This is a genomic window from Enterococcus sp. NPDC086594, from assembly GCF_044746145.1.
GTDB lineage: Bacteria > Bacillota > Bacilli > Lactobacillales > Enterococcaceae > Enterococcus_D > Enterococcus_D entomosocium.
The window spans coordinates 173,015-215,855 of record NZ_JBIVBP010000006.1; the positions used below are offsets into that span (position 1 = coordinate 173,015).

At 43.1% G+C, this 42,841-nt stretch carries 35 protein-coding genes (1 of these 35 only partly in view); 30 read left to right on the top strand and 5 right to left on the bottom strand.

The window, feature by feature from the left end; all coding sequences use genetic code 11:
- From ACIPK1_RS11070 to ACIPK1_RS11130, 13 genes are all read left to right on the top strand, one after another.
- Nucleotides 1–1,392: the final stretch of an immunoglobulin-like domain-containing protein gene (locus ACIPK1_RS11070; protein WP_144330646.1), read on the top strand. 2,217 nt of this gene lie to the left of the window's left edge; only the last 1,392 of its 3,609 coding nucleotides appear in the window; the start codon falls outside the window, past its left edge; its stop codon occupies nucleotides 1,390–1,392.
- A 76-nt stretch (nucleotides 1,393–1,468) separates the two neighbouring features.
- A complete protein-coding gene (locus ACIPK1_RS11075; protein ID WP_008377972.1) occupies nucleotides 1,469–1,963 on the top strand; it encodes a hypothetical protein in 495 nt (164 codons plus the stop codon).
- Nucleotides 1,960–3,213 carry a nucleotide sugar dehydrogenase gene (locus ACIPK1_RS11080; RefSeq protein ID WP_087664711.1) on the top strand — a complete coding sequence of 418 codons (1,254 nt, stop codon included), beginning with the start codon at nucleotides 1,960–1,962 and terminating at the stop codon, nucleotides 3,211–3,213. Before ACIPK1_RS11075 ends, ACIPK1_RS11080 begins: the two co-directional genes overlap by 4 nt.
- A 40-nt stretch (nucleotides 3,214–3,253) precedes the next feature.
- Nucleotides 3,254–3,988 carry a YveK family protein gene (locus tag ACIPK1_RS11085; RefSeq protein ID WP_016611294.1) on the top strand — a complete coding sequence of 245 codons (735 nt, stop codon included), beginning with the start codon at nucleotides 3,254–3,256 and terminating at the stop codon, nucleotides 3,986–3,988.
- Nucleotides 3,988–4,629 carry a CpsD/CapB family tyrosine-protein kinase gene (locus ACIPK1_RS11090; RefSeq protein ID WP_008377979.1) on the top strand — a complete coding sequence of 214 codons (642 nt, stop codon included), beginning with the start codon at nucleotides 3,988–3,990 and terminating at the stop codon, nucleotides 4,627–4,629. The genes ACIPK1_RS11085 and ACIPK1_RS11090 overlap by 1 nt, the downstream gene beginning before the upstream one ends.
- A gap of 13 nt (nucleotides 4,630–4,642) precedes the next feature.
- Nucleotides 4,643–5,290 carry a sugar transferase gene (locus ACIPK1_RS11095; protein WP_008377982.1) on the top strand — a complete coding sequence of 216 codons (648 nt, stop codon included), beginning with the start codon at nucleotides 4,643–4,645 and terminating at the stop codon, nucleotides 5,288–5,290.
- Nucleotides 5,290–6,036 carry a WecB/TagA/CpsF family glycosyltransferase gene (locus tag ACIPK1_RS11100; RefSeq protein ID WP_008377984.1) on the top strand — a complete coding sequence of 249 codons (747 nt, stop codon included), beginning with the start codon at nucleotides 5,290–5,292 and terminating at the stop codon, nucleotides 6,034–6,036. Before ACIPK1_RS11095 ends, ACIPK1_RS11100 begins: the two co-directional genes overlap by 1 nt.
- Nucleotides 6,033–7,286 carry an O-antigen ligase family protein gene (locus tag ACIPK1_RS11105; protein WP_008377986.1) on the top strand — a complete coding sequence of 418 codons (1,254 nt, stop codon included), beginning with the start codon at nucleotides 6,033–6,035 and terminating at the stop codon, nucleotides 7,284–7,286. The genes ACIPK1_RS11100 and ACIPK1_RS11105 overlap by 4 nt, the downstream gene beginning before the upstream one ends.
- A gap of 8 nt (nucleotides 7,287–7,294) precedes the next feature.
- The gene (locus ACIPK1_RS11110) at nucleotides 7,295–8,710 is read left to right on the top strand and encodes a lipopolysaccharide biosynthesis protein (protein WP_144330648.1); all 1,416 of its coding nucleotides are present in this window, start codon (nucleotides 7,295–7,297) and stop codon (nucleotides 8,708–8,710) included.
- Complete coding sequence (locus tag ACIPK1_RS11115) at nucleotides 8,707–9,738, top strand: glycosyltransferase family 4 protein (protein WP_144330649.1); 1,032 nt, start codon at nucleotides 8,707–8,709, stop codon at nucleotides 9,736–9,738. Before ACIPK1_RS11110 ends, ACIPK1_RS11115 begins: the two co-directional genes overlap by 4 nt.
- 32 nt (nucleotides 9,739–9,770) lie before the next feature.
- Nucleotides 9,771–10,868, top strand: coding sequence for a non-hydrolyzing UDP-N-acetylglucosamine 2-epimerase (gene wecB, locus ACIPK1_RS11120; RefSeq protein ID WP_400450869.1), 1,098 nt, complete (start codon nucleotides 9,771–9,773; stop codon nucleotides 10,866–10,868).
- Nucleotides 10,869–10,882: 14 nt separating this feature from the next.
- A complete protein-coding gene (locus ACIPK1_RS11125; protein ID WP_142437671.1) occupies nucleotides 10,883–12,343 on the top strand; it encodes a helix-turn-helix domain-containing protein in 1,461 nt (486 codons plus the stop codon).
- Between the two features lie 53 nt (nucleotides 12,344–12,396).
- The gene (locus ACIPK1_RS11130; RefSeq protein ID WP_008377996.1) at nucleotides 12,397–12,759 is read left to right on the top strand and encodes a DUF7006 family protein; all 363 of its coding nucleotides are present in this window, start codon (nucleotides 12,397–12,399) and stop codon (nucleotides 12,757–12,759) included.
- A 127-nt stretch (nucleotides 12,760–12,886) separates the two neighbouring features.
- On the opposite strand, the gene ACIPK1_RS11135 is transcribed toward ACIPK1_RS11130, so the two are convergent.
- Entirely contained in the window at nucleotides 12,887–14,374 is a 1,488-nt protein-coding gene (locus ACIPK1_RS11135; protein ID WP_400450871.1) for a helix-turn-helix domain-containing protein, read from the bottom strand.
- Nucleotides 14,375–14,860: 486 nt separating this feature from the next.
- Here ACIPK1_RS11135 and ACIPK1_RS11140 point away from each other — a divergent pair, with 486 nt between their 5' ends.
- The 11 genes from ACIPK1_RS11140 to ACIPK1_RS11190 all read left to right on the top strand — a co-directional run bounded on the left by ACIPK1_RS11140 (nucleotide 14,861) and on the right by ACIPK1_RS11190 (nucleotide 29,665).
- Nucleotides 14,861–15,256: a DUF7006 family protein gene (locus tag ACIPK1_RS11140; protein ID WP_008377999.1), complete on the top strand. Its 396-nt coding sequence runs from the start codon at nucleotides 14,861–14,863 to the stop codon at nucleotides 15,254–15,256.
- A 379-nt stretch (nucleotides 15,257–15,635) separates the two neighbouring features.
- Entirely contained in the window at nucleotides 15,636–15,851 is a 216-nt protein-coding gene (locus ACIPK1_RS11145) for a hypothetical protein (protein ID WP_260661331.1), read from the top strand.
- Nucleotides 15,852–17,043: 1,192 nt separating this feature from the next.
- Entirely contained in the window at nucleotides 17,044–17,412 is a 369-nt protein-coding gene (locus ACIPK1_RS11150) for an LPXTG cell wall anchor domain-containing protein (RefSeq protein WP_144330652.1), read from the top strand.
- Between the two features lie 12 nt (nucleotides 17,413–17,424).
- Nucleotides 17,425–18,249 (top strand): WxL domain-containing protein, encoded by an 825-nt coding sequence (locus ACIPK1_RS11155; protein ID WP_144330653.1) that lies wholly within the window; start codon nucleotides 17,425–17,427, stop codon nucleotides 18,247–18,249.
- Nucleotides 18,250–18,272: 23 nt separating this feature from the next.
- A complete protein-coding gene (locus ACIPK1_RS11160) occupies nucleotides 18,273–19,166 on the top strand; it encodes a WxL domain-containing protein (RefSeq protein ID WP_400450872.1) in 894 nt (297 codons plus the stop codon).
- 89 nt (nucleotides 19,167–19,255) lie between these two features.
- Nucleotides 19,256–20,320 (top strand): DUF916 and DUF3324 domain-containing protein, encoded by a 1,065-nt coding sequence (locus ACIPK1_RS11165; protein ID WP_400450874.1) that lies wholly within the window; start codon nucleotides 19,256–19,258, stop codon nucleotides 20,318–20,320.
- A gap of 503 nt (nucleotides 20,321–20,823) precedes the next feature.
- Nucleotides 20,824–25,518 carry a pectate lyase-like adhesive domain-containing protein gene (locus ACIPK1_RS11170; RefSeq protein ID WP_400450876.1) on the top strand — a complete coding sequence of 1,565 codons (4,695 nt, stop codon included), beginning with the start codon at nucleotides 20,824–20,826 and terminating at the stop codon, nucleotides 25,516–25,518.
- Nucleotides 25,519–25,641: 123 nt separating this feature from the next.
- Nucleotides 25,642–27,060: an HTH domain-containing protein gene (locus ACIPK1_RS11175; protein WP_400450878.1), complete on the top strand. Its 1,419-nt coding sequence runs from the start codon at nucleotides 25,642–25,644 to the stop codon at nucleotides 27,058–27,060.
- Between the two features lie 76 nt (nucleotides 27,061–27,136).
- Complete coding sequence (lepB, locus tag ACIPK1_RS11180) at nucleotides 27,137–27,616, top strand: signal peptidase I (protein ID WP_400450880.1); 480 nt, start codon at nucleotides 27,137–27,139, stop codon at nucleotides 27,614–27,616.
- A 73-nt stretch (nucleotides 27,617–27,689) separates the two neighbouring features.
- Nucleotides 27,690–28,454: a hypothetical protein gene (locus ACIPK1_RS11185; protein WP_400450882.1), complete on the top strand. Its 765-nt coding sequence runs from the start codon at nucleotides 27,690–27,692 to the stop codon at nucleotides 28,452–28,454.
- 47 nt (nucleotides 28,455–28,501) lie between these two features.
- Entirely contained in the window at nucleotides 28,502–29,665 is a 1,164-nt protein-coding gene (locus tag ACIPK1_RS11190) for a hypothetical protein (protein ID WP_016611270.1), read from the top strand.
- A 54-nt stretch (nucleotides 29,666–29,719) separates the two neighbouring features.
- Here ACIPK1_RS11190 and ACIPK1_RS11195 read toward each other — a convergent pair whose 3' ends face one another.
- A complete protein-coding gene (locus ACIPK1_RS11195) occupies nucleotides 29,720–30,169 on the bottom strand; it encodes a MerR family transcriptional regulator (protein WP_008378019.1) in 450 nt (149 codons plus the stop codon).
- 89 nt (nucleotides 30,170–30,258) lie between these two features.
- On the opposite strand from ACIPK1_RS11195, the gene ACIPK1_RS11200 reads away from it, so the two are divergent.
- On the top strand, nucleotides 30,259–31,308 hold the full coding sequence (locus ACIPK1_RS11200; protein ID WP_260605115.1) for an alcohol dehydrogenase catalytic domain-containing protein: 1,050 nt from the start codon (nucleotides 30,259–30,261) through the stop codon (nucleotides 31,306–31,308).
- Nucleotides 31,309–31,736: 428 nt separating this feature from the next.
- The gene (locus ACIPK1_RS11205) at nucleotides 31,737–33,215 is read left to right on the top strand and encodes a helix-turn-helix domain-containing protein (RefSeq protein WP_086372631.1); all 1,479 of its coding nucleotides are present in this window, start codon (nucleotides 31,737–31,739) and stop codon (nucleotides 33,213–33,215) included.
- 203 nt (nucleotides 33,216–33,418) lie between these two features.
- Here ACIPK1_RS11205 and ACIPK1_RS11210 read toward each other — a convergent pair whose 3' ends face one another.
- Both ACIPK1_RS11210 and ACIPK1_RS11215 read right to left on the bottom strand, forming a co-directional pair.
- Nucleotides 33,419–34,585 carry an NADP-dependent malic enzyme gene (locus ACIPK1_RS11210; RefSeq protein WP_400450885.1) on the bottom strand — a complete coding sequence of 389 codons (1,167 nt, stop codon included), beginning with the start codon at nucleotides 34,583–34,585 and terminating at the stop codon, nucleotides 33,419–33,421.
- Nucleotides 34,586–34,615: 30 nt separating this feature from the next.
- On the bottom strand, nucleotides 34,616–35,944 hold the full coding sequence (locus tag ACIPK1_RS11215) for a 2-hydroxycarboxylate transporter family protein (protein WP_008378026.1): 1,329 nt from the start codon (nucleotides 35,942–35,944) through the stop codon (nucleotides 34,616–34,618).
- Between the two features lie 167 nt (nucleotides 35,945–36,111).
- Here ACIPK1_RS11215 and ACIPK1_RS11220 point away from each other — a divergent pair, with 167 nt between their 5' ends.
- The 3 genes from ACIPK1_RS11220 to ACIPK1_RS11230 all read left to right on the top strand — a co-directional run bounded on the left by ACIPK1_RS11220 (nucleotide 36,112) and on the right by ACIPK1_RS11230 (nucleotide 39,038).
- Nucleotides 36,112–37,641 (top strand): sensor histidine kinase, encoded by a 1,530-nt coding sequence (locus ACIPK1_RS11220; RefSeq protein WP_042890088.1) that lies wholly within the window; start codon nucleotides 36,112–36,114, stop codon nucleotides 37,639–37,641.
- A complete protein-coding gene (locus tag ACIPK1_RS11225; protein WP_252708131.1) occupies nucleotides 37,638–38,330 on the top strand; it encodes a response regulator in 693 nt (230 codons plus the stop codon). Before ACIPK1_RS11220 ends, ACIPK1_RS11225 begins: the two co-directional genes overlap by 4 nt.
- A gap of 144 nt (nucleotides 38,331–38,474) precedes the next feature.
- Nucleotides 38,475–39,038 carry a hypothetical protein gene (locus ACIPK1_RS11230; protein WP_252708130.1) on the top strand — a complete coding sequence of 188 codons (564 nt, stop codon included), beginning with the start codon at nucleotides 38,475–38,477 and terminating at the stop codon, nucleotides 39,036–39,038.
- Between the two features lie 140 nt (nucleotides 39,039–39,178).
- Here ACIPK1_RS11230 and ACIPK1_RS11235 read toward each other — a convergent pair whose 3' ends face one another.
- Nucleotides 39,179–40,678 carry a helix-turn-helix domain-containing protein gene (locus ACIPK1_RS11235; protein WP_400450888.1) on the bottom strand — a complete coding sequence of 500 codons (1,500 nt, stop codon included), beginning with the start codon at nucleotides 40,676–40,678 and terminating at the stop codon, nucleotides 39,179–39,181.
- Nucleotides 40,679–40,886: 208 nt separating this feature from the next.
- Here ACIPK1_RS11235 and ACIPK1_RS11240 point away from each other — a divergent pair.
- Nucleotides 40,887–42,841, top strand: a 1,955-nt coding sequence (locus tag ACIPK1_RS11240; protein WP_400450889.1) for a VWA domain-containing protein, incomplete at its 3' end; no start/stop codon positions are given.

Sequence of the window (42,841 nt, forward strand, 5' to 3'; positions counted from 1 at the left end):
GGCACGATTACACCAGCAAGCTACAATGTTTCTTCGGCCGATCAGTTCCTGAGAGGGTCGTATACCGGTGATGTTGTATCTGCCCGTGTGTATGTAAATGGATCATCCGTTCGTGGTGGGAATTTTGCTGATGGTTCGTTTGAATTCTTTATCGGCAATCGCATCCAATCCGTAGATGATGTCGTAGAAATCGAAGCCTTGGATCAATATGGCAAAGTACTTGATCGGACAACCGTTGAATTAACTAGAGATTTGGCTGGTTCGATCACACCGGATCAATACCGTGTTGGCGAAACAATGATTACAGGGACCTTTACGGGTGATGTCAATTTTGCACGTTTAGTGATCAATGGCACGCCTTCTAATGCATGGGGTGGTACCTTCAATGCCGATGGCACCTTCTCGTTTTATGTAGCGAATCTTGGAATCAAAGCGGGCGATAAAGTTGAGATCCAAGCGTTGAACCGCCAAATTAACGGTAACACGGAAGCCATCGAAGTGCTAGAAACCAAAGAAGTAACAGTGATTGATCAACTTCAAGGGACGATCACACCGGATCAATACAGTTACACCGATACCATGATTACGGGAACCTTTACGGGAGATATCAATTTTGCCAACTTAGTGATTGATGGACAGTCAGTAGGGAACTGGGGTGGCACATTCAATAAAGAAACTGGCCGCTTTGAATTCTTTGTTCACGCACAATTTAGAGAACAGATCAGAACGGCAACGAAAGTAGAATTGCAAACCTACCATCGTGAAACAGTCGATGGACAAACGATTGATCATAAGCTGGTGTTGCAGCCGATAGAAATCGTCAAAGCAGCAGGCACGATTCAACCAGCAGCCTTCAAAGTGACAGAGAGTGAAATTACTGGAACCTTTACAGGCGATGTGAATTTCGCCAACTTGATCGTTGATGGACGTTCAATTTCATGGGGAGGCACCTTTAACACCGCAAACCAGACGTTTACTTACTTTGTCAATCAAACGACCCGCGACTTGATTCGCGATGCGGAAACAGTTGAATTGGTTGCTTACCATCGGGAGGTTGTTAGTGGCCGTCCGGTAGACACCGAATTGGATCGCAGTGTAGTCACTATCGACAAAGAATTTGTTGGCACAATTACGCCAAACCCTTACACATTAGGTGATCGAATCGTTACGGGAACCTATACAGGAGATGACATCAACTTTGGTCGACTTGAAATTGATGGCATGATCCTGTGGGTGAGCGGTTTTGCGGATGGTACCTTTACCGCCTACTTGAACCAAGAACAAGCCAACAGTGTGACAAAAGACAGCCAGATGACGATCTATGCATTGCATCGCTTTGCTGACTTAAGTACACGAGAGATTGCACAAGCAACCGTTTCAATCACAGAATAAGAAACAGAAACTACGAGAGCCCCTTGTACCTTGCCTGTTGCAAGGGGCTCTTCATTGATAGAAAGAGAGAAAGCAAATGAACATGAAGAAAAAAATCGTTAGCCTCTTTAGCCTTGCCCTCATGGGGAGTTTTTTAGCGGCTTGCTCGACGGATGACCAAGCAAAGACGGATACTACCCAAGGCAGCGAACCAATCGAACAAATCACGGATCAAAGCAATGCCGAGCCGCAATCGATCATTGGTGGATTAAAGATCATCATCGACAAACAAGAAATCAATCAAAAGAAAACAGAAGATGGGGAACAAGTATTACATACATTTACCATCACAGCAGAAAATATGGGATCAGTTGCCGCTGGATTAGGTTCGATTGATTTTCTTTTAGAAACTGAAGAGGGAGAATTTCTTGAACTTGATCATACCATGGCGATGTTTGGCAATGAGATCGCTGTAGGTGAAACCATCACTGGACAAGTTTCCTTTGCTTTAGAAGAAGGACAAGTGGCGAAAAAACTGATTTATAAACCCGGTGAAGAACAATTAGCAGAATGGGATGTTAAGAGCGAATGAAGGTAAACGTTATTGGATTGGGGTATATCGGGCTACCCACAGCACTTACTTTTGCAAACCATGGGATTGAAGTCGTTGGGGTTGATGTGTCAGAAACAGTCGTTCAATCACTTCAAGCAGGTCAGGCACCAATCGAAGAACCCGACATTGATCGCTATCTAGCACAAGCTTTAGCGAAAAAGACATTCAAGGCACAGTTGGTACCAGAAAAAGCGGATGTCTTTATTATTGCCGTACCAACGCCAAATATCGCCGATCAATTTGGTAGTTGCGACTTGTCCTACGTGAAAGCGGCGATGGCTGCTATCTTACCCTATCTTGAAAAAGGCAACACAGTCATTGTTGAATCGACCATTCAACCCCGCACGATGGAAGACATCGTTGGACCCTTTTTTGAAAAAGCAGGTTATACCATTGGAGAAGATCTCTATTTGTTGCATTGCCCAGAGCGAGTTTTGCCAGGGAAAATCTTTGAAGAGCTGGTGATGAACAATCGAATCATTGGTGGCATGACGAGCGCTTGCACCCAACAAGGCAAACGCATTTATCAGTCCTTCGTCAAAGGAAACGTGCTGGAGACTTCTGCAAGTATCGCTGAGCTATCGAAATTGATGGAAAACACCTATCGCGACTTGAACATTGCACTAGCCAATGAATTGGTCCAAATTGGGGATCGCCTAAACATTGATGCACTCCAAGTGATTGAGTTAGCCAATCAGCATCCACGGGTCAATATCCATCAACCGGGACCTGGTGTCGGCGGTCATTGCTTAGCAGTCGATCCGTATTTTGTTGTCGCGGCAGCACCTGATGACGCGAAGTTAATTCAATTGGGGCGGATGATCAATACAGAGATGCCTGAATTCATTATAAAAAAAGTCGAAGAGATCTTAGCGATTCATGGTGGAAACAAAATCGCGGTCCTAGGGTTGGCGTATAAGGGCAACATTGACGATGCCAGAGAAAGTCCGGCTGTTGAGATCGCCAAAAGATTGAAACAAAAGAAAGCTCTGCAAGTCACTACCTATGATCCTTATGTCGCCACTTCTGATGTTGCACAAATTGAAGCAGCACTAACAGACAGTGATCTGGCATTGATCCTCTGTGACCATGATGCCTTTAAAGACATAGCGCCGGCAGCCATTCAAGCGATGAAACAAAAAATCGTTTTTGACACGAAAAATATTGTGACAGGTAAAACGAGGTTCGAGGCTGCCTATTCTCTTGGGTCATTACCAAGCGCCCAGTAAATGGTTTGATTGCTATTTCTGTTATTGAAAGGGAAAACCAATGAATAAAGAAATAAATATGAAAAAATTGAAGCAAGTCCTTCAGCAACGAATAGGCTGGATCCTCATGATCATTAGTATTCCCTTACTAGCGATGTTGCTTTATCTAACCCTGTTTGCTGAACCCATTTATCAAAAAAGTGCACAGTTGCTGATTAGTCAGTCAGAAACGATAGCTGGCAATCGTCTGGAAAACCAGACGATTCAGGCAGACCTTCAACTCGTCAGTACCTATAGCACCATCATCATGAGTCCTCGCATCTTAAATGAAGTCAGTGAGGCGCTAGAGGAAAGCTACGATGTGGCTGAATTGTCGGAGATTTTGAGTGTTACCAATGCCACCAACTCGCAGATCATCGAAATCAACGCTTACCATCAAAGTCCGAAGATCGCAGCCGAAATCGCCAATACGACCGCCAGCGTTTTTAGTGAAGAGATCCCTAAAATCATGAACATTGATAATGTCACGATCTTAGCAGAAGGAACCGTTTTGCCACAAGAAACGCCTGCTCGTCCAAACAAGTTTTTGTTGTACAGTTTGACCACTTTTTTAAGTCTTCTTTTCGCTTTTACGTATGTGTTCCTCCTGTTGGTTTTTGAGCGCAGTTTTGCTTCGAATACGGAAATCGAAGAGGTCTTAGGGGTAAAGGTCATCGGAGAGATAAGCAAAGAAAAACGAGTTGCTTCGTTTAAAACCATCCAGTCGAGAAGCTTTAGAGGAAGGAAGCGTGTGTGATGCGTAGCATGAAGGAAAATTATTCCATCATCAGCGAACAAGTCAAGTTGATTCGCGAAAATGTCGACTATTTATGCCAACAACAAGATGCTCAAACGATTTTGATTACTTCAGGAGAAAGCGGTACGGGAAAATCCACGGTCTCGGCAAATTTGGCGGTCGCCTATGCCCAAAAAGGGAACCGAACCTTATTGATCGATGCGGATCTGCGTAAACCCACCCAACATTATTTGTTTTCACAAGAAATGCACGTGGGCTTGTCCAACTATATCCGACGGGACATCTCGATCGAAAGCTGTGTCCAACAAGTGATTTTAGAAGATTGCGAATTTTCAATCATCACTAGTGGAGCCATTATGTCAAACCCTAATGATCTGCTCGCTTCTTCGAAAATGACCGCAGCCTTGCAAGAGGTCAAACAACTATACGATGTGGTCATTATTGATACGCCACCAGTCAATGTCGTTTCGGATGCCTTGATCCTAGCCAAGAAAGTCGACGGTGTACTTTTAGTCGTTCATGCGGATAAAACGAACAAACAATCCGCAAAAAATGCCGTCAAAAAGCTACGCCTAGTTAACGCAAACATCTTAGGTGTCGTGGCGAATGGCACGGACACGGGTGAAAATTACTATTATTAAGGAGGGAAACTTTGTGGAAAGACCCGCTTTAGACAAGCAGTCAAGGGTTCAAGCGACTAGCTATTTACGTTGGAAACGCACGATAGAAACTATCTTTAGCTTGGGCTTATTAGTCGTCCTTAGCCCGCTGTTACTGCTGATTTGTATAGGGATCAAATTTTCTAACTGGCAGGCACCGATTATTTTTAAGCAAGTTCGTGTTGGCAAAAATGAGGCCACGTTTGTGATGTACAAATTTCGAACGATGGTGCCTGATGCCGATCAATTATTAGGGCGATACCTTGATAAAAACGAAATTGAAGGGGCCATGTTCAAGCTGAAGAAAGATCCGCGAGTGACGCGCTTAGGCCGTTTTTTAAGAAAAACGAGTCTTGATGAACTGCCCCAATTGATCAATGTCTTGAAAGGGGAGATGGCACTGGTCGGCCCTCGTCCTCCTTTAGAAAGAGAAGTCGTCAGTTATTCAGAAAAAGACAAGCAACGATTGTGTGTCACACCCGGGTGCACAGGGTTGTGGCAAGTCAGTGGACGAAACGAATTGAGTTTTCAAGAGATGGTCGCATTGGATCTCTATTACATCAATAACCTGAGCTGGTTATTGGACTTGAAAATAATTATGAAAACGATTGGCGTTGTTTTCTTACCCAAAGGAGCATTCTAATGGAGCAACAAGTACGTGTATCACTTTTAGGCAGCAATCTCGATTCCTTAAACTTTCAGGAAACCATTACTAAGATCGAGGCAATGATCGAACAGGGGATGCCCGCACAGCATGTTTCAATTAACGCGGGAAAAATAAACTTGATGCGAAAAGATCCCTCGTTGCGATCGATCGTCAATCGGGCAGCTTTGATCACGGCTGATGGGCAGTCGATTGTCTGGGCAGCGAAATATTTAGGGTGCCCGGTACCAGAAAGGGTAACAGGCATCGATCTTTTTCGTGAGCTGGTCAAATTGGCAGCAGAAAAAGGCTGGCGTCCTTATTATTTAGGAGCAACTGCCGAAGTCGTAGAAGCCGTCGTCAAACATGACCAACAGCTCTATCCCGACCTGAACATAGCGGGTTTTCACCATGGCTATTTTTCCGAAGTCGAATCATTGGACGTGGCAAAAGAGATTGCACGGACGCAACCAGACTTGCTGTTTGTCGCTTTTTCTAGCCCGCAAAAAGAGATTTGGCTCGATACATTCAGCGAAGTGTTGCAAGTGCCATTTGCGATGGGCGTTGGCGGCAGCTTTGATATCGTCGCAGGCAAAACCAAACGAGCGCCTTTGTGGATGCAGCGGGCAGGTTTGGAATGGTTTTATCGCTTTGCGCAAGAGCCAGTCAGGATGTTTGATCGCTATATCATAGGAAATTTACGCTTTTTACAGTATGTGTGGGGAGAAAAAAGAAGAAACGCATGAAATCAAAACAGCAAAGCCATCACCGCTTCTTCCTGGGGATTGTGGCCATTTTTCCGATAATCGACGTCTTAAACGGCTTATTTCTAAGTCTGGGCATTCCTTTTCCCATTGGCGTGTTCTACCGTTTGCTGTTCTTTTTGTTCTTAGTGATTATGATCGTGACAGAAAAGATTCCCCATAGCTACTATACATATTTAACGTATGGGTTTATCGCTGTGACGCTTACGATTTTTCTGTTACAAGCACTTTTTCTAGGGTACAGCTGGCAGTGGGTGATCGAGGATCTATCGGTGTATATCAAATACCTCTTATGGGTACTGATTCCTTATTATGTCTATCAACGAAAAAACGACTTCTCCAAACTGCACTACGACAGCTTGTTTATTGTTATCAGTGTCTGCTTCACCTTGGGGCTACTGATTCCTTATTTTTTAGGGCTAGGCTACCAAACTTATGACAATTCTGATGCTGGGTATAAAGGCTATTTCTTTGCCAATAATGATACGAGCTTTGCCTTTATTGTTTCAATCACCTTTACAGTCCAGGCACTAATTGTTTCGATCAAAGAACAGACCCATAAGTTTTCACTGTTTTTGGCTAGTTTATTCGCTGGAAATTTCGTCTGTTTGGTCTTGGTCGGTACGAAAACCGGCGTGTTTTATGGTGTCGGTGTGTTGTTCTATCTTTTAATCCGATTGGTGCTAGGCATTGAACGTAAAGCATTTCTGCAACAATTGTTTATCTGGTTTATGAGTTTTATTACGATTGCTTGGCTGCTTATTCAAGGACTACCATTGCTGATCCAAGCCGTCGAAGGAACCTATCTTCGCATGGTGTATTTTTATCATCTTTTCGACGGGGACTTGATCCGGCTATTTTCTAGTTCAAGAAGTGATTTTTTGATTGGTGGGATGAACGCCTTCTTAAATGATGAGGCCCGACACTTTACCATGATCTTTGGCCAAGGCTTTGAATACCGTTTGGCACACTTTGGTCGTCTTGGCTTAATTGAAATGGACTTCTTCGACACCCTTTTCGGGCAAGGCCTACTGGGAATAGCGTTATTGCTGCTAATGCTCGCCTATTTTGTCTATTTGGCCTTTCAGCCACGAAAACGATCGGTTTATAGTTTTGCCTTGATCGTGGTGCTTTTTTATAGTTTTTTTGCCGGGCATGTTTTGTATTCGGCATTGTCTTCCACCTTTTTAGGATTGATTTGTGGAGGCATTATTTTAACAGAGAAAGAGTGAACAACTGATTGAAAAAATTACTTTTGAGGCTGGGCTTTTTCTCCCTCGGTTCGTTAGGTTCGGCGGTCTTAAACTTGGTGCTTTTGCCCGTAACGACCAGCTTTTTGACACCCGAAGAATATGGGAAGACCAGTATGTTTTTCCTTGCACAGACCTTTTTGATATACGTGATCTATCTCGGCTTCGACCAAGCCTTTACGAGGGAATACCATGACCACGAAAACAAACGCGAGTTATTGCAACAAGCGATGCTCGTCCCGTTGCTCGGTTCATTTTTCTTTCAGCTGATCCTAGTGGTTTTTGCGGCAGATTTTTCGCAGCTTTTATTTGAATCTCCACAGTACACCCGTGCGATTTATTTATTTGCTCTTTCGTCGGGACTGCTGATTTTTGAACGGTTTCTTTTGTTAACGGTTCGAATGCAAAACAAAGCGATCCAGTTCTCCGTTTACAGTATTTTGGTGAAATTCATGGTCTTGTTCATCACGTTGCTGTTTCTCTATTTTGGTCCGCCGACGTTTATTACGGTGGTCTATGGCATGCTCTTCGGTCAGATTATCGGTGATTGTCTGTTGATTCTGGCAAACCTGGCGCTTTTTATGCCGCTCATTCGCCAAATCGATCGCAACCTGATCAAAAAGCTGAGTCGTTTTGGCTTGCCGACGGTAGTGGGAACGTTCCTCTATAGCCTGTTAATGATTATCGACAAAATGATGCTGCGCTATTTTGCTGATTTTGCCGCTTTGGGTATCTACACGGCTGCATTCAAAGTGGCAAGTGCCTTGATGATTCTACAAGTTAGTTTTGCCAATTTTTGGATTCCCACCTCCTATGAATGGTTCAAAAAAGGCAAACCATTGATTTATTACGAACGAGTCAGTCACTTTATCATGTTCGTCTTGTCGATTTTCTTTTTACTGATGGTCTTTTTCAAAGAAACGATCGTCATCTTATTGTCGCAAGACTACTTAGAGGCCCAGTACTTGTTTCCCTTGTTATGTTTTTATCCCTTGATGATGACGATCAGTGAAACGACCAATCTCGGGATCGTTTTTTATAAGAAAAGTCATTTGAATATTGCTGCCTCTTTGCTGGCGGTCTTAGCCGCATCCCTTGGTCATCTCCTACTCGTACCGACAATTGGCGCCACAGGAGCGGCTTGTGCTACGGCATTAGGGTACTTGGTCTTCTTTTTTGCCCGTACATATTTTTCGATGACCTATTGGCAGGGGTTCTCAGTCAAACGCCAAATCAGCCTTTCGATCATGCTGTATTGCTTTGCGCTGTTTACGGCATTCAATCGGACTCTTTGGCTGGAAAAGAGCCTCGTTTTGCTGCTGATGCTCTTCGTCGTTGTTCTTTATCGCAAGGAACTAAAGCAGGTAACTAGATTTGTACAAGAAAGGAAAATCAACAAAGCATGAATATCTTACTTATCGGTCCAGATCCAGCAGCAAAAGGGGGGATCGCAACGGTCATTCATAATTTCCAAAAAGCAAAAGCGCCAGAGGACGTGCGTTTCGTCGTCCATAAGACTTGGTCGGAAAAAGGAAAATATTGGACGCAGCTCAAAGCGTTTCTTACGTTTCGTCGGCACATCAAAAAAGAAAGGTGCCAGATCCTTCATTTCCACGTTGCGCAAAAGGGCAGTTTCTATCGCAAGAGTTTGCTGTTGTTGCTAGCACCAAAACAGTGCAAGACGATTTTTCATATGCATGCTTCGCAATTTGACCAGTTTTATCAAAACAGTCCTTCGTGGGCAAAGTGGTGGGTCCGTTTTACCTTAGCTCGGGTGGATCAGCTCGTAGTGCTAAGTAGTAGCTGGTCAGCATTTTACCAAACGATTACCGATACCTCAATCGAGGTCTTGCCAAATGCGGTAGCGGTGCCGGAGGAATCCTTTTATGACCCCACCGCAAAATGGATCATCACTCTTGGCAGGATCGGGCAAAGAAAAGGCAGTTTTGATCTGTTGGCAGTTGCAAAAGCAATGGCTGTTTCCTTTCCCGAGATTCGCTTTATGTTATTTGGCGATCAAGAAAATCAACAGGTTGCCCAACAGCTCCAAGAAGAGGCTCTCACCAATGTGTTCTTAAATGAGTGGGTAGCAACCGATGCGTTACCAGCTGTTTTTCGTAAGGCAGCCATCCATTTTCTCCCTTCTTATCACGAAGGCTTGCCGATGGCGATCTTAGAAACCATGGCGGCAGGTATCCCCAATGTAACGACGAAGGTCGGGGGAATCCCAGAGTTGATCCAATCGGGTGAAAACGGCTACCTAGTAGCTGCCGGTGATATTCAAGCAATGATCGAGACGTTGAGCGGTCTGTTAGCTAACGAGGAAGAACGAATCAAAAGCGGCCAACAAGCCAGAGCAACGATTGAGCAACAGTATGCCTTAACGTCGTATATGAAGCGCTGGCAGAAGATTTACAAAAAGCAACTTGATTAATGCTCAAATTGCTGAAAAAAAGGAGAAGTACGATGCAAAAAATAAAGGTATTATCTATTTTTGGTACACGACCAGAAGCCATCAAGATGGCACCGGTCATAAAAAAACTAGCAAATGATCCACGCTTCCTATCAAAGATCGTCGTGACAGGGCAGCATCGAGAAATGCTTGAGCAAACATTAGCGGCGTTTGAGATGACCCCTGATTACGACTTGGCTATCATGCGAGAAAATCAAACCTTGTCTAGTATCACCAGTCGTATTTTAGAAGGACTCGAAGGTATTTTTCAATCAGAAGAACCAGACGTAGTGTTGGTCCATGGCGATACGACGACGGCAGTGGCAGCTGCGCTGGCCGCTTTTTATCAGCAGATCTTGATTGGTCATGTGGAGGCTGGGCTACGAACAGGTAACAAGAATGATCCGTTTCCAGAAGAAATGAATCGCCGGTTGATTGATCAACTAGCAGATTTTCTCTTTGCACCGACGGATCAAAGTCAGGTTAATCTGTTAAAGGAAAATCATCCACAAGACCGCATCGTCGTTACTGGCAATACGTCTATTGATGCTTTGTACCACACCTTGGCACAAAAAAAAGACCGAAAGCCAATTAGTGAAAAAAAAATCCTTTTAGTTACAATGCACCGGCGAGAAAACATTGGGCAACCCATGGAACAAGTGTTTCGTGCACTAAAACGGATCGCTGTTGCTTATCCCGCACTGACGATCGTCTTTCCGATGCATAAAAACCCTCGTGTCCGTACACTAGCCAAGCGCTATTTAGAAGGGCAGCAAAATATTGAGCTGATCGAACCATTGGATGCCCCTGCATTCTATCAGTTACTGGCAGGCAGCTACCTTGTTTTGACCGATTCAGGAGGGATTCAAGAAGAAGCACCCTCCTTGGGGATTCCTGTCTTGATCGTACGTGAAACGACGGAACGCCCAGAAGGGGTGGCAGCAGGGACTTTGAAACTTATTGGTACCCATGAGGAGCATGTGTATTCAGAAATCGTTCATTTATTGTCTGATGAGGCAGCATACAAACAGATAGCGCAAGCCAAAAATCCCTATGGAGATGGACAAGCCAGTGAGCGCATCGTGGCTGAATTAAAAAGTTATTTCGAGTAGAGGAAGGCGAACCTATGAGACAATTCCAATCATCTTTTGTCATTAGTAAAACGACGCTAAGGTGGCTACATTTGCTAGAACATATGGAGCACGCTTCTCATACACCGATCCGTGGGTTGTCAAAAGTGATCAAAAGCTCTAGCCGAACCATCATTGAAGATCTACAAAACATTAAAGAGTATTTCGAAGATGCTATCGAAATGGAAACGTCAAATAGTGGCTATCAGCTACAAGTCATCGATACAGAAAGCTACTTAGAAAAAAAACGGAATTTGATCAGTAACGAGCCGTTGTTTCGCATCTTTGAGAGCATTTTTTTAGGGGAAATATTGACCATCAATGAGTGGTCAGACATTTTGTTTATTTCCCCTGCCACGTTGATGCGGTATTTTCGAAAGATCGACCCAATTTTAGCACAGTACCAACTGACATTAAATAAAACCACCGTTGATCTTATTGGTGAGGAAGTCAATATTCGCCATTTTTTTCTGAACTTTTATTATGAATCCGATAGTACGCCGCATACCGTATTTCCGCCGTTGATCATTCATGAGATCGGTTTAAACTTGAAAAAAGAAGAATTCGATAACAATTTCTCTAATCTTGCCTTTGAGGAAATCAGTTACATGCTTTATATCATTTTAGAGCGAACCTCTCATGGCCATTACGTCACGATCGATCCAGCCATCGTCAAGCAATTTCGTAAAGAGTATTATCTTGAGCTGAAAAAATTAAAGACGATGCTATCGAACCATTTGCAAACGACGATCGCCGAAAAAGAAATCATCTACTTTTATGCGTTATCGATGGGAAAACGGACGGTGTTTGATATTGATATGGAAAGGGACTTTTGCAACAAGTTAGGCAAAGACTCGCAGATCCTGCAACTAACCCAACGTTATCTAAAGGAGGCAGGCGTACCGCCGTATGCGCTGGAATATAGTACGGTTTTGATCCAGTCGTTTTTTGCGACGATCTTACTAAAAAATAAACTTTCACCGGTCTTGAACAAAGTGATTCCCGATTTGATCTCATTTGTAAAAAAACATTTTCCAGAGGAAATGGCACAAAACACAGCGTTCTTACAAAAACAATTCAAACAACTGAAGTGTCTGTCTTTAGACATGATCGTAGATATCAGCGCAGTGTTTACCATTCATATGGACTGCGTGAAAGAATTGTACTGGGGGAAGCCTAAAAAAATTGCGTTCCTGTTAGAAGGGAATCAATTTATCTCGCAACGAATTCAGGTCACTGCTCGTAAGTATCTAGGCAGTTATCAGAAACTCTTTTTTCCGAATGTATTAGATATCAATCCCGGCTATTTTGAGGCGAACCAATTTGATATCGTCGTCACAAATTATAATGAGCATATGTCGAATTTTTCTTGTTCTGGCGTGTATTTATTGTTCAATAAAATCCCGAACTCAACCGATTGGCGCAGACTCATGTCATTGATCGACTTTAAACTTTAACAATGGTCCAGGTGCAAAATAATTCTCAGATGAAAGATAGGAATGATGCAATCATGATGAAAAAAGGACATATGACACCAGAAGCCTATTTAAAAAATTACAGCGAACTTTGTTACTTGCAGGAATTTCCCCTAATCAAACAAGTATGTACAGAGTTGCAAACACGATTCAAAGAAATTTGCTATACCGAGTACGATAATGTGCTACAACAAATGGCGGATTTGCTAGAAATCGATGCCCAACTGCAAATGTTTTTAGATTTTTTCCGACACGACTTTTTTAAAGAAATCGAATTAGCAGAAGAAGAGATCGTCGAAATGATCAAAAAGGACAAAAATGTCTATTACCGACAAATGGCAGGGATCGGCACAAACCAGAAAGCGCCCCATGGCTTGATTTATCTCAGCGAGAAATGAACACTGTGATCGCTGAGATAAATCAGAGTGTCAACCACTCGTTGGGTAAGAATGGTTTTTATAAAATAACACTTCGAAATGCTTTGTGACCGTAATGATTCCACAAGATAGTGTCTAGCAAGTTGACTTACGCATTGTCCAACACAACCAGACGCAAGATTCGTGGATTGATTTGATTAAGTAATCGATTCCAATCTGTCGCATCTGGAAAAGATTTTAGAAGAACGCATTCTACTTCCAGTAAGTATTCTGTCGTATACTCCGAATAATTGGTGACTAATAGATCAATTTGCTTTTCTTTTAAATAGGTTGGAGAGAGTTCACTGGCATTAGGATAATACAATGTATGGAAGCGACCCAAATATTTTCGCACGATACTTTCGGCATATTCACAAACATATTCGTTTCCTTCAAAAATCACGGCGATCGTCCGTTGTGATCCCCAATTTTCTTCTTTGATCGCTTCCATATGAATCGTTAAGCTGGCACAGAAATCGTCAAGATAGGAGGATGAATACAGCTTTTTGACTAGCTTGTGTTTTGCCAAAAATGCATAGTTTCTCTTATATTCGTAGGAAAACTTCTCTTTGACGAATTGCGTAAGATCGTCAATATTGACATTCATGATGGGCGAGAGCATATCGCGTATTTTCACAATCGTAAAAAATGATTCTAACCAGTGTAAATCTTTTTGTTCATCATAGGAATTGCCTTGATTTAGGGCATAGAAATCTTTTGTCACTTGTTGGATTTCAGGCCAGCGATTATACTTTCGGCAAAATTCTTCGATCGAAGGATGATTGATTTTTCGGCGACAGATGAGACAAAGTAACAAATAAATGATTTCGTCCTCTGGCAGATGGTAATGAAAATAGGAATAAAGGATCTCTCTTAACGTATCTGGAGCAATCAATGAATGATAAGCATAAAAGATGTCCTTTAGTTCAGGTGAAAGTTCGACTTGTAACCCTTTCTTGCTGCGTTCCAGTGTAATGTAGAGAATATAGGAAAAGTAAGAAAAAGTAGAAGCCGGTTGCTTTTTTGAATGCAAAAGATTGGTAATCTCAATGACAGCATCTTGGACATCCAGCGATGGGAAAATCGTATTGACATTGATATCTGACTCATAATAAAACAGACAAAAAAAGCGGCGAATATCGATTTCGGAACCTATCAATGTGACAGGATTTGTTGATAGACGAAGATTGAAGGGCTTTAATAATCCGTTCATTTTTTTTAAGTAACTGAGCAATGCTTGTTCAGAAAGATTAAGGGTCAAGCTCCAATCCAGAGCAGATTGTAATTCATCAAAAAAAATACTCTCCAAAATCATAAAAAATGGCTCGTCTTTAACTAAATTTTGTTTTTGTTTGATATACCCCTCGGGATCAAGTTCTTCAAATAAATACCCAAACTTAGAGGAATAGATTTCGATCGCGTCATTAAAATGTTCACGAATCATGGCAATATCCGCAATGATCGTACGGGTACTGCTTTTTGTTACTTCTGATAAATCGCCCAATGTTGCAGATGGATTCTTCTCAAATTCATTTAATAATTGCAATCGTCGGATTAAAGAACGATTTTTGATAAATTTTAGCTGAAAATTTTTCATAGTTGCCCCCGTTGAATTTAAAAAAGAATTAAACACATTATAAACAATTGGTTAAAAAACTTCAATTTTTATGTTTAATTTTATTATATTTGACTAAATATCCCATTTTTATTATTCTGGTGGATGTAAACGTTTGAAACTAATTGATACAATGTAGGTTTTTTCACCGACAGGTGAAAATTGCTATTTTTTTTTAAGGATATTTGACGCTATAGTGAGACCATAGTCCGATGCTTAGGAGTATTTGTTTTTTCTCAAGAGGAAACCTGTGAACTGTTGGTTGGATCAAAAGGGAGAAAATAAACAGTAAATGTAACTAGCAAATGAGTGAATGTGCCATCAATACCTAGAAATGCAGTGTGCTTGAGGGTATCCACGAATGAGAGAGAAAGAAAATAGAAGACATTGATTGGTTGAAGAACATCTACGGTTACCAGAAAGTGTAAACTGGAAACGAACATGCAGATAGATTACGAGGAGGCTAATATGCTGGCAGAAAAGATAGCGGGAGCAGAAGAATATTTGGCGCATTTTCAAACAGAGCTAGAAAAACAAGGGGTGTTACGCTTTTTTCCTAAAATAAATGCCTTTTATCATCGGTTAGCAAAAGAGTTTTTAACGATTTTTCATAGCAAGGAAGAAAACCTGTTTGTTCAGTGGGGCCACTTATTGGCGATTGATGCACAATTGCAAATATTGATGGAAATCAGCAACAATCGCAAAGAGGGATTGCTAGATGACCTTGGGATGAGTGAGGAAGAAGTCATTGAAATGATAGAAAATGACCATAAGTATTTTTACCGTGAGATCACGGGGGCAAAGTTAACGCAAAAACCCAAAATGGGCTTGATTTATTTGAGTGAACACTTAGCGGAGTCCTGAAGTTTTATGTCTAATACGTCGAGTAGACTTGAGATTTAGGAAAAAAATTGAGATAAATGGGAAACGATGATGTTCAATAGACTATTGGGGAAGTTTTATAGATAGTTTTTTGGAGAAATAAATGGAGAGTAGTAGTGGGGCTAAAAGGATGATTTTCAGGTGGAACGTACCCTTGAGAATGACAGAGAGCAGATGGACTACTCAAACAACGCAGTGGGGAAGGCAATTGGTTGGTCTTCCTTGCTTGAGTAAGAGTTGTTTTTAAGAAACAACAGATTGACCGCTAAAGTCAACGACAAAGACGAATGTTTTTTGCTCTTCATTAAAATAATTACTGTGTAAGACGTGAAAAAAAGCAAAAAGCGCTTGAAGGTAGGACATGAACGGAATGAAACTTTTTATTATTTTTGCCTCCTTGTCGGTAGGCATATCGGTGGCACAATACGGCATGTATGATTTCTTCCCAGCATATCTGCAATCCTTCGCAGCTGGCTTCAATTGGGGCAAACCATTCTTTTGCTTGGCTATTTCTTTCTGCTGGTTATGTATTTTTGGGTCCAGCGTGGCAGAACAAGGAAATAGAAGCAATCTTTAGGAGAATGATCAAGAATTAAACAGCAATGATCAGCAAAGAAGCGTTTTTTCATAGGAAGAAATCGCTTGTTTGTAAGCAAAAGTATACATAAATAGTACGACCGAGACGAGCCTTTCGCGGGCTCTTACTTAACATAAACAAATCTGCAGCAAACGTTTGCTTCTTTTGGTGAAACCAAGAAGGGATCGTTTGCTGTTTTTTTGTGCTAACAAATAGGCCTGTTTTCAAATATCCAGTGGAGAGCTTTTTTCAAGGAAATGAAAAATTCTTAAGGGGGAGGCTGGAAGAATCGATTCGTTCTGTAAATAGTAATCAAAAAATGGATGACCGAAGAACTACATACGAGAGAGTCAATAAAATGCTTCATGGAGGAATGGCTGATTTAACCAAGCGGCATTTCAAGGGAGTACCGAAGGATATTAGATAGAGAAGATAAAGCAATGGACAGAGACGCCAAAGTTTTTAGCGCTGCAATAGCTATTGGAGTATGCGTTGGTTTGGCTGCATCTGTATTGGCAACAACAGAGTACCGGGAAAGGGCTGGATAAGTGAAAATGAATGGGAAAGGTGGCGGTCCGAAAGAAGAACCATAGCTGATGATCCGCCAATCGTCGAGGAACCACCCAACTGTTTTCCGTGGAGAAATACCAAACGAGCAGGAGATGACCACTGACAGGCATGCTTCATGTTCTTGTCAGTTTAGTGATTCTAAGAAAAACAACATAAAAGAAAGAATACCTGACAAACGTAGCTTGGGGGATCAGATGAAAAGAGAGGAACGTTCTTAATAAGGATAGTCCCCCCCTCTTTTTTTACCGTTATTTTATTGTGGCTTTTATAGAATGGAGAACTGCAAGTGCTTTGGAGATTGATATATGATTTTTCTATGGTAACAAGCACTTTGGTAGATGTTAAGGATTTCTCACTTTAGCCATATCCTATGTTGAATAATTTATTTAAAACGGGGGTTTGTTTTTTTATTTAGGCATAGATTTCATCAGCCAGTGAATTTATTGATTTTTCCCGCATCACAAAGATAGCTATAATGAAGTATATCGAGGATAAAAACCAGCGTTTTTGGAAGCCAACTGAAACAAAGATCAATCGACTTTGTTCAAGGTTACCGTCTAAGTAAAGGTGTCTAAAAAAGGGTGGTTTTTAGGCTTGATGATGTCAAAAAGGGGGAGGGAGAATGAAAAGAGCGAGGGGGAATTTTTGGGTCAAGCTGATGATCTTCGCGGCTTTTTTTCAAGTGATCAGTGCTTCGACGATTTTAGTTTCGGCACAAGAGGAGCGTTCCGTCGATACAGAAGGCTCAGTCCAGTTCACGGGTGTCTATGAACCAGACAAACCAGAACCTTCACCACCGAGCGGACCGACACAACCTGGCGGGGATGGGGGACGTTTGCCGCAGACAAATACCCGAAAAAGTTCCAGTGCCACAGCACTCGGATCATTGCTGCTATTGATCGCTGGCTATTCAACAGTGAAGAAGACACGCAGGTACCAAAAAGAGCGAACAACCTCAAGAACACAAGAAAAGTTGAGTAATAGAGAATAAGGGAATGATCTTATGAGATTTTTGCGATTTGCAACGAGCACCGTACTTGCCGCAACCCTTTTGACTGGTGGGATCCAAGGGACCGCCGCTGAAGTAAGAGTCGCTGAAACCGATGGGCAAGTCAGTTTTGTGCCCAATGATCGAGACCCGACGGAAGTGTTACCGCCTGATCCAGGCCCCGATGGCCCCGAGGTGGAGATACCACCGATCGGACCAGATGGACAAACAGGACCATTGACGATCGCTTATGCGCCGACTTTGGATTTTGGTACCCAAGAAATCTCCAACCGAGATGCCGTCTATTCGATGGTGGCAGAAAAGCAACAATTAGCGGATACCCAAGGGGAAGAAAACCAAGTACCGTATGTTTCCTTCGCCCAAGTACAAGATACCCGTGGGTCAAATGCTGGCTGGCGTTTGACTGTAGCACTAAGTGCGTTTGAATCAGGGACGCAACACAACGAACTGCGAGGGGCACAAATCATCTTTGCCTCACGAGAAGTTGACTACAATAGCCACAATCAAGAAAACGCACCGGACGCACATGAAGCCGGCTTGCGTTTGGATGCCAATGGTTCAGCACAAGCTGTTCTGACTGCTGATGCCGGCAAAGGAGCAGGCACATCATCCGTCGTTTGGGGCTACCAAGATGAATTGAATGCGCAGTTCCAAGCCCAGGCACCGGTGGTTCGCAATGAGGCGATCCAATTGTTTGTCCCGGGAGCGACTGCTAAAGATGCAGCCTTGTATGTGGCGACTTTGACGTGGCAATTGACGACCACTACCTCGCAATCAGGAGAAACAGTTCCAACGGCGCAAGCCGATGAAACAAACTAAAAGAAAAGAAAGAAGGAATAAAAATGAAATGGATTCGATTAGCAACAGTCGCAACACTGACCTCTACGATCTTCGCAGGCGGTGTACAAGCAGTAGCAAATGATGAACCAAGGACACCACTTTTTGAAGTAGAGACACCAAATGAGGTTACCTTTACCGAAGGGGAAGAAGACGTGGATGACGTTGAAAACCCACTTGAATACCCACCCGTTATCATTGATCCGCTTCCAGTAAAAGGCCCATTAACGATCGTTTACGTGCCAGAAAAATTCGATTTTGGTCAACAAGCTATTACTTCATCTGCAGCTGAATATTCTTTGATTGCTGAAATGCAAAACGTAGATGAAGAGCATCCTCTTGCAATTGATAATAACCTTACAGGCGAAGTTCCTTACGTTTCCTTGGCACAGGTCAGTGATACACGAGGAAACAGTGCGGCAGATTGGACATTAAGTCTTGCTTTGACAGAGTTTGTCGGTCGAGATACAGGGGATATCCTTTATGGCGCCCAACTTCACTTTATTAATCCGCAGATCAAACACAATGATGGTACCGGGCCTGCTGAAGAAGCGCCTGTAGCACCAGTAACTGAAACTGGTGGCGATCGTGTGATTTTAAATGCTAATACGGATTTAGCATCGAGCATTCCAGTCATGACCGCAGGACCCAACCAAGGACAAGGACGCTCCTCTGTCTTCTGGGGAGACCAAGACAAAATGATGGATCAGTATGAGGATGATGATTTTACCGGAACGATACTGAATGATCGTATTCAGCTGCATCTTCCATCAGCTGCGACGCCGCAACAAGACACCTATACAGCAGCCTTGACTTGGATACTAGCTACCACAGTTAGTGTAGATGGTGAAAATGGTGGTAATGGCGGCGATGGAGACGAGAACGTTTTAAATCCATAAGGATAATCTTCAAAGCAACGCAACAATAAAGTGAAACAACTGGCAGGAGTAGACCGTTATTCCTGCCTTTTTTGGAAGGAGAAACAACAGTGATTGAACAACCAACAAACCAACGCTGGCTGCGGCTTTTGACTGCAATGATCGTGCTATGCTCATTGATTGCTTGGCCGACACCAGTACGAGCAATTGATGACATTGAATCAGAGTTGAATTTTTTTGTAACCCCGATATTCCCTGACAGTCAGATCGAAGGCGGTGCTAGCGGTTATTTTGATCTGAATTTAGGCGCAGGGGAACAAGAGGAATTGCAGTTACGCATCCAAAATACATCGGAAGAAACCATTGATGTCGAAGTATCGGCTCATACTGCCTTCACCAACGTCAACGGAGTAGTAGAATATGGTCGTGATGCCGAAGCTCCTGACCCGACATTGCCTGCCTCGATTGCCGAATTGATTGAAACACCTGGGGTCATCACTTTAGAAGCCCAAGAAGAACGGATCCTTACACTTCCTCTGACGATGCCTGAGGAAGAATTTGATGGGGTACTGGCAGGATCGATCCGAGTTGAAGAGGTTCGCGATACTGCGGCAGCGGAGTCAGAAACAGAAGGCATCGGGATTCGTAATGAGTTTGCCTTTATTTTAGGAGTCGTCGTAAGCAATAACCGCTCGTCAACGGATCCGGGACTTGAATTGCTGGACGTTTTTGCCAGTCAAGTCAATTATCGGAACGTGATCAGTGCCAAGATTCAAAATTACACACCGACTTTCGTCAACCACATAGAAATTGATGCTGAGGTTCGTGCCAGCGGCAGCGACACCGTCTTGTATGAAACCCAGCGCACAAGCATGCAGATGGCACCAAATTCGCAGATGGATTTTCCGATCCCGCTAAATGGCGAGCGTTTCCGTCCGGGAGACTATGTCCTGACTATGACGGCCCGTTCACAAGGGGAGGAATGGCATTGGGAAGAGCCCTTCACGATTGCGGCTGCTGATGCGAGACGTTTAAATGAGGAAGACGTGACATTGGAACCAGAAACCAATTGGTGGCTGATTGGCGGAATCGCCGCACTTGTTTTGTTATTGATCATCGTTGTTGTTTTAATCATTAACAAGAAAAAAAAGGCTAATGAAAATAGTGAGCAATAGAAGGAACACACAGAAAAACTAGCTGTCATAAAAGCATGCTATTTAATTTCTGGACTTGCTTAATCGAGCTTGTTTTACTTCATGATTACAGACCACGTGATAGCCCCGATGTTCGGCTGTTCTTCTTTATAGTGTCTGTCGAGAAGAAATAGCGCTGTTGGTGCTTATTCCTTGCAAAATAAAACATGCAAATGGAAAAGCTATACATTTTACTACTATTGTTGAAAATGAGCCAATGAACGCGCTCTTATCATCGGTAAATAGAACCGGTAAGAAGGCTGAAAGAGAGGAGAGATAGGTCAACTATTGACCTTCTTTCCTTTTGACTTGATTCTTCGATTACATGACGCAGCATATGTCAGGAACCATATAGGGACAATCGATTCATGTGGTTAGTTGCTTTTTTTGAACTTTTTTCTATTGATTTGTCCATAATATTTGTATTTAAGAAAGTAGAGAATATGTAAATGAAAAAGAAAACACTTAAATTAGTGCTTTCAATCATGATTGGACTGTTCAGTATTCAAATGTTTTTTCCGTCTCTTAAAGCGTTCTTTTTTGAGCCACTTCATGCGTGGCAAGGGGGAGAAGACACGTTAGCAGATGAAATTGAGAGACGTTCTTCTGAAACTGAGCCCAGCTTTCAATTTTCAGAAACAATGATCGACGGGATTGTTGGGGAAGAAATCACAATCGATTTGGTAACAAATGAACCTGTCCAAGAAATCATGATTGTCCTACCTTATGAAGCTAGTATCTCAACGGATAATCTTTCAGAAGGAACCGATGTATTTGAGAAAGAAGAAAACTACTGGCAGATTGTCACAGATAAGGAACAAAACTACTTTACCCTGATACTTCTGTTTGGAAAGGCGGGGACTTATGAACTTCACGATACATCTGAGGGATTATCTGTAGTCATTGAAGAAATGGTTGATGGTCAAGCTGATGCGGCGAATATAGATGCTCTTGATCTAATGAACTCAAGCGAGACCGCAGAGGTTGCGAACTGGCAGGAGTTTGTGAATGCGATGACCGATCGAACGATCAACCATATTTATCTAACAGATAGCTTTGAATCTAGTGATAATCCTTCAGCAGGCATAAGTGGACTTAATAGTAACTCGTCTACTACGAATCCATCCGCATCCATTTCTTATTTGTGGATCAATGCACAAGCCTCCTCTCGAACACTAATTGTCGATGGAAATGACCATCACATTGATTTTCGTTCTGTCGCGTTAGGATTTGATGATGTATCGGTTAACGCTGTATCGCCATGGAACATCACGTTTCAAAATGTGGATATTTACCATGGGAGTGAACTGGGGCCGGTTACCTATACTAATCTGAATCCTACAAATCAATCACAAGCAAGGTTGCGTTACCACAATATGAACAATGTGGGAAATCAACTGCTGTATGGGCTGTCGTCAACATTGATTTTATCCGGGAATGTGACGTCACATCAAACCCCTTCCTATAACCTAGGGAATCGAGTCCAAACGATTTCAGCTGGCACGATACATGCAAATTTTGAAATCAATCAGTTAGAGATTGATGCTGGTGCAACAGTGGAACTGTCGACGATCAGCTCCGGTAATATTGATTTTCATGGGTCAAATCAGCGGCTAGTAATAGGAGATGGGGCGAAGTTGACCCTGACAGCGAATGGCACTGATGGGGAAGCGCAAGGTGCCAATATTTTGTTTCGATCAGCAGGGAATCTAACGGTTGGCAAAAAAGCTGAACTTCATTTAAATACGCAAAGAAATTCGCCCGCAATTTCGACGATTATGGGAATTATCAATGAAACCAACATCACTTTGTTAGAGGACAGTACAGTTTCTATTAAGAACGATGGTCGTACGACTTTCGGTGCAGGAGATGGTCAGAATATTATTATGATGCCTTGGGGTGGGGGAACCATCGACTTAGGCGCACGCAGTACCCTTAGAATTGACGCAACCAATCAAGGAATTTCCGATAGCGACGTGATTCACTTTTGGCGAGGTGGAACAATTAATGTAGGGAAAGACGCTACGTTAGATATTCGCTCTGATAGTACTTCTCCGACACAATACTTGATTGCTTCGACAAATGCCTTGGCGACTGATCCGCTTAATATTCATTTTTCAGATGCCAAAAAAGTCAATTTGCAACGAACGAGATCAATTTCAAGTATCTTGCCAACGACTGGGCTTATCAATGCCCCGTTACTCAATAGTATTCGATTGACTACTGGCGCTCAATCGATTCAGCAGTGGAATCATGGTAATCTAGAAGGGCAGTCTACTCACAATTGGCAGTCTATTTTCGATTTGGGTATCACCTATTATTTTACGACCCCAACGATTACCAGTGTCTCTTCTATCTCTGAGGAGATAAGGAATCATTTCAGAAGCAATTTCACTACTCGATCTCAGCGAATACTCTTTGAAGCAATTTCAGATGTTGACTTAACGATCAACGCCCTCACCAGTGATCCCACGAAAGAAAATTCCTATCGGATTACGGGAACGGCAAGTCCGCATAGTTTGATTCGTTTTTCAGGCGATCCTGTGATTCCAGAAGGCAATATTGACGCCCCGCCTACAAGCGGTGAATCGGATTTCTATGTCCGAAACGAAAAGTTTCATGTGCAAGCAGATAAGGATGGAAGGTATTCCTATGAGTTACCGGAAGGGGAGCATTTTACGCCACACAGGCAAGTTGCTGCTTATGCGTTTTTGAATGGGAAATCGAATCGAGCCAAAACAACGGTAGAAGGTGACGAAGCGGATCGAGATTTAGGAAATATTGACTTGATCGAAGGCGAAGTCGTCAGAAAAGATGTGTCCAATTGGCAGGAGTTTGTGCGAGCGATTGCCGATCCAACGATTAATGTTATCGATATTACAGCTGACTTTGAATCTTCGAATAATCCTTCAGCAGGGTTAGAGGATTTGCTTCATATGGAGACCTCTTTCACTACGAATCCCAATGGAGCTAATTCACTCATCGAAATCAATGCCCCTAGAATTTCTAGAAGACTGATTATCGACGGACATTGGAATCAAATTGATTTTCGAGCAGTCTCTATCATACTTCTTGATAATACAGTAGCCCCTGGTACACCTTGGGACATTACGTTTCAGAATATTGAAACCTATCACGGGAATTGGCGAGGACCACTTACATTTTTGGGATTAAGTGAAGAGAATCACCGTCGTTCAATAATGCGGTACCACAATGTCGAAAGCGTTGGCAATCAGTTGTTGTATTCAATATTTACTCACGCCATTCTATCAGGACATGTTTTCAATCATCAAATTCCAACGTATCGTTCAGATTTTAGGGTTCAAGATCTTTACGTTACTGATCAAGCAAATTTTGAAACTCGTTTATTTGAGTTAGATGATAGGGCAGAAGTTGCACTCTCAAGTATTAGAGGAGGGAATTTGTATTCACATGCGTTCAATTCACAAGTCATTCTTGGAAAACACTCCACACTGACACTTAATGCTAATGGAGCTGATGGAAAAGCATATGGGTCAAATATTTACTTTTCTGCTGATAACGGGAACATAAATGTAGGAGAACATGCGACTCTCAACATAGAGACGCAGCAAAGCAATCCTGCTATGTCAGCATCGATTACACATCTTCAAGGGTATCAGCTTAACCTTGAAAAAGATAGCACGGTGACTATTACGAGTGCGGGGCGCGTGTCTGGAGGAAATGGACAAGCGCGTAACACGATGTTTTTCCCTGGCAATAGTCAGATAAATCTTAATGAGCGGAGTACGTTAAAGATTGAAGCTATTGATCAAGGGAATGCAGATACCGACATTATTCATTTTAACTCGCAAACGGTAATTATGCAGGCGGAAATCAATGTTGGAAAAGATGCCGTTTTAGACATTCAATCTGATAGCGCTTCGGCAGCGCATCGCTTAATTGGATGGACCGGGAGTGGAACAAATGTACGGTTTAACATTGACCAAGCGAAACGAGTTAATTTAGAAAAAACAAGTTCTGTCTCGTCTGGGAGCTTGTTGAATATGCACGCTCCGAGTGCATTGATTGCCACTTCGCAATCTGTCCGCCAATGGCGCTATCAAAATACGAGTGAAGACGCGCCTGATTTTTATTGGACACCAATTTATCAAGCGCAGGTGAATTATACGAGTTTAATCCATAACGTTCATAATGTTGTTTCTATGGATCAAGCGACCAGCACGCACTTTTCGAGTAATTTTAGCTCGAATACCCAACGTTTGCTTTTCGGTACATTGAATGATTATGAAGTGGAAGTGCGTATCCATCAACTATCGGATGACCCCACCCAAGAGAACTCTAAGGTGATTACCGGAGAGGCATCACCTCTTAGTTATATCCGCTTTGATCGGGATATGGGGCATCTGCCATCTCCTGATATCGAAGTTGTAATAGGAACAAATGAACAAGAGCATTTTCACGTCCAAACGGATGAAAGTGGCTGGTACCGTTACGAATTACCTGAAAGTGATCGCTTTATTCGCAATGAAATCGTAGCTGCTTATGCTTTCTTGAACGGTAGTCGAGCGAGTGACGCGACTCAGGTTTTATCTGGTGGAGCTGTTTCTCCGAAAGACCCACTTGCGCCTGATCAAGAAGTCGATCCAGAAAATCCCCCTCAACTTCCTGAAAATCAAGGGTTTTTTAGTATCGATTTTATTTCACAATTCGATTTTGGACAAGTACCTATTCGTTCGAGTGAGACTCGATACCCAGCGAATCCTCAACGATTACTCAATGCGTCAGAAGATTCTTTGGCAGGTTTACGACCGAATTATGTTCAGATTTCCGATCGTCGTAATACGTTCACTGGATGGCGCTTGACGGCAAGGTTGGGAGATTATGGATTTGTGAGCGAGGACGATACTCATCGTTTAAGGGGTGCTAGCGTACACTTGGAAAATATTGAAATGGTGACAGCTCAAAACCTCGCAGAAAAAAATTATCCTGAATATGAGTCATTCTTAGAATTACCTCCGGGTCAGACAGTACTTTTGGCAACAGCGGCTAAAGGTAGTGGAGACGGTACTTGGATTCAACGATATGGAAATAGTGAGACCAAGGCGGAAAGTGTCTATTTACATATTCCGATAGGTGCGACGCCGCAAGCAATGAATTATCAAGCAACGATCCACTGGGAACTAAGTGTTGTCCCGTAAATAGAATAGATATATATTAGCTTGTCACAGCAAAGACAGGAGTATATTGAATAAGAAGCAAGCAGAAGCTGCTGGAAGTCGCCTGCAGCTTCTCTTCTTTCGGATGTGTGGGGAGGTGAAACGATGAGAAACAAGCCGTCTTTATTGATGAACAGTTTATTTTCAATGACGTGCAAGCGGCAATTGACGATTTTGCGGCAGTTGGAATGTTGCGGTCCTTTAAGTGGGAAACAGCTGGCACATGCTTGCGGCGCTTCTCGGCGGACGATTATTTCAGACATTGAGGAACTGCGCCAACTCTTTGGGGCTTCGACGATCCTCGCATCTGCCAGCAATGGTTATGAATTGATGATCCAAGAATTGGCAGAGTATCAGGAAAAAAAGCGAGCATTGTTGGCGGATGACCCGAATCTGTTGTTTCTGCATTTCTTGTGTCAGCAAGAAACGGCGATACCGGAAAAACTTGTTGCGATCACCGGATTAGGCAATCAAACCTTTTTGAAACAATGTCGTCAGCTTCAGACCTTGTTCGCTGCTTATGAACTGACCTTGAATAAAAAGCAGTGGTGCCTAGAAGGGGCAGAAGGAAACATACGGTATTTCTATAAAGCCTTTTATTTTGAAGAAGAGGAACAGCCCTACCAAATCTTTGAGCAGCTGGCTGAAACGTTGATACTGCGGTATCGTCCGTCCTTGCCGATCGATCCAGTGGTTTCGTTGCAGTGGACGAAGGTCTTTCTTTTACGGGCGCAACAAGGTGGACGCTTGGAAGAAAATTGGGAAATGGCTGACTTTTGTCGGTTGTTTCTAGAAAAAACGGGTTTTGTCATCGAAGGCTTGGAGGTCTGCAGGTCCTTGTCGCAGCAAGAACGGTGTGTCCTATTGTTTTTGATGATGGCAGATGAAGGGGTACTTTCGTTTTTATTGAAACATCCGTGGGTCGAAGAAACGGTGCCCTTTGATCCAATCGATAGCTTGCGAGAGACGTTTCCTAAGCAAGCAGAGACATTGAGAGAAGATCGCGTATTCGTGCAAGTGACGTTAGCAGTCATGTTACTGGATCGGCTCTTCCATGTGCCACCTCCTTTGCTGCGGGATCGTCAAAAGCCAGAAGTGTCGGGTATTGGAAAGTCTAAGGTACTTTCTAGCGCTGCTTCTCACTATTTGCTGACAATAGGCGAGTCCTATCTAAACAAGCAGCAGTTAAAAAACAAGCAGCTGATGATCACCTATCATTTGAGTGGAAATGAGAAAATCAAAGGCTGGATCAAGCAACGTCTGAGGGATTGGCTGGTTGCACAAGAAGTAGATGTCGTCGTCGAGGCTACGAGTGAGCTGTCGATTTTCACCGCCCGCCAGGTGGTAGTCACTGATCAACCGCTCTTTTTGCTGGAATTGGAACAGCCCATCTATCGGTTGGAACGACCGATTGAGCCAAATTCCATCGAACGCCTCGGCAAGGCGATTTTAGCCGATTTTCTTGGTTCATGTGAAGGCTCTTTTCCTAGTGAAGAGCTTCAAGCAGCGTCTGCCTCTCGCTAAAAGCGGTAGAGCCAACGGTAGAATCAGTCAAAGGCTACGTACGACGTAAAATTATGGTAGAGGAGCAACAGGTATCATGGGTCGATTCCAAAAGCAATTGGCACTTCGTGTGTTGGGAATAAGTTGTCTGCTACTGCTGCTGTTCTTTTTCTTTTCAAACTACAAAATGGCTCGTGTCAGCGGTGAGTCGATGGCCCCCATTATTCAAAACAACGAGTTAGTCGTTATTCAAAGGAATCAGTTGCCGCATCGTTATGATCTCGTCGCTTTTGAGCATGAAGGGCGGCTGATCGTAAAACGAGTGATCGGGGTTCCTGGCGATTCTTATGCGCGCAGTGGCAATCGATTGCTATTGGGTGCATCAGGGTCCTATTATGATTTTTCCTATACCTTTACACTGACGCAAGAAACGGCGAGGGAATTGCCAGTCGGCGGCATCCTGCAGCCAGGAGAGTATTTCGTCGTTGGGGATGCGATCATGCACTCGATCGATAGTCGTGAATTTGGTATGGTGACGAGCGAGGCGCTTCGTGGGGTCGTCTTGAATTTCTTTTAAGGATTCAACGAGGTCAGTCAGCGTGTCTGTTTGAAAATCGAGGCTCAATTATGGACAAAAGATGGAAAGGGGGATGTCCGTGAAGATGGTTTATGTCAGCATACTGCTGCTTTGTTTTGTGGCGATCGGGGTGCTTGCTCAACGGGGATACCTCGAAATCTTTGTTCGAAGACTTGAGCGACGAACAAATATGACGGAGTTGGAAAAAAGAAAACTGGCTTTTTTTAAGCATAAGATTCGTAATGACCATCCGTTAGCGTTACTGATGGTGAGTGGTCTGTTTCTTATGCGTTTGCTGCTTTTGACTTTTACTCAAGTTTCCATACATGCGCAAAGCCGTAGGGTAGCAGAGGAAAGGGAGCAGATGAAACAGGAAATCTTACATTTACAAAAAGAACAGGTGGATGGGATGCAACAATCGTTATCGGTGTACCCGTCTGCGGGGCTCCCTTTTGAAAGCCTTGCTTGGCAGACGCTGCTGATGGCGGATGATCGAGAAACACGTTTTCAGCTAGAAGAAGAATTTGGGGCGCAAGTGACGCCTTTTTTAGGACCGACAGTCGTGCTGATCCATATTGATCAACCGCTGCAAGAAATCACCCTAACGAGTTCAAGTCATTTGGACTCATCTGCGGATTTTCCTGCTTGGGAAGCTAATTTGCAGCGAATCATCGATGATCTATCGCAGGCGCAGGGCGTGAAACGGTGCCATTTCGTGTTGCAAGTAGCAGATACGCCCGATACGTCATTTGAACAAACGATCGTCCGCAATGCTCAGGGACAGTGGCAAGTACTCAACCGAAAAGAGCTTGTCCAAGCTTCAGACACGGGAACTTAGAATGAAACAATCAAAAGAGTTATTGACGAAAGGGAGGGATTCAAGGGATGAGTAAGAAGAAGGGACGTGGGTGGTTTTCTGCTCAGACGCTATTCGACGAAATGAACCAAGTGTCATTGAAAGAATTAAAAGGATTTGAAGAAACGTATGAGAAAGAAAACAGAACCGCTGAGACAGCTGTTGCCAATGGACCGGCGAAAGAAGCCTTCGCCGATACCGCAAAAAAGAAAGCTACTAGCAATGATCAAGAAATGATGGGTACCAGTAGTAAACCCCAAAAAGGCAAAAAACAAGGGCAACGAAGTGGACAGGCGCCGGCACCGTCTCCTTCAGTACAAGCGGAACTAGAGGAACGATTGGAGCCAGAAGGATCGCCTAAGCACTCGACGCAACCCTGGTCCTCAGAAACTGGCATGCCACATCCAGTAAGCAGTAAAGGGAAGAGAAAGCGTAAAAGCACCAAAAAGCGTAATGAAACTGTCAATGCGCCCTTGCCTAGCTATCAAGAAAAACGCTCTTTTGAAGCGTTTACCGCGGAAGCGAACGAGGAGCAGATGGAGCTGGCGCCTGTCTCACCAGCAGATATGAGCTTTGAACAAACCCATCAAGAGTTAGTGTTGGCACGAACGAGAATCACAGAACTTGAAAAGCGGCTCCATGCAGAAACCTTGCATCGCTCACAGTCGGATATCCAGCAAGTGAAAGAAAAAGCGATTTTTGAACGCTTGGATTGGGCAAGAGAAAAACAATGGTATGAAAGCAAAGCCCAAGAACAAAAACAGCTGCTGCTCCAAAAAGAAGAGGTCATCACAAATTTGGCGAACCAACTCGCTGAAAAAGAAGCACAGCTGGAGGAGCAGGATCGAGGCCCTCAGGAAGAAGAAGCCGCTGCGCTTCGCAAAGCGGTCAATGAGCTGCAAAAAGAAAACCAAGAGTTACAAAAAGAAAATCAGCAGTTTCAAGCGGAGATGCGAGAGATCTTGCTGTTTGCTAGAAAGAAAGCAGACCGGACACTTGAAGAAGCGCAGGTTGAAGCAGAACGGATGATCTACAACGCCGAAATGCGCTTGAATATCGCCCATCGTACGGCAAAAGAGATCCTTGATGAAGTGAGCGATACGAAAGAGAACATGAATACTCTCTTTGATTATTTATATGAACAAGTCTATTCACTAGCAGACAAGCAAGTATTTGAAAAGTACCAAGAATAGGTTTGCTTCGGATCACTAGAAGCAGGCAGATAGTCCTGTGAACGTTACATAACGTTAGCGATCTTCGCTTTGAGCGGTGATCGCTTGAAACTTTTCTTTGTTTCTCAACGACATTTTGATTGGGAAATGGATTTGTTCTGTACCGGCTGCGATCGCTGATTCATAATACCAGCACTTATGGTCGATCAACGCCATCGATTGCTGCAAAGCGTCTATCTGCGCTTGCAGCGCTTTTTTTTGTTCAAGAAACATTTTATGGCGTTCTTGCAGCGAGTCATCACCAAGGCGTGTCAATTGTGCATAATCTTTGATCTCTTTAATGGTCATGCCTGTTTCCTTCAGACATTCGATCAATTCCAGCATCTCAATTTCAGTATCTGAAAATAAACGGTAGCCAGATTCTTTGCGCGCTAACGTCGGCAAAAGGCCTTCTTTGTCGTAATAGCGGATGGTTGACGTGGGGATATTTAAGGCTTTCGCAACTTGGGATATCGTATAGGTCATTTTTTTCACTCCTTAACGTTGACTTTAAAGTTAACTTTAATGTTAGTATGACAGTAAGCAAAGGAAAAAGCAATGAGGAGGAAACAGAGATGACAGAAAAAAACATGAAAGCTGCTGTATTAAAAGGACCAGAAACGATCGAGGTCAAACAAGTACCTGTGCCGAAAGTGGAAGAAGGACTGATCGAGATCCAAGTTTCAGCTTGCGGCGTCTGCGGCAGTGACGTGCATATGTGGCAAGCAGGGAAAGGTTGGGGCAAAACAGGGGAGTCCGATTTTATCATGGGTCACGAGTTTTGCGGTGTCGTGACGGATGCAGGCGATAGTTCCTTTAAAATCGGCGATCGCGTCGCTTTTTGGGCAAATCTTTATTGTGGAAAATGTGAGATGTGCCAAAAAGGGCAAGAGCATTTGTGTCGGGAAGTAAACGGCACCAATTATATCGGCTTTGTCTGCAATGGCGCCTATGCCGAACGGTTTGTCGGAAAAGCGTCCAATGCTTATAAATTGCCAGATACAGTTTCAGATACAGCAGCTAGCTTGATTGATCCCTTGATGGTTGCCTATCATGCCATCCGTAAATCCAATATTAAGTTAAATGACAAAGTCTTGGTTTCTGGAAGTGGGATCATCGGGCAATTGATTGGCGAATTGGCAAAAAAAGCTGGGGCTTCTTATGTGGCCATGTCCAAAATCAACGATACAAAAATTGAGAAAGCCAAGGAATTGGGAATCTTTGACGATTACTTTGACGCTAAGGATTCAAACCGCGGGGAAGTATTGAAAGACGCGTCTGCTGGTGGGTTCGATTTGATTTTTGAAGCGGTCGGTTCCAGCAGTTCCTTAGCGACATGCATTGAGGCTGCTCGTCCTGGCGCAACGATCGTGGCGATCGGAAATTCCGTTGCTCCCGAAATTCCTTTTTCATTAAATCGGTTGGTCTTGCAAGAAATCAAGCTCATCGGCAGCGTTTCATGCACCCGCCAAGAGTTTGAAGAAACGATCGATTTGATTGCTAGTGGCATGATCGATCCCACAAAATATATCACGGATGAATACCCATTGGAAAAACTGCAAGAGGCGCTAGAACGCCAAACGTTAGAAGATGATCCGTTGGTCAAAGCGGTTATGAGGTTTTAAATCCGATCCAGAGAAGAATGCCAAATGAAAATCGGGCACCGAGTATTGAACAAACATAGAATGATAGCTGATTCTGCTTAACATCTACGAGGTGTTAAGCTTTTTTATTTGAATCTGCAATAGAAAATCTGTTGCGCACAGGCAAAAGGTTGTGTGTATACATGGGTGTCAGCACTTTTCTTATTTGTCGCGTGTCGCAGTGCTATCATTTGATCCAGGAAAAGAATGGTGCTTGCCTTGCTATGGATTGAAAGAAAGCCCGCAGCAAGTTCAAAAAAGCGAAAGCGAACTTTTCTGACAATGGATGTTTCGTGCCACATCTTATGTTTTTAGAAAGAAGTTCATTTGACGTAGCGAAGAAAGGGGTTTCTGTTGTATGGTAGAATGAATAGAGCCAAGTCAGAAAAGGAAATGAGTGAAGAAATGGCATGAGGGAACTTCAGATGTCTTTTATTACAAGTCCGAGTACAAAGCGTTGGATGCAGATATTAACGATTATTGAACGAGAACAAGTTTTTAAAGTTGGGATTCTTTCTGAGCGATTGGCTATTTCTCAGCGGACATTGGTGAAAGACCTACGCTTGATCAAAGAGCATTTTGGCGAATGTATTGAATTGGTATCAGGTAATAGCGGATTTCATTTCGAAGAACGAAATCGTGTTCTCTTTAAAGAAAAAAAAGAGCAGCTATTAAATCAGGAAGTTTTATTTGAAATCATTGGGAACATTTTTTATGGAGAAGTAGTTGATCTGAATGAATTGGCTTATCGATACAATTATGCGGAAACAACATTACGAAGGTTTATTGCACGTGTGCAACCAGCCTTAAAAGAGTATGGACTTTCTCTAAGTTTCACACCGGTTACTTTGGTAGGCGATGAAGCAAATATTCGTAAATTCTTTTTTGATTTTTACTATGTAGGTGAGCCCACCCCCTATACGATCAGACCACCAGAAGGCCTGCATCATGTAATTCTAAAGGGACTTTCTGATAAATTGGGAAAATATGAAGTAGGTACTGGCTTGACGATCTCGGCTTTTTATTCACTGCTGTATATAACGATTGTACGGGCGCAAAAGGAGCACTATGTTTCGATTCCTGACTGGGCAAAAGAGCTTGTCTATCAAGAAAATGATTTTAAATTGCTAGAGATTCTGAAAGAAGTCATTTTCAAAGAGTATGGGGTATCTTTACCCAAAGAAGAACTTGCTTGGCTTCACTACATGATTATATGTACGCGGACAATCAATCAATACGATCGAGAAAAAACTTTTCTAGCTCGATTTAATTTCTGGCCAGAAGTGAAGCCGATCGTAAAAGCGTATTTTGCTGGTGCCGAATTTAAGGGCTGGGATCAGTCACTGCTAGAAGATTATCTAACCTCCTTTCTGGTGTCTAGAAAACTTAATGAAGTGATTTGTCCATCTTTGAACAAGCGACAAGCTGAAGAAGTCGCCTCAATAAAAACATACCATCGAGAGTCTTACTACAAAAATAAAGCATTTTTGGAAAAGTACAAAGAAGAGTTAGCTTTTGCGACAGAATTTATGGAAGATATTGCTATCAGTTTTACAACGGTAAGTGATTTACTGCGCGACTATTATCAGCCGAAAAAAAATATTTTGTTTCTTATAGAAGGGGACTCAATGGTCGTTCAAATGATTCGATTACAAGCAATTCGGCTCTTTGCAAACAAGTATCAAGTCATTTTTCTTTCATTGCACGAATTAACAGAAGAACGATTAAAAGCGGACCAGAAGGTTTTGATCGTCACAAATTATCGTCCCTATATCCTGGATTATGGTTTGACGGATGATTATATCTTGTTAAGTAGCATACCAACGAAGAAAGATTGGGAGCGTGTGATTTGTCGATTGTATCCTCAAACTAAAGAGTGCCCTCTGTGAAGTGAACCAAGTGAAGCAATAGTGAATGGGAAGTTAGGGAGTATTTTTTCGGACTGTCTTCTGGGAGGAAACTTTCGATTATCTGTAAAATCCGACACAAAAATGTACCGACTAGTTTTCATAGTCGGTACATTTTTGTAGCTATTTTTCATTTTATTGGTATCAAACAACTAGCGCTGCAGTCACTAATGATACCAATCTATTTAATCTTTTTTCCCCGCATTCTTCACGCTTTCTGCCACGACTTTAGCGACATCAGGCTGAAACGCATCTGGAATGATAGTGGTTGGAGTCAATGCTGATTCGGGGATCAAACTAGCGATCCCTTGTGCTGCTGCGATCTGCATCTCGATCGTGATGTCTCTTGCTCGAGCGTCTAATGCGCCTCGGAAGATTCCCGGAAAGGCCAAGACATTATTGATCTGGTTAGGGAAATCACTGCGACCAGTACCGACGATAAAGGCGCCAGCTGCCAGTGCTTCATTAGGGAAAATCTCTGGCGTTGGATTCGCCATAGCAAAAATCACTGGTTTTTCTGCCATCGTTTTGATCCACTCAGGGTGCAGCACACCGGGAGCTGAAACGCCTACGAAGACATCTGCTCCTTTGAGGGCATCTTCTAGTGTTCCTGTTAGATGTTGACGATTGGTGACTTTGGCAATTTCTGCGTGATGGGGCGCAAGTTCATGGTTCGTTTCTGAAATGATCCCTGCTTTGTCGACAACAGTGATGTGTCTGATGCCAGCAGCCAAAAATTTTCGGGTAATGGCAAGGCCAGCAGAACCACCGCCGTTGATCACGATTTTGACCTCTTCAAAGGATTTGTCGATCAGCTTCAGGCTATTGATCAAAGCGGCTAATACCACGATGGCAGTTCCGTGCTGGTCATCGTGGAACACGGGGATCGGTAATTCTTCAATCAAGCGTCGTTCGATCTCAAAGCAGCGAGGGGCGCTGATATCTTCTAGGTTGATCCCACCAAAGGTTGGTGCGATTGCTTTGATCGTTTGAATGATTTCTTCGGTGTCTTGCGTATCTAGGACGATCGGAATCGAATCGATTCCGGCAAAGCGCTGGAACAAGGCCGCTTTGCCTTCCATGACCGGCATAGCTGCTTTGGCACCGATATTGCCCAAACCTAACACCGCTGAGCCATCGCTGATCACGGCGACAGTATTTTTCTTAGTGGTCAAGGTGTAGGCGAGTTCTTCGTTTTCAGCAATTGCTGATGAAACAGCTGCGACTCCTGGGGTGTAGGCGATACTTAAATCTTCTTTTGAATCAATAGTGACTTTAGAAACGACGGCTAATTTGCCCCCATTTTCCTCGGCTTGTTTCATAGCTGCTTCTTTGACATTCATCGTTGACATTCTTGATTTCTCCCTTCCGATTTCAAACAATTAAAATAATAGTCGTAAAAGTGCGGTCATTGAGATAACCGTGATCGCGCCACCCAAACGTGTAGCTACTTGGGCAAATGGCATCAAATTCATGCGGTCGGCGGTACTTAAGATCGCGACATCGCCGGTTCCACCCATTCCGCTTTGACAAGCAGAAACGATGGCTGCTTCGATAGGGTACATGTTCATAAAGCGAGAAACGATAAATCCCGTGGCAATCACAGTGAAAACGACGCTTATAACGACTAAAAAGTATTGCCAGGTCAGCATACCGACGACATCTTTCAAAGGAATATAAAGTAGTCCTAATCCTGCCATGAGTGGAAATGTAAAGTTACCAGAGATGAATTTGTAAAGCTGTTTTGATCCTTTTTGTGTTTCTTTTGGTACGACATTCAAGTATTTCAAGAAAGCGGCTGCTACGATCATGAGAACAGGTCCAGGAAAACCAGTGACGTGTTCCAGCAAACCGCCGAGAATAAAGAGCGTACAAGCGGTCAGCACACCGGCACCCATCAATTTGACGTCGATCGGTGATTGATCTTCAACCAACGCATCTTTCAAATCATCCCCATCACTCATTTTGACGAGTTGGCCTTTTCCTGAAAGCTGCGGTTTTTGTTCCCCTAAGCGAGTCAACAAGCCAGTACAAACGATCGCGAAAAAGTTGCCGATGATAGTGGCTGGAATCAACTGACCGACCAATTGCTCGCTACCTAAACCAGTGATGGCACTATAGCCTAAGGAAAGCGGTAAGATTCCTTCCCCAATACCGCCGGCTAAAACAGGAGTCACAATAAAGAACAAAGTGTGTTTCCAATCTAGCCCTAACAGGACACCGACAAGGGTACCTACGCCCATCGCTAAGACCATGCCTAACATCATAGGAATGATCATTCGCATCAACCCTTGGACTAAGATTTTGCGATTCATACCTAAAATGCTGCCGCAAACCAGACAGGCGATATAGAAATAAAGGAAGTTTGCTTGCTTCATTAAGATATTAGTTGATTCCAATACGTTTTGATTGATGAGATTAAAAAAGACCAGGATTGACGGAATCAACAAAGAAAAAATAGCGGGACCACCAAAATTCTTGATGATGGGGATGTTGGCACCAATCGTTCCTAATAACCAGCCTAAACTTAGGATAACGGCGAACCCTCCCAACATATTGACAGGCAGTTGCTGTAGAAAAGCAGTGATCAAGATAATGGCAGACATTACCAGATAGACGGGCAAAGGAACGGAACCAACATAGAAAGACCACCACTTTGCTTTGGTTTGCTTTTTTTCAACAACGGGTTGTTTTGCGACGACTTGTTTCATTCAAATACCTCCTTTGGATGTTTCCAGTATAAGGAAGCGCTCACAAACAAAGAAGATTATTTAACTAATTTAATTAAATACAACTTAAAAAAAGACCTTCGGAAAAAGATTCCTATGTTAAAATGAGCGTGTAATGAACGCTTATTAGCAATTGAGGAGGAACGACTATGCGAGAGCGGCCAGTTCGGCTGTGGGTGCTGTTAGTAGGAATTTTTACCAGTACCTTATGTATCGTTCTAACATTATTTTATGTACTGATGATGATGGAACAAAAAGAGCAAATGCACCGGGATGAAGAAACGCTGCTGCTATCGATCGGTCGTCAGTTAGCATCAGAAGCGGAGGTCAAGCAAGCACTGCGGGAAAAGAAAGCCAGTCCCCAGTTGCAATCATATACCAATGAATTAGCAAAAAATTATGGGTTGGATTTTATTGTTTTGATGGATCAAGACGCTATTCGGATCACGCACCCAGACCCTGAAAAGATTGGTCAACCTTTTACAGGTGGCGATGAAACACCGGCAATTGAAGGCAAGGAGTCTCTCTCCATTGGCAACGGCACCTTAGGACAGTCCTTACGTGGGTTCGTTCCAGTGAAAGAAGATGGAGAACAACTTGGCGTCGTGGCATTAGGGATTAAAATGACTTCACTGCAATCGCTAATCTTACTATCGCAAAAAGGCTATCGGAAAGCATTGTTCATCAGTTTGCTATTAGGCGGGGGGATTGCATTATTCGTGGCATTTTATTTGAAACGACAACTGCATAATCTGGAACCGCAAGAAATCTCACGTTTGTTAGAAGAACGCAATAGTATGCTGGAAGAAACCAAGGATGTTGTTTTTGTCTTAGACTTAGCGAAGAACATCTTGCTGGCAAATCGAGCTGCCACGGCATTGCCGCTTGCTACTGCATCAGAAGATGGCTTGGTTGGCCAATCCCTGCTAACGATCTTGCCTGCTTTGCAGCACGTCGATTTTGACAAGAAGCAAGAGCGGTTAGTACAGCAAGAAGGGCAGAACTATGTCTTTTCATCGGCGCCGATCATCGTGAGAAATCAGCAGATAGGGCATATTATTTTTCTAAGAAATGCGACAGAGTCTTTATTTATTGCGGATCAGTTGGCAAATACGACAGCCTATGCGACGGCACTGCAAAGTCAAGCCCACGAATTTATGAACAAGCTGCATGTCATCTATGGTTTGGTGGATTTAGAAGCCTATGAAGAGTTGACGATCTATTTGGATGATATTTTGAAACCAGAGAAAGAATTTGCTCATCGGCTAGCGATTCTTATTAAAAACCCGTTGTTGGCAGGGTTTTTGATTGGCGAGCGGCAAAAATTTTTAGAAAAGAAATGCCAGCTGTTGTTAGAAATTTTTCCAGAGATTCCTCAAGGGGCCGTTGCACATGAAACCAAAGTCTTATTAAACCTTTATCAATATATACATCATCTTTTGCTGCAAAAGCATTTGACTCAAGAGGTATTTATGAAAATCGAGTACCAAGAAAATCAGTTGCAAACGAGTTGGCAGCTAGCGGAAGAAATGTTGACACCAGCGGAACAAGTGACTTTACAACAAGTAGGCTATTTTCAGCAATTACTGCATGAAGTCAATGGGACGATTACTTTTCAGGAAGCGCAAGGTGTTTTGGAAGTGACGATCACGAATGATTATCGGAAGGAGCAGCTATGAAAGCCAATATTTTGATTGTTGAAGACGATCCGATGGTTCAATTTATTCATCGCAGCTATTTAGAACGTTTAGCGGTTTTTGAGCGAATTTTTTCGGTGGAAACAGTGGAAGAAGCACAAGAAATGCTGCAAAAAGAAACCATTGAGCTGCTCTTGCTGGATATCCATTTGAAAGATGGCAATGGCTTGGAGCTGTTGCAAACATTACGGGAACAACAACAGGCTGTGGATGTGATCATGATCACGGCTGCCGATGAAACACGATTGATCAGCCAAAGCCTACATTTGGGGATGTTGGATTATTTGATCAAGCCGTTTTCCTTCGAACGATTTGCCCAAAGTATCCAAGTATTTCAGCAACGACGGGAAAGCCTCAAACATCCACGGATCGCTCAGCAACAAATCGATCTGCTGCTGCAGGGAAACCAAAAAAGTCCGTGGATCGAACTAGAAAAAGGGTTGACAGAAGACACGCTTCAGCTGATCCAAGAAACGATTCGTACCATCAAACAGCCATTTACAGTCCAAGAATTGGCGCAAGCTTGCGCATTGTCCCATGTGTCGGTAAGAAAGTATGTCGCCCACTTAGAAAAGACCAAAGCCATTCGCAGTGAAAATGTGTATACAAAAATTGGGCGTCCGTATAAACAGTATTTTTTGACATATGCAGAAAAGCAGAAAACGGATTGAAAAATGAGCTCTCATTATCAGTTGCGATAAATGCATTTAATAATCAAAATACGAGTATTTTTCTATTTTTGTTAATATTTTATGATTATTATTTCAATTAAACCTATTCTTTATTAGACTGATTGATAAAGAAGGAGGAATAAAATGAATAAAAAAACACTGATTTTACCAATAATCTTAGTTACTTTAACAGGGTGTGGGGCTCAAAATGAAGACGACACAGCACAAGCAGATACGGTTGAAGTGCCAACGATCACTCTCGCTGCAATCGAAGAAGCACAAGAAGCTTGGGCTGAGAGCATCGTAGCTATTGGGGAAGCAAGTACGCAGAGTGAGGAAGCTGCAGAAGAACAAGCTAAAGAAACCCTTGATACGTTGTATGCATTTGATGAAGGAACAGTCCTTTTTAAACCGACGAAAGCTGCTGAAATTCCTTTCCGCTCAACAAAGGAAGAAGCTTTGTCTTATTTCGTTGGTGGTGATATTGAAGAAGACAGCGGGTTTGCTTTAGAGCCGTGGACAAATGTACGCTTTGACAATCACGATACGATTCTAAATGGTGATACAGCACTTTCTTCAGGAAATTATTATTTTACATCCGGTGAGACCGGAGAAGAGGTAAAGGTCGAATATACATTTGGGTATATGTTGGATGAAGGAGGCAACGTTCGAATCCAGTTGCAACACTCGAGTGTTCCTTTTCGTTAAAGGAACTAGCAACAGATTTAACTATTGGTTGTATAAAAGTAATACTGTATTGAATGAATGAAACAAAACGAGACGACGAAGTACCTACTTTCATTACTTCATCGTCTCGTTTTGTTGGAGTGATTTGAGCAGAGCAATCATTATTTTTGCGATTGGAATACTTCAATCGCCTGATGAATTGCTAACAAATCAGGGACGGTGACTTGTGCATTGATCAATAGGACCGGTGCTTTTTCATAGGTTTCAGACAATGGAGTGGTGCTTAGACAGAGATCGTAGTCGTCGTCGATAAACTGATCACGAATATCAAGGTTGTAGAACCCTTGAAAGGGCGCTTTGATCAGTTCTCTGATGGTCAGTGAAATCGCCAGCGGCAAGTCTGTTTCCAGTTTGATCTTGATTTTCTGCTGAAAAGTAGCTGGCGGCAAAATCAGCGTCCACGCCATAGCGACATGAAGAGAAAATCCGCTTCGTTTCAGTGGCTCTTTTTGGTATAACGAAGTTTTTGTCACTAGCTTTTCGGCTTGCTTTTGCAAATCAGGAAAATGTTCTGTTAAAAACTGTGCAGTATTATAGCCGGCTAATGTATGGTCGACCGGTCCAAACAATTCGACAATCAAAAGCCCATTCAAGAGGGTATTCACGATCCTACTTTTGCAAGGGCGGGTCAACTCGGATTTTGGTGCGAACGCGGTCATCGACCAGAGAAGTTTTTGGATGCTCGTCGTTGGTTTTTTTGGGGAAAACGCAGCGTCCAGTTGCGCATCGGCAAACGTTCGATCGAGATTCGATGCTAGCCATAGAAAACAAAAGCGGCGTTCATTCTCATCAAGAAAGAAGTGTTCCGCTAGTTCTGACGATAAATGATTGTAGATGGCGGTCTCTTCATCAATCAGGGATTGAAACAAGGAAAGATCTTCCCCAATCAAAGGGGCTTCGATCGCTACTGCTTCTGCTGAAATCCGTTGTCCTTTGCGAAACCGCAAAATAGTGACAGCCAAAATGTATGTGGTCATTTTCAATTCGATCGGGTTAAAGGGAATCTGATTGTTTTGGTAGAAGTCTTGTGCGATGGTTTCACATTTTTTCTGGGAAAGACCAGTAAAGGGCCAATGCAGACCGGCAAATGTTCGCCAAAAGAAGACCATCATAAAGTAGCGGATACGGGCTTCGCTGCCTACGAGTCGAACCGTCCCTTTTTGCTTTTGCAGCTGAAATCCAAATGGAGCAAGCAGTTTTTGCAACGCATAGATTCGTTTACGAACGGTTGATTCGGAGAAGTAATGGTCAGCGGCGAATTGGATCAAATTGATCTCACTTTGCAGCAAAAGGGTTTCCAGTAAATAAAAAAAGGGATTCGCTTCCAGCAACTGCCGACTCAATCGCTTGTAGTCTCGCTTAGTCCCAATGAAGGATAACCCAAAGCCGTGTTTGGCAACCAAAAGCGGTGAGGGATCGTCTTGTAAGGAAAGCGAGCGTTTGCTTAAAGAGTCGAAGCTTTTTTGGATAGAGCGGCGATCCAAAGCCAACGCTTGACTGATCTCTTCAATGGGAACAAAACGTTTTTGAAGATACAAAAACCGCAACAAGTCGATATCTCTCTTGAGAGTGTGTCCAAAAAATGGATAAAACCGTTCCATAATTCAAGCTCCGTTCTAAAGGTTTCTCTATGTACTCGATTCTCTTATGATAGCACAAAAAACGTGATTTTTTTGTAAATGAAATCAGCAATTTTTTGTCTCCTTTTCGCAGCAAAACCTTCTATACTGTTTTCTGACAAAGACTCGCTTTCCTCAGCATTCATGGATCTGCTGAGGAAAGCAGTGCGGAAATAAAGGAGCGAAAGTGATGAAACACAAAAGAGGTTGGCAAAAGCATGCAGGGATTTTTTTCCTATTGTTGATGGGGGTTCTCATGGGCAGTCTGACTGTAAACAGTGAAACCACCACGTATGATTTTGACTATCAAACTGATGCGACCGGACAGTATTTGACAAATGGAACGGCGCAAGGAGATACGTACAACTACAAGTATGGACAGGCGCCGGGGGTTGCTTTTGATGAAGAGAACTATGTCAATTATGCAGATGAAGCTTATCTGAAAAAAAGTGTCAAAGAAGCTGCGGACCAAGGACTATTTGATGTAACGTTAGCTGTCAAAGGCAATCAGACCAGTACCCCTGTTGATCTGGTCATGGTGATCGATTATTCTTCCTCCATGACTGGAGAAAAATTAACCAACGCCTTGTTGGGGCTGCAACAGTTTGGAAATGAATTAGCTGATTCGCTAGCGAATGGCTCCATTCGGATCGGGATCGTTGCCTACAATCGAGAAGTTTACACTACCAACGGTTTTTCTACCGATATCGCCTACTTGGAACAATTTCTGCGTGAGACGGCCGAATCCCATTCTGGAACTTTTATGCAAAAAGGCTTATTGGCTGGACAACAACTGTTACTGGAAGAAAGTCGTCCAGAAGCGGAAAAGCTGTTTATTCATATCGGTGACGACAGTGCCAATCGTAGTTATTTGCCAGTAGATGAGGCAGCGGTTTATCAAAATACCGGCGCAATCAGTGACTATAACGGTTATCACACGGAAAGCTATATTGAAGAATTTCAAACGTCAGCCACTGCTTACCATACGACAAGTAAAAATCCATCAGATTCGCAAGCCATTCCTGTTAGCAACACTGTGGTGACAGACGAGACCCTTGGCACGATCGTCGCGCTTAAAAAATCTGGTTTTACCTATTATTCGGTAGCAACGGCGCCTTCCGCACGAGGGGAATACATTGGGCGCAATCTGGCGTCTGCACCGAGCAATTACTTAACAACGGATGAAAACCTGAGCGGATTGGGTTCAGCATTGACAGAAATCGCCAATCATATCGATAAAACCATCCCTGACGGGACGATTACAGATCCGATGGGAGAGGGCATTCTTTTGCAAGGGGCAGGTAATTTTGATGCTGATCAGTATCAGTTAGTCGGATGGCGCAAAAATGCGCAAGGAGAGTGGGTCGAGGCGCCGGAAGTTGCAACTGGAGTAACCGTTTCTGAAAAGGATCAGACTATTACCGTCAGTGGGATAGCCTTAGGTGAAAATGAAAAATTGACCTTGACCTACCAAGTTCGCTTGAATACGGAAGCCCCAGATTTTAAAGGAGAGGCGTGGGTGTTGTGCAATGGCCGTACGACCTTAACACCAGCAAGCGATGATGAAGCGTTGGATTTTCCGATACCTTCCATCAAGGCACCCAATGTTTCCCTTGCTGTTCTCAAAAAGTGGGTCAATGTCTCAGCAGCTGAGATTCCAGACCAAATCGATTATCAAGTCAAAAGAACCACCACTACGGCAGCAGACAGTTGGCAGCAGTCAGACCGTTTGACCCTTGAAAAAGCCAGTGATTTTCAAGCATCATTAACAAAGATACCCGTTGCTGGTCAAATGGCAGACTTACCAAAATACAACAATCAAGGGGAAGACTTTGTGTATCAGGTTGAAGAAGTCAATATCCCCGACGGCTTCGAAAGCAGTGTGACGACTGAGGGAGATACCCTTGTAATCACCAATACAAAAAAAGAAACCGAACCAAGTACAACGGAACCAAGTACAACGGAACCAAGTACGACGGAGCCAAGTACAACCGAGCCAAGTACCACGGAACCAAGCACAACCGAACCGAGCACAACGGAGCCAAGCATTACCGAACCAAGTACAACGGAACCAAGTACAACGGAACCAAGTACGACGGAGCCAAGTACAACCGAGCCAAGTACCACGGAACCAAGCACAACCGA

What these genes read in the sequence shown, in the direction of transcription:
- ACIPK1_RS11075 (WP_008377972.1), top strand. Translation starts at nt 1,469, where the DNA reads ATGAACATGAAGAAAAAAATCGTTAGCCTCTTTAGCCTTGCCCTCATG.
- ACIPK1_RS11205 (WP_086372631.1), top strand. Translation starts at nt 31,737, where the DNA reads ATGAGGGAACTTCAGATGTCTTTTATTACAAGTCCGAGTACAAAGCGT.
- lepB (WP_400450880.1), top strand. Translation starts at nt 27,137, where the DNA reads ATGGGTCGATTCCAAAAGCAATTGGCACTTCGTGTGTTGGGAATAAGT.
- ACIPK1_RS11200 (WP_260605115.1), top strand. Translation starts at nt 30,259, where the DNA reads ATGACAGAAAAAAACATGAAAGCTGCTGTATTAAAAGGACCAGAAACG.
- ACIPK1_RS11130 (WP_008377996.1), top strand. Translation starts at nt 12,397, where the DNA reads ATGATGAAAAAAGGACATATGACACCAGAAGCCTATTTAAAAAATTAC.
- ACIPK1_RS11195 (WP_008378019.1), bottom strand. Translation starts at nt 30,169, where the DNA reads ATGACCTATACGATATCCCAAGTTGCGAAAGCCTTAAATATCCCCACG.
- ACIPK1_RS11175 (WP_400450878.1), top strand. Translation starts at nt 25,642, where the DNA reads ATGAGAAACAAGCCGTCTTTATTGATGAACAGTTTATTTTCAATGACG.
- ACIPK1_RS11105 (WP_008377986.1), top strand. Translation starts at nt 6,033, where the DNA reads ATGAAATCAAAACAGCAAAGCCATCACCGCTTCTTCCTGGGGATTGTG.
- ACIPK1_RS11160 (WP_400450872.1), top strand. Translation starts at nt 18,273, where the DNA reads ATGAAATGGATTCGATTAGCAACAGTCGCAACACTGACCTCTACGATC.
- ACIPK1_RS11230 (WP_252708130.1), top strand. Translation starts at nt 38,475, where the DNA reads ATGAATAAAAAAACACTGATTTTACCAATAATCTTAGTTACTTTAACA.
- ACIPK1_RS11155 (WP_144330653.1), top strand. Translation starts at nt 17,425, where the DNA reads ATGAGATTTTTGCGATTTGCAACGAGCACCGTACTTGCCGCAACCCTT.
- ACIPK1_RS11080 (WP_087664711.1), top strand. Translation starts at nt 1,960, where the DNA reads ATGAAGGTAAACGTTATTGGATTGGGGTATATCGGGCTACCCACAGCA.
- wecB (WP_400450869.1), top strand. Translation starts at nt 9,771, where the DNA reads ATGCAAAAAATAAAGGTATTATCTATTTTTGGTACACGACCAGAAGCC.
- ACIPK1_RS11145 (WP_260661331.1), top strand. Translation starts at nt 15,636, where the DNA reads ATGAACGGAATGAAACTTTTTATTATTTTTGCCTCCTTGTCGGTAGGC.
- ACIPK1_RS11235 (WP_400450888.1), bottom strand. Translation starts at nt 40,678, where the DNA reads ATGGAACGGTTTTATCCATTTTTTGGACACACTCTCAAGAGAGATATC.
- ACIPK1_RS11225 (WP_252708131.1), top strand. Translation starts at nt 37,638, where the DNA reads ATGAAAGCCAATATTTTGATTGTTGAAGACGATCCGATGGTTCAATTT.
- ACIPK1_RS11115 (WP_144330649.1), top strand. Translation starts at nt 8,707, where the DNA reads ATGAATATCTTACTTATCGGTCCAGATCCAGCAGCAAAAGGGGGGATC.
- ACIPK1_RS11135 (WP_400450871.1), bottom strand. Translation starts at nt 14,374, where the DNA reads ATGAAAAATTTTCAGCTAAAATTTATCAAAAATCGTTCTTTAATCCGA.
- ACIPK1_RS11150 (WP_144330652.1), top strand. Translation starts at nt 17,044, where the DNA reads ATGAAAAGAGCGAGGGGGAATTTTTGGGTCAAGCTGATGATCTTCGCG.
- ACIPK1_RS11100 (WP_008377984.1), top strand. Translation starts at nt 5,290, where the DNA reads ATGGAGCAACAAGTACGTGTATCACTTTTAGGCAGCAATCTCGATTCC.
- ACIPK1_RS11210 (WP_400450885.1), bottom strand. Translation starts at nt 34,585, where the DNA reads ATGTCAACGATGAATGTCAAAGAAGCAGCTATGAAACAAGCCGAGGAA.
- ACIPK1_RS11140 (WP_008377999.1), top strand. Translation starts at nt 14,861, where the DNA reads ATGCTGGCAGAAAAGATAGCGGGAGCAGAAGAATATTTGGCGCATTTT.
- ACIPK1_RS11185 (WP_400450882.1), top strand. Translation starts at nt 27,690, where the DNA reads ATGTCCGTGAAGATGGTTTATGTCAGCATACTGCTGCTTTGTTTTGTG.
- ACIPK1_RS11215 (WP_008378026.1), bottom strand. Translation starts at nt 35,944, where the DNA reads ATGAAACAAGTCGTCGCAAAACAACCCGTTGTTGAAAAAAAGCAAACC.
- ACIPK1_RS11190 (WP_016611270.1), top strand. Translation starts at nt 28,502, where the DNA reads ATGAGTAAGAAGAAGGGACGTGGGTGGTTTTCTGCTCAGACGCTATTC.
- ACIPK1_RS11090 (WP_008377979.1), top strand. Translation starts at nt 3,988, where the DNA reads ATGCGTAGCATGAAGGAAAATTATTCCATCATCAGCGAACAAGTCAAG.
- ACIPK1_RS11170 (WP_400450876.1), top strand. Translation starts at nt 20,824, where the DNA reads ATGATTGGACTGTTCAGTATTCAAATGTTTTTTCCGTCTCTTAAAGCG.
- ACIPK1_RS11085 (WP_016611294.1), top strand. Translation starts at nt 3,254, where the DNA reads ATGAATAAAGAAATAAATATGAAAAAATTGAAGCAAGTCCTTCAGCAA.
- ACIPK1_RS11220 (WP_042890088.1), top strand. Translation starts at nt 36,112, where the DNA reads ATGCGAGAGCGGCCAGTTCGGCTGTGGGTGCTGTTAGTAGGAATTTTT.
- ACIPK1_RS11125 (WP_142437671.1), top strand. Translation starts at nt 10,883, where the DNA reads ATGAGACAATTCCAATCATCTTTTGTCATTAGTAAAACGACGCTAAGG.